The following is a 45,994-nucleotide window of genomic DNA, read 5'->3' on the forward strand; positions in this document are numbered from 1 at the left end:
CTTAGTCGCTCATTCGCGACTTCCTTATGTTAACATCTTCATTTTTCAATGTCAACTAAGTTTTTCAATTTCTTTTTTGTCGTTTTCTGCATTTCCGCATCAGCGACGGTTATTAATATATCATGCAGTATATACATGGTCAATACTTTTTATAAAAAAATTTCACATCCCGTTAAAAACTTAAAAACCGCTGTAAAAATCATTATAGCGTCCATTCATTCTTCATGGTCCCCCTCCTATTCATTTCATATCTTATCCCTTTATCAATTTACACGAGAGTGAAAATTCTAAATTTTATGTTATATTATTAGTATAGGAGCGTGGTGAGAATGAGCATTAAGTATTCAAACAAAATCAATAAAATCCGGACCTTTGCATTAAGTTTAGTATTTATCGGCCTCTTCATTGCATACTTAGGTGTCTTTTTCCGCGAAAACATTATTATTATGACAACGTTTATGATGGTTGGCTTTTTAGCTGTTATCGCTAGCACTGTCGTTTACTTTTGGATTGGTATGTTATCTACTAAGACTATCCAAATTATTTGCCCAAGCTGTGATAAGCCAACAAAAATGCTCGGCCGTGTCGATGCATGTATGCACTGCAATCAACCTTTAACACTAGATCGAGATCTAGAAGGAAAAGAATTTGATGAAAAGTATAATAAGAAGAGTTATAAATCATAAGTATCAAGGGAAATACGAATTTGCAACACTACAAACGTTTCAACTCATTAAAAAGTTGATTTCTTAAAAATCAACTTTTTAATTGTTTTATTAAATTTATTACACCTATTTTTTCGAAATAACAGTAAACATCCCTGTCATATTAGGCGAATAATCTTTAAAATCATATTTTTCGTAGAATGATGTTTTACCTTGCGACGCAAACAAACCAATGAATGCTTTATCTGGAGCATTCTGATTTAAGTATTCTACTAAAGTAATCATTATTTTCTTTCCAATACCATTCTTTTGATACTCTGGATGAACCACTATATCTTGAATATAGAAATAGATAGCCCCATCACCAACAATTCTCCCCATGCCGATGATTTGATTATTATCCTTGACTGTTATACAGTAAATCGAATTTTGAAGTGATATTTCCGCCACCTCAAAGTTCATATAGTTAGTCCATCCCACAGAATCACATAAATATTTATATTCTTCCAATGTTGGAATGTTATTTTTAATCTCATATTTCTTCAAAATGTCCCCTCCCAGAATTCATTTCCACCAATACAAAGTAAATTCGACAAACTTTTATCTAACCCTTCTTACTAACTTAGCACTGTAAATCCCGATTAGCCTCACTCTAATCCTTATATAATAAAGAAAGAGGCTGACGTATAGCCGTCAGCCTCTTTCTTTATTATATATTACGCCTTATGACACTCTGGACAAACGCCATAAATTTCTAAGCGATGACTATTGATAACGAAGCCTGTCGTTTTCGCAGCTTCCTCTTCCAGCTTTTCCAAGCCTCCATAAGGAAAATCAACAATCTTACCACATTTTTCGCAAATCACATGATAATGTTGACTTGTAACATAATCAAATCTACTTGAAGCGTCTCCATAAGTTAATTCCTTTACAAGTCCAACCTCTTTAAACACACGTAAGTTATTATAGACAGTTGCAACACTCATATTTGGAAACTTACCTTCTAATGCTTTATAAATATCATCCGCTGTTGGGTGCGTCATTGATTCCACAAGGTACTCTAAAATAGCATGACGCTGTGGAGTAATGCGTACACCCGTATTTTTCAGCATTTCTAGCGCTTCTTTTAATTCTTCTTTGACCACCGTCATGCACCCCGATTCTATACGGATTATTATTTTATAATTCTTATAAAGAGTGTACTCCTTTTCTTATAAATCGTCAATATTTCTACTATAAGTATGTAGTTTATTTTTATATTCAGGACTTGTTTTTATGTATCTTTCCCTTTTTTCTTCATATATTCCATAGAAAAAAGTGCGACATAATCGCACTTGGAATACTATCATCTGAGGAGGTATGCCCTACACTTCCACTTTATGTAAGGGAGTAAAATATGTATAGACACTTGCCTTGTTTCTGCATATTTTATCTCCAATGTAGATTTATTTTATATAAGAAAGAACATCCTCAATATGTCCTTTCACTTTCACTTTACGCCACTCTTTTACAAGTTCACCGTCTTTATTAATAAGGAATGTAGAACGCTCGATTCCCATATACTCTTTCCCAAAGTTCTTTTTTAACTTCCAAACATCGTATAACTCTGCTACTTTATGATCTTCATCTACTAAAAGTGTAAATGGCAATTCATGTTTCTCAATGAATTTCAAATGTCTATTCGCTGAATCAGGACTTACTCCAAGAATAACCGTATCCTTCTCTTGAAATACTCCATACGCATCACGAAAATCGCATGCTTCAGTTGTACATCCTGGCGTCATATCTTTCGGATAAAAATAGAGAACTACATTTTTACCGCGGAAATCAGCTAGGCGAACTTCTTCTCCGTTACTTCCCTCTAATGTGAATTCTGGTGCCATTTCTCCTACTGTAATCATAGTTATCACTCCTACTCTTTTCCTTTACTATAACAAATGCTTCCTTATTTTTCATTGTCTATTACAGACCTCATCACAAAAGCAAAAGGGAGTGTATATCCAATTAGCGCTTCTGCGATTGCAATCCATCGCCCAATTCCAATCGGAGATATGTCACCATATCCAACAGACAATAAAGTAACTGCGCTAAAATATAAACAAACTTCGACGAGTTGAAAAGAATGAGCGTTCAAACTTTCTCCGTCCTCTTTCAAAACTGCGAAACCCATTTCCTCTAATACAACGTAACTTAATCCAAATGCGATTAGTACTGTTGTATAGATTAAAAATAATGTGGCCAAATTATAGAGCGAAAAAAAACGCGTTGAATCCGAATAGGAACTCCATAATAATTGGACACTTTTCAAAATAGCGATTGCTGCAATTAATAGAATAAATCCCCATAACATGTCCTCCACCTCATTTTATATGTATGAGGTGGAGAACTGATTTATCCCTTAGAAACGAACAAGCTTCTATAATTAATTACCCGCGCCACGATACCTTTTTACCCCTTGGTTCCAGAGGGTGATTGCAATCGTAAAACAGATAATACCAACAATTGGCGTCGCAAATGCATAACTATTCCATTCTGTTTTTCTTAAAAAGTATGCTGCTGGATATACTCCAACAAACGCAAACGGTAAAACGAACGTTAAAATGAAACGAATTACACGATTATAAATATTAACAGGATAGCGCCCGTAATTACCTATGTTATACATAAGAGGCATAATTGAACTTTTCGCATCCGACCAAAAACCAAGGCTCGCCAACGTAACAAATATCCCTCCATATACAAGTGCTCCTCCTCCTACCATCAATATAAATAAGAAGAAATCATACCAGTAAAAAGATAATTGTAACTCCACAGCTGCATATCCCATTACAACAATCCCTGTAATAGCTCCAATTAAAGATTCAAGTTCCATTCTTTCTAATATAATTTGAAATAGGCTATGGATCGGTCGCGTTAATACACGATCCATCTCCCCTTTAATAATGTATCGATCATTAAAATCCCATATATTAAAGAAAGCTGAAAAGATGGCAAATGGTACTAAAAAGAAACCATAAATAAAGATTACCTCTTCTCGACTCCATCCCTTCAATGCTTGTGTATGCCCAAATACAACGAGAATAAATATTAAATTAACTGCTTGAAGCGATAAATCAGAAAGTAAACCAACGATAAAATCGCCTCGATACTCCAATTTCGTTTTTATATATTGACTTGCATATTGTAAAAATAAGTTTATATATAGCATCTCATCATCCCCCTTGTACAATTAGACGTTTTCTCGCCGTTCTCCACATGAGTACAATTGGAATAATAAGTACAATCGCCCAAATCACTTGAAATACTAAAGCCTCATACAACTTACTCCCCTGTATACCTTCAGAAAAAATCATACTTGGAATATAACTAATAGCCTGAAACGGTAAAAACATCATTGCTTTTTGGGCCCATAACGGATAAAAACTAATTGGTAATAATAGACCTGAAAATAAATCAATAACAACGCGTTTTGCATACATAATTCCACTATTATTAAATAGGAAAAACGTAAGCATTCCCGTCATTAAATTAATTTGTGTATTAATAATAAAGCTAAATATTAAAGATAAGAAGAAATATAACCAAGTTTGAAAATTCGTTGTAATTTGCAACGAAAATAATAACGTAACGATAACCATGCCTGGAATGGAAAAGAAGGCAAAACGGAATATTCCCTCGCCAAGACCTTGCATAACTTTCATTCCCAAATAGTTATACGGACGAATTAATTCTACAGCCACACGTCCTTCTTGAATCTCCATCGCAATTTCCCTATCTATATTATTAAAATAGAAGGCACGTGCCATCCACGCGATTGCGATATACGTGGTCATTTGCGAAATAGATAAACTTTCAATATTCTCTTTTCCGCTATAAATTGCTTGCCATAAAAAATAGTAAGCACCGATATTAATCGTATAAATTAAAATCCCGCTATAGTAATTTGTACGATACGCAAGCATCATTAAAAAGCGAATTCGAATCATTTCAATATACTTACCCATGCGTAATACCTTCTTCATAAATGTTACGAATAATTTCCTCTGTAGACACTTCGTTAATTTTTAAATCTTTAATTTGAAATGCTTGTACTACTTTAGAAATAAGCATTGAAATAATAACTTCTTCATTCGGAATTTTTGCAACCCATGCATTTTCCTCTTTCGCTTTCGACCAAACGACATGATTATCTGGCATAACCATTGATAAAGCCTGATAGGAAACTGGTGCAACAAACTGAAAGTGAATTTCCTTCTCTGCTCCCCACTGCGTACGAAGATTACTTAAAGAACCGTCATACATAATATTCCCTTCATCCAGCATGATAACGCGCTCACATAAAGCTTCAATATCAGTAATATCGTGTGTTGTTAATAAAATTGTTGTTTTATAACGTTCATTCATTTCTTTTAAAAATTCACGTATTTTCAATTTCACAAGTACATCTAACCCAATTGTTGGCTCATCTAAAAATAATAACGGTGGATTATGAATTAAGGCTGCCGCTAATTCACAACGCATCCTTTGACCAAGAGATAATTTTCGAACTGGTTTATCTAATAAAGGCCCTATATCTAACGTTTCAATTACGTGCTCCATATGCTCCTTATACTGAGCGTCTGATACACCGTACACTTTCTTTAATAAACGAAACGATTCTTGTACTGCAATATCCCACCAAAGTTGCGAACGCTGTCCAAAAACAACACCAATTGTTCTTACAAATTCTTCTCTTTGTTTATGTGGGTTCATTCCATTTACTGTGATTTGCCCTGATGTCGGAGTTAAAATCCCCGTAAGCATTTTAATTGTTGTTGATTTACCAGCACCGTTCTCACCGATATAACCAACCATTTCACCTTGCTTTACAGTAAAAGATACATCATTTACTGCTGGTACTATTTTATAATTACGATTTAATAAATCGCGAAATGCACCCTTTAAGCCCGGACGACTTGAATAGGCTGTAAACTCTTTACGTAACCCTTGTACCTCAATTACCGATTTCATAATCGGACCCCCCTCCTAAATGTCACAACGAATAGTTTACCCAACTGCCTTCGCTATCACAAACAATACGTCTTTTCAAAAAACATGTTAGAATAATACATAGATTTTTGTAAGGAGATGAATTGTAGTGAAATTCACAAAGTCAGAAGCATTACATAAAGAAGCTTTAGAGCATATCGTTGGCGGTGTTAATAGTCCTTCTCGTTCTTTTAAAGCAGTTGGCGGCGGCGCTCCTGTTGCTATGGAACGTGGGAAAGGCGCTTATTTCTGGGATGTAGACGGAAATAAATATATCGATTATTTAGCAGCATACGGTCCTATTATTACTGGACATGCTCATCCGCATATAACAAAAGCAATTACAACAGCTGCTGAAAATGGGGTACTTTATGGAACACCAACAGCGCTAGAGGTAAAATTCGCAAAAATGTTAAAAGAATCAATGCCTGCATTAGATAAAGTCCGTTTCGTAAACTCTGGTACAGAAGCAGTGATGACAACAATTCGTGTTGCTCGTGCTTATACAGGTCGCACAAAAATTATGAAATTCGCTGGTTGTTACCACGGTCATTCTGATTTAGTACTTGTGGCAGCTGGATCTGGTCCTTCTACTTTAGGAACTCCTGACTCAGCTGGCGTACCACAAAGTATTGCACAAGAAGTTATTACCGTTCCATTTAATAATGTAGAAACTTTAAAAGAGGCTTTAGATAAATGGGGTCATGAAGTAGCAGCTATCCTTGTAGAACCGATCGTTGGAAACTTCGGTATTGTAGAGCCTAAACCAGGATTCCTTGAAAAAGTGAATGAACTTGTTCACGAAGCTGGCGCACTAGTAATTTATGATGAAGTTATTACTGCTTTCCGCTTTATGTACGGTGGTGCTCAAGACTTACTTGGTGTGACACCTGACTTAACAGCGCTTGGTAAAGTTATTGGCGGCGGCTTACCAATCGGTGCTTACGGTGGTAAGAAAGAAATTATGGAACAAGTTGCTCCGCTTGGACCTGCATACCAAGCTGGTACAATGGCAGGAAACCCTGCTTCTATGGCATCAGGTATCGCTTGTCTAGAAGTGCTTCAACAAGAAGGGCTTTATGAGAGATTAGATGAACTTGGTGCAATGCTTGAAAAAGGAATTTTAGAGCAAGCAGCGAAACATAATATCGATATTACATTAAACCGTCTAAAAGGTGCTTTAACTGTATACTTCACAACAAATACAATTGAAGATTACGATGCCGCACAAGATACAGACGGTGAAATGTTCGGTAAATTCTTCAAGCTTATGCTTCAAGAAGGAGTTAACTTAGCACCTTCTAAATACGAGGCATGGTTCTTAACTACAGAACATACAAAAGAAGATATTGAATATACAATCGAAGCTGTCGGCAGAGCATTTGCTGCCCTAGCAGACAATAAATAGTCCAGTCATTAAAAGGAAAAAAGAAAGCTCACCTTTCTTTTTTCCTTTTTTCTATTTCATAAATTCCGTATTAATAGTATAATTATTCATAATTATCTGTTTTATATTCTTTTACAGCATTACTATCTCTGTGTACAAGGTGATTCGCACCTTAAATAGTAAGATTATTCTAACTTTTACAAGAGGGGGGATTGACGGATGCTCAATAAAAAAAATACATGGACACCGTCTTTATTTCGAGATTATAGAAATGCAGAACATGATGCGTGTGGAATCGTTTCCGTTATGGAGAAACGAAAAATTGCTACAAAAGAAAACATTGACCTTTGCATACAATCACTCGTCAAAATGAATCATAGAGCTGGTTTCATTAATGGTGAGGGCGATGGCATCGGCATTCACATTGATATACCAAAAACGCTTTGGAATGAAAAACTAAAAAGTAGCGGATATAATCCAACGATTGTGGATCATCCCCACTTTATCGTTGGACATTTTTTTCTAAATAAAAAAGAAGACATTACTGCCTTAAAAGATTATATTCGTACGCAATTAAACAACAAAAACTTTACTATCATTTTCGAAAGTGATGATGTAACAAACTCAGATGCACTCGGTCCACTTGGTAAACAAGAAGAACCTTTGTTTTGGCAAGTTGCCCTTATCGCAGAAAACGAAATTACAAATATTGAGCAAACATTATTTTCTGTCACAATAAAAATAGAGGAAAACGAAGCAATTCATGTTGCTTCATTAAGTCGTAATCATGTTGTATATAAAGTTCTAGGTGCTGGTGATACGCTTGTTGCCTACTATAATGATTTACAACATCCGCTTATCGCTTCAACTATGACATTAGGACATAACCGCTACTCTACTAATACATTATCTAATTTTTTTCGTGTACAACCATTTAGCATTCTCGGACATAATGGTGAAATTAACACAATTGCGAAATTACGCGATCAAGCTGAAATGATTGATGTACCACTTACTGCAGGAGGCAGTGACTCTCAAGATTTAAACCGCACCTTAGAAACCCTACTTGTTCAATACAACTACAGCTTATTTGAAGCAATGGAAATTCTATTCCCACCAATTATTAATGAAATTAAACTTTATGAAACACCTTTACAAGATTTATATACGTATATACGTGAAGCGTGGGGACATTTTGCCCAAGGACCAGCTGGCATCATTTCCCGTTTTAAAGATGAAGCTGTTTTCAGCGTTGATTCCCTTGGATTACGCCCAGTATGGAAAGTAGAGACAGAGAGCTCTTATATTTTCTCTTCTGAACCTGGAGTTGTATCACCAACTAAATATGTAGCAGAACCAAAACCACTCGCTCCTGGAGAAAAAGTCGGATTAAAATGGAATGAACAAGATGAACTTGTTCTTTATGAATATGACAAATATCAAATCCAAGTATATAACCGTTTTAAAAAGCGAATTGATACTACCAATTACCATTTAAATTTATCTATCCCTGAAACGAAAAAAATCCAAGGGCTATGTGATTCTGTTCAAGTTGAAACGAAACAATACGTCGCTTTCGGATGGGACCGAGAACATATTCAACTCCTTGAACAGATGGCAACAAAAGGCGTTGAGCCAATACGCTCACTTGGGCATGACTCACCACTTGCCGCACTTGATACTGATAGACGAAATATCGCTGACTTCATTAAAGAAAGTGTAGCTGTTGTTACAAACCCTGCAATTGACCGTGACCGTGAAATTGAACACTTCTCTACACGTACTGTACTTGGAGAGCGTCCAAGTTTATTAAGCGGCGCAAAACGGCCATTTGTAGTTGAAATGCTTTCACCAATTATTTTAGAAGGCAGCGTGGCACAACCTATTGCAGAGGAATTACACACAATTACGTACGAACAACTCATAGAGCTATTTAAAACTCATAACTCTATCGCCACAATCTCTGCTACATTCAGCTCGTCAGAAACTCTACAATGTGCATTAAGCCGCATTAGTTCTGAAGCGATAGCTGCTGTTAACAATGGTGCTTCCCTACTAGTATTAGATGACGCAAAAGCCCATCTAAATGAGCGATTGTGGATTGATCCACATTTAGTTACTGCTAAAGTACATCAAGCATTAAGTGAAAATAAATTACGCCGCAATTGTTCTCTCGTTATACGTTCTGGTGCCCTTCGCTCCTTACATGACATTGTCACGCTATATGGATTAGGAGCAGATGGTATTAATCCATATTTATTATTCGCGACTGTAAATGACGGAACAAAAACACCAATTACGAATCTGTATAATGCACTTAATAAAGGATTAGAAAAAGTCATTTCAACAATTGGAATTCATGAGTTACGTGGTTACGGACGTCTCTATTCATCTATTGGGTTACATGAAGAAATCGCAAATATATTACAGATTACAAATTTCTTCGGTTCAAATGATTTAGCTTTTTCACTTGAATCACTTGTTGAAGATGCAAAAATGCGAGCGGATGATTATAACAATCCTAAAATTAGAATGCGAAAATCATTTCATATATTCCCGCGAATTTGGAAAGCAATCGGCGATGTTGCAAAAGGAAATTCTTATGATGATTACCGTGACAAGTTAAGTGAACTAGAAGAGAATAATCCCATCGCAATCAGACACCTTGTTCAAACGAAACAAACAAAACATGTCGTTCCAACTGAAGAAGTATCTATCGGCATTAAAAACCATGATTTCCCATTTATTATTAGTTCTATGTCATTTGGTTCTCAAAACGAAATTGCCTTTCGCGCATATGCAGAAGCGGCCGATCAGCTAAATATGATTAGCTTGAACGGTGAAGGCGGCGAAATTAAAGATATGCTTGGAAAATATCCACATACACGTGGACAACAAGTGGCATCTGGGCGATTTGGAGTAAATGCCGAACTACTAAACTCATCGAACTTAATTGAAATCAAAATCGGTCAAGGCGCAAAGCCTGGGGAAGGTGGGCATTTACCTGGTTCAAAAGTAACAGCCAAAATCGCTGAAGCACGTAATGCGACAATTGGCTCAGATTTAATTTCACCTTCTAATAACCATGATATTTATTCAATTGAAGATTTAGCTCAAATGATTACAGAAATTAAAACAGCTAATCAACTTGCCAAAGTAGCCGTGAAAGTCCCTGTCGTTCCCAATATCGGAACAATTGCTGTCGGTATCGCCAAAGCTGGTGCTGATTTTATTAACATTAGCGGATTCGATGGCGGAACAGGTGCTGCACGTATTCACGCCTTGCAACATGTAGGTCTTCCTGTAGAAATTGGTGTTAAAGCCGCTCACAACGCTTTATTAGAAGCGAGCATGAGACATAAAGTAGAGATTTGGGCAGATGGTGGTATTCGAAGTGTAAATGACGCCTTGAAAATCATGCTCCTCGGAGCAAACCGTATTGGATTTGGCACACTATCAATGATTGCAATCGGTTGTACTACTTGCCGTGGGTGTCATCTAGATACTTGCCATGTCGGAATTGCGACACAAATTGAGTCTGAAGCACAAGCAAAAGAACATGGGTTACGCCGCTTCGTCCCACGCGAATTAGAAAGCGCAGTTACTGGCCTGCTAAATTTATTCACCTCTTTCGGTGTAGAACTAAAACGATTAACAGGACAGCTTGGGTATACAAATTTACAAGCAATTGTTGGGCATTCTGATTTATTAGAGCAAGTTCGAGGCGAAAATTTATTAAACTTACGTAATTTATTACAAATAATAGAACATCCATCTGTTACAACAACAGATGGCGTACCAGAAAAACAATTTAAGACAGTTCATTCCGCTGAATCAAAAGAATTAGTAGGCGTTGGTGTAGAGCAACGCGTTATGGGTGGTCTAGAATCATGTTATCGCGTTCGCAGTAAACTATATGAAGCTACTCAACTTGAACCACTTACATTAAAATATACGAATGGTTCTATTCCCGGAAATGGGTTAGGCGCTTACAATAGTGAAAATTTATTTATACACGTAAATGGCGGCGCACAAGATGGCATTGGTAAAACTTCCTTTGGTGGTGGGATTTATATAACGAAATCAAAAGGAAAAGACGGAGTATATTATAACGGTTCTGTCGGAAAAGGATTTGGATACGGTGCACAAAAAGGGGCACTATACGTGCAAGGGAACGCTGATGCTCGCGCTGGCATTCGCCTTTCTGGGGCAGACATGATAATTGGAGGTAGAATAACAAAACCACTCCGTGAAAAAGAGCAAGGAAATATAGGGGCATACTCCAATATTAAAGGTTTTGCTTTTGAATATATGACAAATGGGCGAGCGCTTGTTTTAGGTGACCCTGGTCCATGGATTTGCGCTGGCATGACTGGCGGTGTTGTTTATTTGCGTCATGATTCAAACTTAGGCCTAACAGAACAGGCCTTAAAAAGAAGAATTGCAAAAGGGGCAAATGTTACATTACAACCAATTAGTAAAAATGGTTTGAAAGATGTAACTGAATTATTGCTAGACTATATTCGTGTACTAAACGAACATGAGCAATATGAGGAAGTTGCTTTATTAACAGCATTATTAGATGATATACAGAACCAGTTTTTTGAGATTATCCCGAAAAAAGAACAGGCAGACCCATCTATCTCAACAGAGTAAAATGAGTAATTTTCATTATTAAGAAAAAATTGACGAAGTACGCTTCTCATAGTAATCTATAGTAACAATTTGAGACCTGCTGAAATTCAGCAGGTTTTTTTACTAAAAACTGATGTTTAAAAGGAATTAGGAAAAATTATAAAGTGAAACTTTAATTAGCCTACACCAATCGAGCGTTTACCGGCATCTAGCTTCTAATTTTTGAGGCAGGAATCTTACTACTCACAATTAGCGGGATAAAATGAACACTAATTTCTTTTAACGTCACTAAAATATCACTTGCTAACATATTGTAATGAATGTATAGTATCATGTTGTACATTCATTATGACAAGAGAAAGGATCTTATTAAGGGTATGAAACTTGGTGCTCGCATTTTAAAAACGGGTATTGCCATCACGTTAGCTTTATTTGCTTGTATTTTACTTCAATTACCGAGTCCGGTATTTGCGGGAATTTCAGCTATCTTTGCTGTTCAACCGTCTGTATACCGTTCTTATTTAACAGCACTTGAACAAATTCAAGCAAATGTAATTGGTGCGATATTTGCTATCGCATTTGCTACTGCTTTTGGACATAATCCTTTTATTATTGGATTAACATGTATATTAGTAATTGCTCTTACATTACAATTACGATTAGAAAACACAATATCAATTGCTTTAGTAACAGTTATCGCCATTATGGAGTATCAAGGCGAAGATTTCTTTAGTTTTGCCTTACTTCGATTTGCGACGATTATGATTGGTATTATTGCGGCTTCACTTGTAAATTTAGTATTTATGCCGCCAAAATATGAAACAAAACTTTATCATCGTATCGTTGATAATACAGAAGAAATTGTAAAATGGATTCGAATGAATAGCAGGCAGGCTTCTGATTTTACAACGCTAAAAACTGATATTGATCGTATGAAAGAAAAAATGATTAAACTAAATCATTACTATTTGCTGTATAAAGAAGAAAGAAGCTATACGAAAAAAGTAAAGTTCGCAAAAATTCGTAAGCTCGTTTTATTCAGACAAATGTTAGCGACAACAAGCCGTGCTTTAAGTACGTTAAAATCATTACACCGTACTGAAAATGAACTGCGCTATATGCCAGAAGAATTTCAGGAATCTATCCAAAACGAACTTGACTCATTAACGCATTATCATGAACAAGTTTTATTAAAATTTATTGGTAAAGCAAAAAAACAACAATCAGTTGAAATGCTTGATGAAGTTGAAACAGGTAAACAAGAATTAATTGATATCTTTATGGAATATCAAAATAAAGACGATGAAGAAGCATATAAAACATGGTTACATCTCTTCCCTCTTATTTCTTCCATCATTAACTATAGTGAAGAAGTAGAGCATTTAGATTTGCTTGTAGATAGCTTCTACACATATCATAAACCAGAAAAAGAACTCCAAATCGATGATAAAAAAGAAGACGAATAAAAAAACAGCTCCTTTTATGCTAAAGGAGCTGTTTCTGTTATATGTTGAAGTTGATATAAATTGTAATAAAATCCTCTTTTTCGCATTAACTCTTCATGAGAACCAGTCTCTTTAATCTCACCGTCTTCAATGTAAATAATCGTATCAACATGTGTAATCGTCGCTAATCGATGTGCAATTATAATCGTTGTCCGGTCAGCAGCTAACGTCTGAAGCGCCTCTTGAATATACCTTTCATTTTCTAAATCTAATGCTGAAGTTGCTTCATCTAATATAAGTACCGACGGATTCTTTAGAAACACTCGTGCAATTGCCACGCGTTGTCTTTGCCCGCCTGATAGCTTCACACCACGTTCTCCAACGACAGTATTATAACCATCTGGTAAGTCTATAATAAAATCATGAATTTGCGCAGCTTTGGCAGCTGCAATCACTTCTTTCTCTGTAGCTTTCGGATTTCCATATAAAATATTAGCTCCAATTGTATCGCTAAACAATAAATTATCCTGCAGTACAATTCCAATATGACTACGCAAATTTCTCATATTGTACTTTCTTACATCTATGCCATCTACATAAACCGCGCCTTCAGAAACATCATAGAAACGCGGGATCAAACTAGCAAGAGATGACTTTCCTCCCCCACTCGCTCCTACAAGCGCTACTTTCTCTCCAGGCTGCATAGTTAATGACAAGTTGTGTAATATCTCTTTTTCATCTGCATTATAACGAAAAGAAACATTGTCAAATACAATTTCTCCATTTAATTTTTTCGTTTGTACCGCATTTGGTACATTAACAATATCGTATTTTTCATCTAACAGTTCAAACACACGGTCCATCGATGCAAAAGATTGTGTTAATGTTGTAGATGAATTAACAAGGCGGCGAAGCGGACTATATAAACTATCCATATATCCAACAAAAGCTACCATCGTTCCTAGCGTTAACTGCCCTTGAATTACTTCATATGCTGCAAAACCAATCACAAGTAACGGACCTAAATCGGTTAACGTATTTACTGCCGAAAATGTTCTTGCCGTCCAACTTGTATGGGTTAATGCTTTCGTTAAAAATTCATTATTTCTTTTTTCAAACTGCTTCCCCTCATACTCTTCTAACGCAAAGCTACGTGTCACTTGCATTCCTTGAATACGTTCATGCAAATACCCTTGCATCGTCGCTAACGCTTGTGAACGCTCTTTCGTCAATTTCCGAAGACGTCCGAAAAAATATTTCACTGCAATTACATAAATAGGTAAAATCAATAACGCAACAAATGTTAATTTTATATTCATAGAAAACATAACAATGATAGCAATAGCAATTGTTGCAGTATCTAACCAGACGTTCATCAAACCAGTAATTACAAAATCCTTCGTTTGTTCTACATCATGGATGACACGCGAAATAATCTCCCCTGTTTTTGTATTGGAGTAATACCGTAAACTTAACTTTTGTAAGTGACCGAAAATATGCTTCCGCAAATCATACAGTATTGTATTTGCGATACGTTGGGCGAAATATTGACGATAATATTCAATCGGTGGTCTTAATACCGCAAAAATAAAAAAAGCAATTCCAATCGCTGTTATTAATTGAGATGTTTTATCTTGAAGTGAGCCCGCGCCTTGAATTACATCATCGATAATATACTTTAATAACCACGGCATAATAAGTGGGATACCGAACTTAACTAGTCCAATAATAATTGTAATAGCAATAAGCCATCGATATGGTTTAACAAATTGTAAATATCTTTTTATGCCTTGCACATAATCCCCCCTCTAATAGGACAAACCTGCCGGGAAGCCCCCTGCAGGTTTGTTTTAATTTCTGTACATTAAATATCGTTCATACCACATATCTACGAAGTCTGGTGCAAATGGACCTTTTCTTTGATGAATCCACTGTGTTAAATGTGCTACATTTCGTTTTAAAATTGTATCAATAACAGGTGGATACTGCATAATTTGACTATGTTTTTCATACTCATCTTCATCTAGAAGCGTATATGTCATATCTGGATATACTTTAATATCTAAATCATAATCAATATACTTTAATGCTTCAGGATCATACGCAAAAGGTGAGCTTAAATTACAATAATAATATACGCCATCTTCCCTAAGCATCCCAATCACATTAAACCAATAGTTGGCATGAAAATAACAAATTGCTGGTTCACGAGTAATCCATGTTCGGCCATCCGATTCTGTAACTACTGTACGATCATTCGCTCCGATTACAAGACTCTGTGTCCCTTTTAAAATTGTTGTTTCTTCCCACATTCTATGAATGGAGCCATTATGTTTATAACTATGTATTTGTACTTTTTCTCCTTCTTTGGGAAATCCCATATATGCTCCCTTCTTTCAACTGCAAATGCCCTTTGAACGGCATTCACTTTTTTTCTATTATAACTTTTTTGTCGAAATTTTAAAACTAAAGGGATAAGACTCTATTTTTCAAACTGAATATGCAGGAGGTTTATCGTTGAATACTATGCCCCAACTCTTCTTAAGAGATAGGGATTGTACTGCATTATTTATAAGCGAGGACATGTAATAGAAAAAGCCCTTCTCTATTTCCATACAAAGAAGGACTTTTCACCTGAAGATAACAATATATCTTACCCTAAATTTGAAATCATTTTTTCAGTTGCAAAAGATTGAATTACACTATTCGTTTGTTCTTCAAATTTCTCATGTAACATCTTCAACGCTACTTCTGTTCTATATATTTCCTGACGGATAAAATGCAGTTCTTTTTTATCGCACGTATCTTTTTCATTCATTTCGATTTGTTGATACTTCTCTAGATGTGCTTGTAACTTTAACAACTCATCCATCGTTTCTAATTGCTCCCCTACCAACTTATCAAAATCGTTCATTACTTACCCCCTTTTGGACTTATTCATCAGTTATTATTCCTAATTACATAATTCTAATTGTTAACTTCCTTCTCCTTTGACTACATTTGTTGACTTATTAGAAGTTATGTCGTTCGCTTTCTTTTCATTACAACGATCCACGCAAAAAGAAAACACTTCTCCCGAATTAGAGAAGTGTTTTTCTTTCATTACTGATTTGAGCTAGAAGATTGTGATTGTTTTGCAGCTGACTTAGCATTTTGTTTTTTCACAGAATGCACGTCTGTTTCAGTTGCAAATTCTGTACCATAACTAGCGTTTGCACTTTGTGCACCAGAAGCTTGTGCTTTCTTTGCTTCTGATTGTGCGTTTGCTTGTTTTACAGCTTGTACATCTGTTTCAGTTGAAAACTCTGTACCATAACTAGCATTTGTACTTTGAATGCTAGCACCAGAAGTTGCTTTGTTATAACCTTGTTGTTTTTTACTCATCTTTCTCACCTCCACAATCAATAATGTAACCAATTCACTTAGAAGCTATCCGTAATTTTCTTTTTTAAAATTTCCGCATATAACTTTTGTTACTCATTCAAACTATAGAAAATGGAGGTGTAAATATGTATATAGGACGCGATATGACTGAACTAACGATGATTTCAAAAAATGAATGGAAAGAAGATGAATTAGCTTATTTTCATCACTCACTACAACAGGTTCTGCCTTATTTAAATGTAGAAGGGCAAAGTATTTACAAAGAAATTGTAGTAGAAATCGAATCAAGAGGCGGCTTACAAGAAGGTGAAGCTAGTTGGACTCATGGGACAAAAATTTCTTACGATTAAAAAAGTGTTCCCTAGATTGGGAACACTTTTTTATTTATTGCATTGTAATTTTCTCCACACAATTTTCATAAATAGTACGGTGTGATTTTGAGAAAGGTAATTGCTCAAATACCTCTTTTGATACAAATTTTAATGTATCTGTATCAACAATATTACCTGTTACTTTTCCGTAAAATACAAATATATCCCAAGTACGATGTGTAAACGTATGTTGTACATTCATTGCGTATTCATCAATAGAAACCTCGAGCTCAAATTTTTCTTTCATATAATCTATAAGCTGTTCCTTCTGATTTCGAATACTTTCTCCAAGTTCCACATTCGGAAACTCCCACATGTTAGCTAACAAACCTGTACTTGGACGTTTATTAATAACGTAACGACCGTCTTCAGTTTGAAGTACACCTGCAACAATAGGTACCATTTTAGGAGCTTTCGCTTTACTTTTTACTGGTAATTCTTTTTGAACACCTTCAGCATATCCTCTGCAATGTTCACGTACAGGACAAAGTAAGCATGCTGGATTTTTCGGAATACAAATTAGTGCACCTAATTCCATCAATCCCTGATTAAAATAAGATGGGTTTTCTACTGAAATAATTTCACGCACAATCTCTTCAAAAACTTTTCGAGTCTTTGGTTTTGCAATATCATCCCATACTGATAAAATACGAGATAATACACGCATAACATTTCCATCAACTGCCGGCTCTGGTATACCATATGCGATACTTAAAATAGCACCTTTTGTATATGGTCCCACTCCTTTTAACTTTTCAATTTTCTTTACATCACTTGGTACAACTCCGCCGTATACTTCTTTTACCTCTTTTACTGCCGCATGTAAATTACGTGCTCTAGAATAATATCCTAAACCTTCCCATGCTTTTAATACTTCTTCATCATCTGCATTCGCTAACGCTTCAAGTGTAGGAAACTTCCCCATAAAATTTGCGTAATATGGTTTTACAGCTTCTACTCTTGTTTGCTGTAACATAATTTCAGAAACCCAAACGCGGTATGGATCTTTATTCTTTCTCCATGGTAAGTCGCGCTGTTCTTCTTCAAACCAACCAATTAAATCATTTTGAAACTGCTCTATATTAAAATTGTTTAGTATTTCAAGTGTCAAACTTGATCCCCCTCATTTTTTTGCATATAAGTACTATTATAAAGATTTTAGGAAAAAATTTAAGTAAGATGATACAGGAAATAGAAGGCAAAGGACTTGAGGTATCGAATAAAAAGAGTTACATTAATAAAAAACGGAGGTGGATTTCTATGGACACAGCCACTCACCTTGTTATGGGTATCACTTTAGGTAGCTTAGCAACATTAGATCCAGCCATAGCACAAAGTGATATTGGCCCCCAAGCTGTTATGCTTGCTACAATTGCTGGTTCCAACATTCCTGACATTGACACAGTTTTAAAATTGCGTAATAACGCTAAATATATAAGAAATCATCGTGGGATTACTCATTCTATTCCTGCGGTAATTCTTTGGTCATTCCTTATAAGTGGCATCTCTTTCGCCTTCTTTTCAGACGCTCCATATCTTCATCTACTGCTTTGGTCATTTATTGCTGTCTTCCTTCACGTCTTTGTAGATATTTTCAATGCCTATGGTACACAAGCATTACGGCCTTTCACAAAAAAATGGGTCGCACTCGGCGTGATTAATACATTCGATACCGTAATTTTCTTTATCCATATACTTGCAATTGCTTGCATGCTCGTCGGTTCTCATAAGGGATATACAGCTTTAGCGGCATATATATTAATGATTGTTTACTATATCGGACGGATTATGATGCACAGAAATATAAGAAGCGTTGTACACAAACGTTTCAAAAATGTCGAAAAGATTATCATTTCTCCTTCTTACCGATTTTACCATTACCATTTAGCAATCGTTACGGCTGATTATTACTACGTTGCGAGATGGCACCGTGGTAACATCATGATATATGATAAGTTCGATCGGGTACCGTTCCCAGACAATAATATTATGCGAGCAGCTAAACAAGATGAAAACATCTCGGCCTTTCTATCTTTCTCTCCTGTATATCGCTGGGATATTTTTGATCATGACCATTATTATGAAGTACGATTCATTGATTTACGATATCGAAGTAAAGATTATTATCCATTTGTTGCAATCGTTCAGCTCGACCACAATTTAAATATTATTAGTTCCTATACAGGATGGATCTTTAGTGAAGAAAAGCTTCGAAAAAAACTGGAATTACTTCCACATTAAAAAAAGCGACTTAAGTCGCTTTTTTTAATGTTTCAAATGATCTTCTTGATTAATTAAATGACTATACTTCGGATTATTTGTACGCATTTCATGAAGGCGTACACCATGATTATTAATCCATGATCGTACCACTTGTTCTGTCATTTCATCGCCTTGATAACGACCTGATTTTGCATAAGTTGTTTGAAAATCTTCCCATAGTAACTCAACCCACGCACGAGCTTGTGCGTAAGAAAGCTTGTCATTCTTGTCTAATAATTCTTTCGTTAATGTTTCATAAATATCATTCATATTATAATCTCCTTTTACCTATTTATCCCTTCATTTCTAAAGGATAGTTTCTTCAATTTTGCACATTCTATAATTGATACTTCTTAAAGAGGTATCAACCGATAATGAGGAGGGCGTTCGTAATGGGTAAACAAGCCGAATTTTGGTCTGAGTCAAAAAACAACAGCAAAATCGACGGTCAACCGAAAGCGAAATCACGCTTCGCTTCGAAACGACCTAACGGCACAATTAACACGCACCCACAAGAACGTATGCGTGCTGCAAATCAGCAGGAAGAGTAATACAAATTAAATTAACTTCCTACACGAGGTGATAAAGATGAGCTACCGTGATCGCTTAGATAGTCGTTCTGAATTATTTAACCATACGTGGACTCGTCCAAAACATGCGAAAGCGCAAGTTAACGGACAGACGCAACAAACCCAGTCTCTCATTATATTGGCAAATGAATGTAAAAAACGCCAATTTTAGAATCTCCTATCTCCTTTAACGCCTACCAAAGATGAAAACCAGAGAGATATATGCTCTCTGGTTTTTATTTTTCTTGCAATAAGGAAATTGGTATGCCAATCTCTTCATTATCATTTTGCTTATATCCCCAAGCAAATACCCCATTGAAATACGTAATTTTAAATAATACACCAGGTTCTTCTACTAATTCATATGTTTCACCAATACGGAATTTGTTTATATCCGTCATATAAGCACGAGCCATTGCCATTTTTCTCATTAATACATCAAATTCATTGACAATCCCAAGCTGCTCAGCTTTTACTGCTTGCTCCTTTAAAGCGCCAATTTCTTCCCTTAGCTCATGCGGTGTCATTTCACTGTAGCGTTTTGGCATATTCATCTTATTCTCCTCATTCCTCTTCGCGTTTCATTTGCAAAAATATCTCGATTTCATCAATAGAGAATCCTTTTCGATATAACGCTTGTTTCATCTTGTTTTCAAATGTCCATCCATCATGCTTCTTATATTTCTCATAATATTTATTCCCATGATAGTGTAACGCTTCTTGTTGCTTTTCGTCATCTTTTTCGTCTTTCAATTCTTCCAAACAAATTTGAATTACTTCTCTAGAATATCCTTTTCGAACAAGCATCTCATCTAACTTTAGTTTCATTTGTAAAAAAGAATGTTTTTGATAAGATTTTTTCTTCTTCTCTATGAGAAACAAGGCATTCCCAATTTGCTTTTCCTTCGGATATTCTTGTAAACTATGTGTAATAATTAAATCCTGAACACCTTTATTTAATAACTCTCTTTTAATAACAGTTGGACCTTTTCGATTCACATTACTTTGCGTTCGCGTATATAAAACAGCATACTCTTTATCATTAATATATCGGTCATGTAATAATTTCGAAACGACTTCAGAGATGATGGCCTGTCCCACTTCTTTTTTTCGTAAAAAATCTTCTATTTCTTGTTTTGTTCTCATTTGATAGGATAAATAGGAGATTGCTTGCAAATATGCTTTTTGCACTTCTTCATTGTACAAAATATTTCCTAACTCGATTTCATCAATTTCTAAGCCTTTTTGTAATCCATGTTTTATTAAGATTACTTGATCCACACTAAATCCGTACTCTTCGCCTTGACCTTTATCAATATAAATATTAAATCGTTCTTTCGATCGTTTTTGTACTTCTATTTTTGTAATGACAGCCATACTCTCACCTCTCTATTATTTTAACATAGTCGAGGAACATTTTTTCTTTTCAAGAATATATATAATGAGGAGGAAATACTTGTGAAAATCGCAATTTCTGGTGGTACAGGCTTTATCGGTAAATCCCTTTCTACTTTTTTTATTCAAAAAGGATATACTGTTTACATTCTCACACGAAAAAAAACTACTGAAACTTCCGATCCTAACCTTCAGTATGTTCAATGGACACCAGATTTACAAACCTTCCCCCTCTCTTCTATTGATGTAGTTATTAATCTAGCCGGAGAGTCTATTAATAGTAGATGGACAAAGCAACAAAAGAAAGCCATTTTAAACAGTAGAATTCAAACAACAAAAGGACTCATTAAACAATTGCAGGGACTCCATACAAAGCCACACACATTTATTAACGCAAGTGCTATTGGATACTATGGAACGTCTGAAATAGAGTCTTTTACAGAACAGCATGAGACTCCTGGAAATGACTTTTTAGCAAATACAGTATATTCATGGGAACAAGAAGCATCTAAAGCGCGTTCTCTCGGAATACGAACAATCTACGCAAGATTTGGAGTTGTATTAGGTGCAAATGAAGGAGCTCTTCCAAAAATGCTACTTCCCTATCAATTCTATATCGGCGGCACCATTGGTTCTGGGAAGCAATGGTTATCATGGATTCATATAGACGATGTCGTTCGTATGATGGATTTCATTATACACAAAAAAGAAATTGATGGTCCTCTTAATATGACAGCACCAACACCTATAAGAATGAAGGAATTTGGAGAAACCATTGCAACTATAATGAAAAAGCCTCATTGGTTGCCTGTACCTTCTTTTATCATTCAAACTTTATTAGGTGAAATGAGCATACTTGTACTAGAAGGGCAACGTGTATTACCCATTAAAGCAATTGAACATGGATACCAATACACATTTCCAGAAATAGACCATGCATTACAAAATATACTTTCGCATACAATGTAGTACTTCTAAAACACAATTTTACATGGGCTCTTTCAAAACTTTCATTTTCTAGGATCCGAAGCATTACCATACAAATAACCTTTCAGTTACTTTCCCTTAACTTCCATTAGCATTATAAAGTAACAGAAATGAGGTACCTATGAAAATATTGCTCAAACAAGCCATTGTATACCCTATTACATCTCAAAAGTTTCAAGGAGATGTACTCGTTACAGGAGAGCGAATTACCGAGGTCAAACCTTTTATTCCACCTACTCAAGATATGACCGTTATAGATGCACGAGCACTCCATCTCTTACCTGGCTTTATTGATGTCCATACTCACCTTGGTCTCTATGATGAAGGTACTGGTTGGGCTGGAAATGATGCCAATGAAACATCTGAAGTTTCAACACCACATATTCGTTCTTTAGATGGAATCCATCCTTTCGATATTGCCTTTCAAGACGCTGTACAAAACGGAATTACAACCGTTCACGTTATGCCTGGCAGTCAAAATATTATCGGGGGTACTACTTGTGTAATAAAAACAGCTGGAACTTGTATTGATCATATGATTATTCAAGAACCTGCTGGTTTAAAGATTGCCTTTGGAGAAAATCCTAAAAAAGTCCATAGTAATGGAACAAAAGAATCCATTACACGTATGGGGATTATGGGGTTACTTCGGGAATCATTCTATGAAGCACAACACTACGGGCACGAAGCTGATTTTCGAATGCTTCCTATTTTAAAAGCACTACGTCGTGAAATACCCGTACGTATCCACGCTCACCGAGCAGATGATATTAGTTCTGCTCTACGCTTTGCAACAGAATTCAATCTCGATTTACGCATTGAACATTGCACAGAAGGACACTTTATTGTTGAAGAACTTTCAAAACACAATTTGAAGGTTTCAGTTGGTCCCACTCTGACACGCCGTTCTAAAATCGAACTAAAAAACAAAACATGGGATACTTACCATATATTATCAAAAAATGGTGTGGAAGTTTCTATCACAACAGATCATCCTTATACACCCATTCAATATTTAAATGTTTGCGCTGCTGTTGCAGTAAGAGAAGGGTTAGACGAGAAAACAGCACTAGAAGGAATCACCATATTCCCAGCACGAAATTTGCGTTTAGAGGATAGAATTGGAAGCATCGAGGTTGGAAAAGACGCCGATCTCGTGCTATGGACTCATCATCCTTTCCATTATTTAGCCAAGCCTGTACTAACTATGATTGATGGAAAAATAATTTACAAAAAAAATAAAAAAAACTAGTTTATTTTTTTGACTAGATAAAGTATTATACGATTATAAACTGAATGAAACCATAATCAATTTGTGTCGTGATTATCATTTTCAAATTGATGAATGGGGAAGGCAAATGGTGCGCCACCAGCGTTAGAAACTGGTTCTAGTGGGTTCGATTCCCACCCCGAAATTTTTTAAAGATTGATATAAAAATTTCGAGGGTGGGGTGTTTTTTCGTCATGCTACCCTCGTGTGAGGAGGAGTTAGTATGTTGAAAAAACGCGACTTACACGACAGCCACGTTCTATACGAGTTAATGGTGGATCCAGCTGTCTTCCCTTTTGTGCGTCAAAAGGCTTATTCTTATGAAGAATATTTATTCTTAACGAAACAAACGATTGAAGCTGAAGAGCGTGGTGAATTAATTTCACGCACAATTTTAGATGAATGGGGTAACCCTATCGGAACAATTACTTTATTTGATGTGCAAGAAAAAGCTGGATTTCTCGGGACATGGCTTGGCAAACCATATCATGGAAAAGGCTATAACAAATTGGCAAAAGATTCATTTTTTAGTGAACTTTTCTATGAATTAGATATTGAAACAATTTTCATGCGTATTCGTAAAATAAATATTCGTTCTATTAAAGCTGCAGAAAAACTGCAATATGTGAATCTAGCAAACGAAACAAGAAAAGCCGTATATGATGAAATTAACGCAAACGAAGAAGTGTATAACTTATATGAAATTCCAAAAGATCAATACACACTTGCTACAATGCGAGATACAACCTTCCAAGATGCTCATCAATTAAAAGAAGCGTAATCTAAATTTTCTGAAATGATAATCAATCGTTAACATTTTCCATATGCGTATATCCCCTCATGTCTTTGGAAACGATAAATAGTAACTTTAAGACACGAGGTGATTTGTAATGGATAAAAAGAAACGTGATAAAGCAAAAAACACATTATCTAGTACACAAGAAGTTCTCTATCAACGCGAATTTCAAAAAGCAGATCGTGCAGCAGGATATCGCTCGAAAAGCATTTAAAGTGAAAATGAATAATTAGAAGTTTCCCCCCTAATTATTCATTTTCATTACATAATTTTCTCGACTGATAGAAGTAAGCAAAAAAGCCCCTTATACATAAGGGACTTTTTTGCTGTGGACAACTTTATCCACAAAACTGATGAAATTGTTAGTAATTTTCAAAAACATTTAATATTTTTCTATATTAAAGCATATATCAGCTGTTTTAATTGTGGATATTTTTCTAAAAATTGTGGACAATGTGGATATAGTTGTTAATATTCCGACTTTACCGTTTAATGAAAGCGCAATCGTTTTGTGGATAACTCACTAAATTTTCTTTAAAAATAATAAAGAACCCTCTTTACATATACAAAGAGGGTTTCATATTAAGTAAAAGATTGTGCAAGAGCAGGTGATTTAATAGGTATATGACGCGGTTCTGCATGATTTTCCGCCAAAATTGCATCTACAATATGGCCAGCTGGCTCTGGAAGATAGATGCTTTTCATTGCTTCTTTCATTTGAAGAAGCTTCACATCATCTTGTAATAATGCCTCTGTTTTTGCAAAAACCTCACTATCATCGCGAATGACAACTGCTGCTCCCTTTCTTTCAAAGTACATCGCATTTTCATTTTCTTGTCCTGGAACAGGCTTATATAAAATGACAGGTACTTGCAACGCTGCTGCTTCACTTAATGTTATTCCGCCTGGCTTCGTAATCATACAAGAAGTAACACGGAATAATTCATCAATATTTTCAACATACCCAAACACTTTTAATGCATCGGAATTTTGCTTCTGTAAACTTAATAAATCCTGTTTTAAAGCTTCATTTTTCCCACAAACGACAACTACTTGTAAATTAGGCACTGACATAAATGATTGGCATAGTTCTTTTACATTTCCTAATACCCCATGAGCACCTGCTACAATTAGTAAAATCTTTTTATTCTTACATAACTGATATTTATTATATATGATTTCTGGATTTACCTTTAACTCAAAACTACTCCGAATTGGAATTCCTGTTTCAACAATTTGTTCCGCAGGTACACCGATATCAACCATCAATTCTTTCACATGATCCGTTGCAACAAAATAACGATCTACTTCTCGATGAATCCATATTTTGTGCACGCAAAAATCCGTTAATACGTTATAGACAGGAATTGAAATACCTGTTTGTTTCTTTAATTCTGGTACAGCGATAATTGGAAATGTATTAATTACAATATCTGGTTTCTCCACCTGTAAAAGTGTTTTCAAACGTTTCCTTCCAAAGTTCGCATACCAAGATGCTATTTTCTTATCATAAATTTTTTCTACCCCGTAATAAAACAAACGATATAATTCTTTTCCTATTGTATAACTTTTTAAATATAGATATTTTGTAATGTCAGTTATAAATGGATGTGATTCTCCAAACAAGTCGCATACAATGACATCTTCAATTCCTTTTTGGCGAAATGTTTGTTCTAATGTTTTTGCTACTTGCACATGACCATTACCGTAATGTGCAGTTAATATTAAAACCTTGGGGTTTTTTATCAAACAAATCCACTCCTAGCTTTTTGTTTCTCCATATTGCATATACGACAATAGGAAAAACATTTTCCTTAAAAATTACATAAACAGATTTTAATAATTCCCTTTCAGCTATGTACCTGTCGTGGATATGCAAAGCATATAAGATTGACCCCTTAATCCTATCTGTGCTCATATCTTTACATTATACTTTCCTATAAGAGCTTTCGCAATAACTTACAAATGTTCTCTATTCCATGATACTCACTCTTTTACTTCTTAATTCTTTTTACTATTTTGATTTCCCTTTACAATTATGTAAATTTCTCCATTTATTCCGTACAAAATTATGGATATTCTATTTTCAGTATACTCTTTTATCAATATATACTCTAGATTTTATTGTAAAGAAAGCAAAAAGCCTAATCCAATATTTGGATTAGACCGCTTGTAAAATATATTTAGCATGTTCTACATTTTTCTCAGTAGGTGGTTCTACATTTGCGAGTGGATACTTGTGTCCAAGCGCCTCCCATTTATATACACCAAGCTTATGATATGGTAACACTTCAACTTTTTGAACATTAGACAGACTTTGAATAAAGCTAGATAGTTTTTGTAGATCCTCTTCATTATCCGTAACACCAGGAACTAATACGTGTCGTACCCAAATCGGTTTATTCTTATCCGATAAATAACGAGCAAATTGTAAAATATGTTCATTTGGTTTCCCTGTTAATTTACGATGCTTTTTGGAATCGATATGTTTCAGATCCAATAAAACTAAATCTGTATAATCCATTAAAATATCTAGCTTATTTTGGAATTCTGGTTCCTCAGAATAACAACCACCAGAAGAGTCGATTGTTGTATGGATACCAGCCTCTTTACACTTTTTAAACAACTCAATTAAAAAGTCTAGCTGTAATAATGGCTCTCCACCGCTAACTGTTATACCGCCTCCGGAAGCTTCAATAAATGGAAGGTAACATGTCACATCCTGCATCACTTCTTCAACTGTTATTTCTTTACCTTTACCGATTTCCCACGTATCAGCATTATGACAATATTGACAACGTAATAAACACCCTTGTGTAAATATGACATAACGAATCCCTGGGCCATCAACAGTACCACAAGACTCTACAGAATGTATTCTTCCTTTTACCATGTTACTTCCTCCTTTATTGAAACAGCCTCCCTTCGCTATATATTAAGAGCGAAGGGACACTTTTTTTCATTTACATGCTTTCATGCATTGTACGGTTAATTACATCAATTTGTTGTTCACGAGTTAATTTAATAAAGTTTACAGCGTAACCAGATACGCGAATTGTTAATTGTGGATATTTCTCAGGATGTTCCATTGCATCCATTAATGTTTCACGGTTAAATACGTTAATATTTAAGTGGTGGCCTTCTTTTACTGCATAGCCATCAAGCATTGATACTAAGTTACGTACTTGTACATCATCTTCTTTACCAAGTGCTTTCGGAATAATAGAGAATGTATTAGAAATACCATCTTGTGCATCTTCATATGGTAATTTAGCCACAGATAATAATGAAGCTAATGCACCTTTTGTATCACGTCCATGCATTGGGTTCGCACCTGGTGCAAATGGTTCTCCAGTACGGCGGCCATCTGGAGTATTACCAGTTTTCTTACCGTATACAACGTTAGATGTGATTGTTAAGATTGACATTGTATGAACAGAATTTCTGTATGTTTTATGTTTACGAAGTTTATTCATAAATGTTTTTACAAGATTTACAGCAATCTCATCTACACGATCATCATTGTTACCGTATTTAGGGAAATCTCCTTCAATCTCGAAGTCAACTGCAATACCATTTTCATCACGAATTGGTTTTACTTTTGCGTATTTAATTGCACTTAATGAATCTGCTACTACAGATAGACCAGCAATACCTGTTGCCATTGTACGAAGAACGTTTGTATCATGAAGTGCCATTTCAATACGTTCATAGCTATATTTATCATGCATGTAATGGATAACATTTAATGTGTTTAAATATAGACCCGCCAACCATTCCATTGTCATATCAAACTTATGCATAACTTCTTCATAATTTAATACTTCAGAAGTAATTGGTGCGTACTCAGGACCAACTTGTGCTTTAGATTTTTCATCTTTACCACCGTTAATCGCATATAATAATGCTTTCGCTAAGTTTGCACGAGCTCCGAAGAACTGCATTTGTTTACCGATTCTCATTGCAGATACGCAACATGCAATACCGTAATCATCGCCGTATTCAGGGCGCATAATATCATCATTTTCATATTGAATTGCTGATGTTTTAATAGACATTTTCGCACAGTAGTTTTTAAAGTTCTCTGGTAATTGTTTAGACCAAAGAACAGTTAAGTTTGGTTCTGGAGCTGGTCCTAAATTATCTAATGTATGCAAGAAACGGAATGAGTTCTTTGTTACTAATGGACGACCATCTAATGCCATACCACCGATAGATTCAGTTACCCAAGTTGGGTCACCAGAGAATAATTCATTATAATCAGGTGTTCTTGCGAATTTCACAAGACGTAATTTCATAATGAAGTGATCTACAATTTCTTGTACTTCTTCTTCTGTTAAAGTACCATTTGCTAAATCTCTTTCAATGTAAATATCTAAAAATGTAGAAGTACGTCCAAGACTCATTGCAGCCCCGTTTTGCTCTTTAATCGCTGCAAGGTATGCGAAGTATAACCATTGGAATGCTTCTTGCGTGTTTGTTGCTGGCTTAGAAATATCGAAGCCATGAGAAGCGGCCATTTCTTTTAACTCTTGAAGTGCACGCATTTGCTCAGATAACTCTTCGCGTAAACGCATTGTATCTTCGCTCATTACACCGCCAGTTAAATTTAAATCAGCTTTTTTCGCTTCAATTAAATGATCAATACCATATAACGCTACTCGGCGATAGTCACCGATAATACGTCCACGTCCGTATGCATCTGGAAGACCCGTAATAACACCTGATTTACGTGCATTTCTCATTTCTGGTGTGTATGCATCAAATACACCTTGGTTATGAGTTTTTCTCCAATCTCTAAAAATACGACTAAGTTCTTTATCCATTTCGTATCCATAAGATTCACAAGCTTGTTCTGCCATACGAATACCACCATATGGTTGTAAAGAACGTTTAAATGGTTTATCAGTTTGGAAACCGACTACTTTTTCAATATCTTTATTTAAGTATCCAGGGGCATGTGATGTAATAGAAGAAACAATTTTTGTATCCATATCAAGAACGCCACCGTTTTCACGTTCTTTCGTTGTTAAATCCATTACTTGATCCCAAAGTTGTTTCGTTGCTTCAGTTGCTTCTGCTAAGAAAGATTCGTCTCCTTCGAAAACGTTTACATTATTTAAAATGAAATCGCGAACATCAATCTCTGCTTTCCATTTTTCACCTTTAAAGTTTTCCCATGCGTTTTTAACATTTTCTAATACTTGAGTCATCCTAATCTCCTCCATTTTTGATTAGTACAGGACTAAGATTTTTTATATAACAGCTTACACACTTAGAATACTACTTTTTTACGAAAGTGAACGAAATAGTTGTGACATGTTTGTGAAATATTGAGCAAACTACTATATATATAGTGTTAACTTCATTTAAAAGTCTTTAAAATTAACCCTTTCCTTAATTGTATTTTTTTGGTATCCTTATATACGAGTCCTATTTTGTAATATAAGAACAATACCCATTGTAGAGCTGTAATACTCTTATCTCCTAATCTGTTATAGTTTTTATAACAGAACAAAAAAGTGTACACATGTTGTACACTTTTTTTGTTACTTCTATAAAACATCTCTTTTTCTATTGCCATCATAGAATCCGCCACGATTGTCTGTTAATGAAATTATTTGCTCTAGCCCCTCTATATGATCACCTATAATTCGAAGTACAGCTGGAGGGTGACCTATTTTTGCGAAATGTTCACTGGGACGAATACGGTTCATCTTATCAACCTCAACACGATATACACATGCAATTTCAAATCCAGACAGAAGAGCCTTCACTTGTGCTACACAAGGTGACAATAAAGATTTATACCCAATTGCTTTCAAACACTTTTGGCTAAATGCATTAGGTACCGCAATAAGTGAGCCTACCCCTAAATCCTTTCTATCACAAGCTAAATTTAGTGCATACTTAAATGCAGTTACAAGATGAAGCGGTACTCTTAAATCTAAATAATGATTTAAATCATTTAATGCGACGTCCTTTCCATCTGCTATAGCTTTTGCAAAAGGATATAGCTCACTCGCTGGAATAATAAAATCGCCGTCTATAAATAACACAATTTCTCCTTTTGCAAAATACGTTCCAAGTGAGCGCCCCACATCATTTCCGAGTGCTTCTTTATATACAATTGTCGTTGCCCCTTTGTCTTTTGCAATTTTTTTCGTTTTATCTGACGAACCATTTACGACAACGATAATTTCGAAGGGTTCAATTTTGCGAAGCTCTTCTATAACGTTTCCGATTGTTTTCTCTTCATCTTGTACGGGAATAACAACAGATAGTTGCTTTCCTTTATACAAATTAGATGTGACGCCCCATCCTTGATAAAACTCTTCAAAACTTAAAGTATGATAGACACTATCCCTTTTCCTATTTCCATCATAATATCCTCCGCGCTCATCACTGCTTAATATCCGTGCCGCTACTGCTTCTATATGATCACCTATCATTCTTTTTTCAGATTGGGAAAGATTTGTTCCATATGCAGCATGTTGGAATGGACGAAATTTATTTGGCGTAATAACGTCAATGGCGCAATGACGACTAATTCTCCATTTACTTTGAAGTAGGCGTAAATGAGCCACAATAGGATTAACAAAACATTCATATCCGATGCTTTGAACGACTTCTTTCGTCAGCGCATGAGGTACATCTAATAAAGAATTAATTTTTAATTCTTCACGCTCTAACATTGCATTTAATATTTGGCGCCATACTGTAATAGAAGTAGGTTTTTGCCTTTTTAAAAATAATGCATCCAAATTATTTAAAACTACATCTGCCTGATCGTATAAAATCGGATTAAGGAATAATTTTAATTTTGAAGTTTGAATAGCAAAATCACCATCTATAAATAGTAATACATCACCTATCGCATGTTTTGCGCCGACTGCACGTCCAACATCGTTCCCTAGTAGCTCTGTATGTTTGATTACTTTACACCCTAAACGATCTGCAACATCTTCTGTTCCATCATTACAACCGTTTGCTACTACAATAATTTCTACTGGATTTAATGGTCTTACCGATTGAATAACGTCTGAAATCGTATCGACCTCATTACATGCAGGAATAATAACAGATAATGACTTAGCCATTGTTTTGTTCACGAAACCACTTAATTGTTTCCTTCAATCCGTTTTCCCACGTTACTTTCGCCTGAAATTGAACAAGCTTTTTTAATTTTGTTACATCTGGTCTTCTATTTGGAATTTCTTCAAAACCATGAGGATATACTTCTTCAAAAGGCACTTGTACAATCTTCGAAGAAGAATTCGTTAATTTTTTAATTACTTCTGCTACTTCTTTTATACTCTGTTCATTCTCAGAACCTATATTAATAATCTCACCATTTACCTTCTCATCCATTGCCCGAATTGTTGCTTCTACCGCATCACTCACATACGTAAAACAACGTGTCTGCTTTCCATCTCCATATACGAGAATGTCTTCTCCTTGCAAAGCCGCACTAATAAATCGCGGGATTACCCCTGCATACGGACCATCTTTCGCTCTTGGACCATAAATATTAAAATATCGAACAATCGTTACCGGTAAACCTTCTAATGCGTATCCTAAACATAATGTCTCTTCCAACGTTTTACAAACTGCATAACTCCAACGAATTTTAGAAGTTGCCCCGTATAATCGATCTCCCTCTTCAGAGAAAGGCGGCTTGGCCTTACCATATACTTCTGAAGTAGAAGCAAAAACTACTTTCTTCTTTCCTTTTAACGCTGCTTGTAAAATATTTCTCGTCCCATCAAAATTCGTTTCTATGAGCTCTATACTTTTTTCCATTGTTGTTTTCACACCTAAAATTGCTGCTAAATGAAACACGACATCATGCTGATCTACTAATTCATAAATAGAATTTTTATCTAAAACACTTATTGGAATAACACGGATTTTTTTCATTAACTCTTCATGGTACTTATTTTTACCTTTATAAAAGTTATCCACAACAGTGACCTCATAACCTCTTCTCATCAACTCTTCAGCTAAATGCGACCCGATAAATCCGGCCCCACCTGTAATTAAACATTTCTTACTCATTTACTCACCTTCTTTACAATCCCGCGTGTATCTATTACTCGGTCCATTCCTTTAAAAAGCTTCCAATCAATATTAGAATGATCCGTTAAAATTAAAATACAATCCGCTTTTTTAACTTTTTCTTTATCTAAAGAAACAGATTGATACACCTTATCTCCAATTTCCGCGAAAGAAATATAAGGATCATGATATTCTATCTCGTATCCTTGATTTCTTAATAATTGAATAATCGGTAACGCTGGTGATTCTCTCAAATCATTTACATCTTTTTTATACGCAATCCCTACAATTAACACCGTTGCAGGTGATTGCACCACACTTTTTACTTTCCGGACCATTTTCTCTGGCATTTCTTCATTAATTATATGTGCTGCCTCAATTAATTGACTAATTGCCCCATTCTTTTTTATTCTCCATTGAAAATATAAAGGGTCTACTGGAATACAGTGTCCCCCTATCCCTGGCCCTGGCCAATATGGAGTAAACCCAAATGGTTTTGTAGATGCCGCTTCAATGGCCTCATAAAAATCAATGCCTAAACTTTCACATAGTGTGTTTAGTTCATTTACTAAAGAAATGTTAACTAAGCGCTGAATATTTTCAAATAGCTTACACATCTCTGCTACTTTCGGAGAGCTAACAGGTACAACTTCGTCAAAAATGGTACTATATAAATCCTGTACCTTTTGTCTACACTTTTCTGTTTGTCCACTAATAACTTTTGGAATAGCTTGAACTGAATATTGACTATTTGCTGGATCAATTCTCTCAGGCGAATATCCGATATAGAAATCTTCCCCTACCTTGTTACTATTTTGAGAAATAATAGGTAGGATGACTTCTTCAAGTGTGCCTGGGTATGTGGAGCTTTCAAAAATGAAGGTTTGTCCTTTTTGAAGGTTTTGTTGTATATAATGCGAAGCTGAAATGAGGGCACTTAAGTCTGGTTCTCTTTGTTCATTAATTGGAGTCGGGACAGTGACAATAACATAATCACTATTTTGAAAATCAGCAATGCCTTGATCTGGTGTATTTACTGTTAAAATTTTTTTCGTCAATAAACTTTGTAACTCTTTAGAAGAAACATCTGGAATATAACTTTCTCCTTTTATAATTGAGTCTATTTTTCTAATATCTTTATCTAATCCAAGTACTGTATGCCCTCTTTCTGCAAAATGTACCGCTAAAGGAAGGCCAACATACCCTAACCCAATAATAGCTACTTTACTACTATTCATTTGTATTCTCTTCTTCCCTTCTCAATTGTTGAATTACATCTCTATCTCTATCTCCATCTGTAAAACCACCACGTTCGTCCGTACGTTGTAATAAATACGTAACCGCCTCAAGTTGATCACCGAAAATACGATCAAACGCTGAAATACGCCCATTTACAAATTCGTGTTGCTCTGGACGTACTTGATTTGTTTTTATAACATCTACTAACTCTACTGTTGTAATAGAGAATCCTTCTAAAATAGCTTTCACTTGTGCTAATGGCGGAATGATAAGGGAGTCATATCCTATTTTCTCTATTACCTTCTTATGAATGGCATGTGGTACAGCAGTTAGTGAGTTATTCCATAAATCTGGTCTTTTCGCTACCAAATTCAAAAAGTATTTTCCCATACTAATTGGATCTGCTGGATGAAACATATCTAATAAGCATTGTAAATCATTTAACACCACGTCATTTCCATCTTCAACAGCATGTAAAAATGGAGTGAGTTTTTTTGCTGGAATAACAAAATCACCATCAACGAATAAACAAATATCTGCCGTAGCATGCATGGCCCCTATTGCTCGTGCTACATTATGTCCAAGCGCCTTCGTAAATTCAACTACAATAACATTCTCTAGCTTTGCCTGTTTAACAGTCTCAACACCTGCTCCATTCGCGACAACTATAATTTCATCTACACCTGCTTCTTTCACTTCTTGTATAACAGACCTTATAGTTATTTTTTCTTCTGATACCGGGATAATGGCACTATATTTCGCTTTTTTCTTTTGTAATAAAACTGGTTTATACTTTCCTACAAACGCTCTATCTCTATTGTCCTCTGAAAAACCACCGCGATTACCGTATGTTTCGATTACGTATTGTAAAGCACGCAAATGATCACCCATAATACGACTAGTCGCTTTCGGATAAGGCGAGCCAGGTGATGTGCCCGTATGGACAGGACGAACTTTATTTGTGTAAATGACATCAACTGAAGCCATATCAGAAATATCTACTCCTCTAGACATCGCCATCGCTTGAAATAATGCTGGATCTGCTAAATTCCACCACCCCAGTTTTTCAATCACTTTACGACTTATCGCATGTGGTATTGCAATTAAAGATCCTACAACAAACTCCTTCTTGTTCAAATAACGATTTAACATATATTTTCCAACCGTCGTATAATGCGGTCTCATCTTCAAATAAACGGACCATGTTAAATTATTTAAAACAATCTCATGTCCTTGCTGTATTCCTTTAATAAAATTGTATAATTCTTCACTTTTCATGACGATATCACCATCTAAAAATAAAACAATTTCACCTTTTGCTTCTCTAGCACCAATTGCCCGTCCCACATCATTACCAAGGGAATATCTATAATAAATTACACGGCAATTATGCTGTAGCGCTATTTCTTTCGTACCATCTGTCGATCCATTATCTACTATGATAATTTCATATGGTTCGAGCTTTCTTACTTCTACTAAAACTTTTGATAAAGTACTTGCTTCATTATGCACTGGAATAACAACTGACACTCTCATACTTGTATCACTCTTACCCTTCCAAGCGAACATAAGCAATAATAGGAATACGCACAACTACATCTTCTGGTGGTCCATAAGAAGGAGAAGTACGAACAATTACTGCCCCATCCGTCACAGATAAAAGAACGCCTGCAATGATTTCTACAGCTGTCACAACTTGCACTAGTTCCCCAACATGGTTACGTAATTCATCAGTAAATAACATATATAACGCTCCTTTCTTACGCTTCTTTAATTGATATAATACTTGTAAATGGTAATAAAACTTCTGTTCCTATTCCTTCTTGCAATGTTAAGAAGTCATCACCAACTGCTACAATAACGCCTGTTAACTGTCCCACTGTCACAGTAATTTCTACGTTTTTACCTAAATACTGCTCTGCAATTTCTTTAAAAGGTGATGTAGTACATTCTTTTAAAATGTTACAAATAATAGATTGAAATCTACTTGATTCAATAACTTCTTCAGTAGCTTGCTTAGAGTTTCTTTGGATAAATCTCGCGAAGTTTTGTGAAAATAAAAGTCTTTCCACAGCAGGTAATAACTTATTATCTAAAAAATATTCTAATTGCCTATTAAACACTCTCGATAATTTATGCCAATATTTTCTGAACAGACACATACACTTCTCCTCCTATTATTTTTAGATTATAAAATTTCACATCCATACATCTTAATGTATACAAAATAGATATTTTTGTGATAGGTAAGACATACATTTTCTAAAAGAAATATTTAGTTCAAGGCATAAAAAAAACTATCCAAAAGGATAGTTTCTTACACTTCAATATTCCGCAATATCGAATAAATGTCATTATTCACTTTACCAAATGATTTAATGTTATTTTGAATGTTAGATAATAAAACAACATATACACTACCATTTTTACTAAATCCGTTTAAGCAATTCCATCCTGGCATTACACCGTGATTCGAATAGCTTCCTGGGTCTACGTACCATCCAAACCCGTAATCCTTTTTTCCACCCGTAAACATTTGATCGTAACTCTCTTTTGAAATTAATTTACCAGAGAATAGTGCTTCGTTAAATAAATATAAATCATGCGCACTTGTGTATATATCACCACAACCATATAGTTGTGACATGCTCGGAATATTAGGTGTTGTCATATTATTATTTACTATTTTATAACCCGTTGATGGGAATCTTGTTTGTTCTAACGCTGTGCCAAAACCAGAATGTTTCATACCCGCAATAGCAAAAATATGTTGTTTAATATATTCTTCGAGCGACTGTCCACTTACCTTCTCGGCAATGTATGCAAGTATAGAGTAGTTCGAATCAGAATACTTCCACTTCTCTCCTGGACCACCAATACGCTTTTGATTTCCTATCCGCTTTATCAGTTCTTCATGAGAAATATCTTCTTTTCCCTGCTCATATTCGGGAATCCCTGATGTATGTGTTAATAGATGTTTTAGCTGAATACTATTACCTTGAGGAAAATTTGGAATATACTTTGCAACAGTATCTTCTACTTGTAATTTATTTTGATCTTTCAACTGCATAATAGCAGTTGCTACAAACGCCTTTGAAATAGAACCAATATAAAAAGTCGTCTCTGAATTATTCGGTACTTGCTGCTCTTTATTTGCCATACCGTATCCTTTATTCAAAAGAACTTTTCCATTCTTCACAATAACAGCCGTCCCACTAAAGCCTGCGTTTTTTAAATACTGGTCCAATTGAGCGTTTTCATTAATTTCTTGAGGTGGTCCTTCAGCAGGCTGTTCCGCAACTTGCGCTTGTTTCACTTGTTCTTCCTGCTCTTTTTGTTTTTGTTCTTCTTGCTTCTTTTTTTCTTCTACTTTCTTTTTTAGCTCTTCTTGTTTCTTCATTTCTGCTGCCGCTTTTAAAGTTTCTTCTTTCTTATTATGCGCAACAATTTTTGTATACATGAAATATACAAGTGATAATAGTAAGACGAGAATGATTGTTCTTTTTATGTATACAATCGGCCGACGTACTTTCCCATTCGCATTATTTTTTTCCTGATCCATAATTGCTTTTTTCCCCTTACTCACCAATAATTTAATTCCTCTATTAAAGATTTATTTTAGTAGATTATGGATAATCCATTCTATATCATCCCTACTTTATCACGCACTGCACATATTACCAACCTATATGTACAAAAAAGAAAAAGAAAATTTACAAAAGTAAGATTCCCGTTAAATTATTAACAAAAAAAGAGGATATCCTCTAAAAAATTGATGTTATCAATCTTTTTGGACATCCTCTTATCTCATTATTTATACGTGTTTTTTCATATCATCGGCAACAGATTCAACATTTGTACCTACGATAACTTGTACACTTGTATTACTTAATTTCATAACACCTTTTGCACCAGCACGTTTTAATGCTGCTTCATTTACTTGACCAGCATCTTTTACTTGTAAGCGTAGACGTGTTGCACAGTTATCAATAACTGTTAAGTTTTCTTTTCCGCCTAAAGCTGCTACGTAAGTTTCACCAATTGAACCTGCAACTGGTGCATCACCATCTTCAACTAACTCATCTTCATCTTCACGACCAGGAGTTTTTAAATCGAACTTCTTAATTAAGAAGTAGAATACTATGAAATAAATTGCTGCGTAAATTAAACCAATACCTGCTAGTAAGACTGGTTTTGTTGCAATACCGAAGTTTAAAGCGTAATCGATTGCACCGGCACTAAATGAGAAACCATCATGAATGCCAAGCGATGTTGTAATGAATAAAGAAAGACCTGTTAATACAGCATGAATACCATATAATACTGGTGATAAGAACATGAATGAGAATTCAATAGGCTCTGTAATACCAGTTAAGAATGAAGTTAATGCTAGACCAGCTAACATACCAGTAACTGCTTTACGCTTTTCTGGTTTAGCAGCTGCAATCATTGCGAAACATGCTGCTGGTAAACCGAACATCATAACTGGGAAGAAACCAGTCATAAACATACCTGCTGTTTTGTCACCTGCAAGGAAACGAGCAATATCACCATTAACAACATTACCTGCTGCATTTGTAAAGTCCCCAAATACAAACCAGAAGTATGTGTTCATTACGTGGTGTAAACCAATTGGGATTAATAAACGGTTTAATAAACCAAATAATCCTGAACCAATTGCACCTAAATTAACAATTCCATGAGCTAATGCATCAATACCATTTTGAATTGTTGGCCAAATTTGTGCAAATAGAATTCCTAATATCAGCATCACGACTGATGTAACAATTGGAACGAAACGTTTTCCAGCAAAGAAACCTAACCATTCTGGAAGTTTAATCTTATGGAATTTATTATAAAGAAGTCCTGCTATAACACCAACAATAATACCACCTAAGACTTTCATATCTACTTTAGTCGATAATTCAGCAGCCTTAGATACTTGTGTCATTGTATCCGCAAGCTTAGATGGATCTACATTTGCGCTATTACCTATTAAATCTTGGACTTTACTTAATTTACCTTGTAATTCAGCAGTTGAATACCCTTTGCTAAGTGCATCAATACTATTTTTCATAACAAGATAACCAATTGCACCTGCAAGACCTGCTGCACCACTACCATCCACTGAAAGACCGATTGCAATACCAATTGCAAAAATAAGTGCTAAGTTATCAAAAACTGCTGCGCCGGCCTGTGCCATAACAGGAATATCAAATACATCTGGTTGCCCTAAACGAAGCAATAATCCTGCTGCTGGTAGTACTGCGATCGGAAGCATTAAAGCTTTACCAATACGTTGTAAAAACTGCAACATTTTAATTCCCCCTAATCAAATTTATGAAATCGTTATCATTATAAGTACGCTTTAGAAAACGCTTTCTATTACATAACCATAATAACATATAGTTGTATAGATGTGTAGTTTTTATTTCTGAACTTTTTATGGATAAATCTCCTATTTCCAAACTGTTATATAAAAGGAAAATTCTCCTTTTTAAAATACAGAATACTCGAAACGAAAGACCTATTATAGCACATTGAACTTTCGTTTTATCATTCCACTTTTTCATGTTATTATTTATTTCCGAGCATATCGGGAAAAGTAAACTTAGTTAATTCAAAATAGGAGCGTTGGTACTATGCAGTGCATTGAAACAAACAACTTACAACAGTTGTTAGAACAAGTAAAACCATATACGAAAAAAGGAAAACTTGCTACTTATATCCCCGAACTAGGAAATGCAAATCCAGACGATTTAGGGATTGCCATTTTCCATAAAGAAACAGAATATATCCATGCAGGCAACTCACAAACACTATTTACTCTTCAAAGTATTTCCAAAGTAATTACACTTGCCCTTGCCCTTTTAGACCGTGGTGAAGAATATGTATTTTCTAAAGTTGGAATGGAACCAACGGGTGACCCATTTAATTCTATTATTAAGTTAGAAACGACAAGTCCATCCAAACCCCTTAATCCAATGATAAATGCAGGGGCTTTAGCTATTACAAGCATGCTAGCAGGAAAAGATAACGAGGAAAAAATGGAACGTATTCTTCATTTTGTACGTGAAATAACAGATAATCCTACTATTAATTATTCCTCTAAAGTTGCCGATTCAGAACTAGAGACAGCTTACCTAAACCGTTCACTTTGTTATTATATGAAACAAAACGGAATTATCGATTGTGATATTGAAGAACTTATGGATTTATATACTCGTCAATGCGCAGTTGAAGTAAACTGCATCGATTTAGCACGTATCGGCTTAATTTTTGCAATGGATGGATATGATCCATATAAGAAAAAACAAATTATCCCTAAGCATATTACAAAAATTTGCAAAACATTTATGGTCACATGTGGTATGTATAACGAATCTGGTGAATTTGCAATTCGTGTTGGTATTCCTGCAAAAAGTGGTGTAGCCGGTGGTATTTTTGGCTGCGTAAAAGGAGACATGGGAATCGGTATTTTCGGACCAGCTTTAGATGCAAACGGAAATAGTATTGCCGGTTTTAAAATTCTTGAACTTCTTTCTGCTCAAGAAGGTTGGAGCATTTTTTAATCGCGAGTTATCCTGCTATACTAGCAGGATTTTTTATTTCGCCAAAACCTCACTTTTGTCAGTTATCAATCCTCTTACAAAAACAGTGCTGAAAGTTTCTCTATATCATGCATATTTGTTCCCCCCTCCTGAATAATATAGTACAACCTAGCGCTATATGTGGAGGTGTGAAAGATGAAACTAATATTTCAAATGGGAAAACAACCTGTTCTTGAAAAAACAATCCTTCTTTTTATATTGAGTATTGTAGAAAGCTTGAAGTTAAAAGTTGTTTCACTCGACGAAGCTCACCGATACATATTCAATTTAGAAGTACTTGAATTATTAATGGATCGGAACATCGATGATCAAGTACTTGAACTTATTCATTTCGGGATGGGACTTGAAGACATTTATCATGTGCTTCCTGAAGAACTTGAGCATACGATTGAGGAATTAAAGTGGCTTTGCATTCAAGTATTAAGTGAGTACAGTATGCATGAAGAATCCGAACAATTAATTGAAGATATACGGTAAAAAAGCACCTATGTAGGTGCTTTTAATGTTTTTTTAAACTATTTTTATACGCCTCAATATTTACTGGTAGCTCTTCCTCTTCCAAAGTATGTTCATTTACATCTTTATGAATGAACGCACCTTTAGGTGGTTGATGATCATGCCCTTTTTTCTTATGATCAAATGCTTTCCCGCGTCCCATACAAATCCCCCTTTCTTAAAAGAAATCCGTATTAGTATGGAGAAAAGTACGTCGATATATGCAATCTCTTGCTGTATTTCCAAGGAAATACTCGAACCTTGTTTTCTACTCTCCTTACAACAACTGATCGATCCCAATAAGAATTAATAATAGTCCGGCGATAACTGTCGCCCATTTCCCTAAGTATTCTGCCAAAAATCGTTTTCCTACATACGCAAAACCACTAATACAAATAAAACTAAACACCCCAGAAATAGTCGCTGTAAGCCAAAGATTTAAATTTGTTACCCCTGCATCAAATCCACCTGCAATATTATTAATAGACAACGCAACTCCTAAAACAATTGCTTCTGAGAAACTAATTGTTTTAGAACCATCAAAATCTGCTTTTTCCGGATTACGTAAAATGCCCATAAGTACATTACCATCTTTAGAACCTGCAGTATTTTTTTGACCCAAGAAAGGCTGGCACAAAATAAACACACCGATTACCCCTAAAACGATTGCTCCAATCAGATTTGCTGTAAACTCTGAAATAAATAACGCAATCCAGTTTCCAAAAAATCCAGCTAGTAAAGTAAATAAAAATCCAAAGAATGCGATGATAAAATTGTTAAACCACGAAATACGAATTTTACGAATGCCATATGCAATTCCAACACCTGCATTATCTAAATTAGAAGCGATCCCGATTAAAAAAATTGAAAATAAGCCTACTGTACTCATAAATAGTCACCCCTTTTTCTCACTTTTCAATGCATATTATGAAAATGTTGAGCAACTGTGCCTGTCTGTTTCATATACTTGTAATAAATGCTCAATATTTTTTCAATACTAAAAAAGGAGTGCCTACACTATGGCTAATGAAAACCCGAATGATCGGCTTGGCAAATTAATAAAAAAACTTTTAAAAGAACGTGCCTTATCTATGCGCCAACTAGGAATACTTACAAATATTGATCCTGCAACAGTCTCAAGAATTATTAATGGCAAACAACCGCCAAAACAAAAACATCTACAAAAATTTGCAGAATGTCTTCAAGTTTCACCCCAATTGTTATTTGATGAAATGTACCCTGATTCTCCTCACATAAATAAAGAAAAAACAGATATGTACACATCTATTGATACCATTCAGCAAACGCTACAATCCTCTAACTTATTCGATTTCGATTACACTACAACTCGCGTAAAACAAGAACTCGAAAATTACGAACGCTACGCCCAGACAACAGAAGGCGAAAAACGTATTCATGACAGTTTCGCAAGTAAATTAGAGCAAATTGATAGTGCTGGTCCTTTTATTGAACAATTAACAGATATGTATCAACAATTTTGCAATGAAACCATTTCAAAAGAAGAACGTGCAGTTCTTGGGAGCGCATTACTGTATTTCATTTTATCGACAGATATTATTCCCGACTATCTCTTTCCAATTGGCTATTTAGATGATGCGATCGCCGTTGAATTAGCAAAAGAGAAATTACTTGAAATAAAACGAAAGACATAGCAAAATAAAGAACTATTTCAGTTGTTTATTTTCACCTCTGAAATAGTTCACTAAAAAATCGTACAAGTATACATACTCGTACGATTTTACTATACAAATCTATTTTTTCGTGTGGCACCATTCATATATAAATGCCGTTATTACTTTTGTAAATTCAATTAACTGTTCAATTTCAACTTTCTCATTTACAGAATGTGCTTCTTCTAATGTACCTGGTCCATATATAATCGCTGGAATATGAAACTCACTAAACCAACCGCCATCAGTTACCGTTGCAGACATATCTAAAATTGCATTTTTTGATAAAATAGACTCGTGTACTGAGCTAAGTTTTTTTACAGCTGCATGTTCCCTATCTACTTCTAATGAAGGGAAAATTTCACCACGATCTACAATCATTGATTCTCCGCCCCACTTAAATTGTGGCGGATTTTCGCTTAACCATGGATCGGCAGCTGCTACCTTTCCAATATATTCTTCAATTTCTTTTATTATTTGTTCATGTGTTTCGTTCGGATAGAAGTGCACGGTTATCCATAACTGGCACTCATCCGCAATAAACGCCGCATGCCTTCCCCCCTCAATAACAGCTGGATTAATTGTTGTTGTTCCAGATGGATAGCCTTCATATGTTTTCATGACTGCCCAGTGACGCTCTAATTCTTGTAAGCTCTGCACAATTTTCATCATTTTTTCAATCGCACTCGCTCCAAATAAACGTCCTCCAGCATGGATCATTTGTCTGCGCGTTGCATCATGAAACGTTTGCGGACTTTTCACTGTAATCCATCCAGTAATTACACCACCTTGCCCTTGCATATGTAAATCACTCGTATCCACTACGACTGCAAAGTCAGCATCGTAACCTCGCCTGCAGCATTGAAGTGTTCCTGCCTCTCCAACTTCTTCCCCTATTACTGATTGAAAGATTAAATCTCCAGGTAATTCAATACCAGCTTCTTGTAAAAGTTGAATGGCAAATAGCGCTCCAGCCAGCCCACCTTTCATATCTGCTGCGCCACGTCCAACTAACCAGCCATCTTTTATAAATGGATCAAATGGATCTGTTTCCCACGCCTCATCTGCTGACACTTCAGCTACATCCATATGACCATTAATAATAAGACTTTTATATGAGTCACTTTTTATTCCTTTTTTTACCCCAACAACGTTCGGATCATTCGGATATACATCCCATTTATTAATACTAAAATTTCGTTTTCTTAAAAACTCTGCAACAAATTCTTGCGCTTCATTTGTATTTCTCGCTGGCGGTGCTGGTGTTTCAAAACGAATTAATGTTTTTGTAAGTTCTAACAATTCCTCTTTCCTTGAATCTATTTGTTTTAACAACTGCGAAATTTCTCGATTCATCGCTAATTCCCCTTTGCATACATAGTATGTTTCCAGCTTTATTTTCACAAAAAAAGAGACTGTTTACAATTTTACAGTCTCCTAATTGATCACTATTATAAACTCTCTACTTCCGTTGTATTTGTCTTTTCAATATGCTCTACATTACTTCCCTTATTTCTTGTAGCACGATAAAACAGTAAACAAACAATCATAAATGGAATACCACAATACAATGCCATTCTTTGTTCTGGAATAAAGGCCATGCCAACGATTACTGTTACATTTAATACTAACGCAAGCAGTGGTACGAATGGATACAGCGGTGTTTTAAATTTCAGGTCTTTCACATCCCCGCCCTGCTTTATGTATGACCTTCTAGCTAATAAGTTAGATAGAGCAATAGATGCCCAAACTAGTATCGCTCCAAATCCAGCGATAGAAAGCAGCCATAAATAAACTGTATCTTCCGCATAAATACCTGATAATAATGAGAGACAACCTACAATTGTGCTTACAATCAATGCATAAATAGGAACACCGTTTTTAGATAACTTACCAAAAATCGGACTAATCATTCCTTGATTAGACATAGACCATAGCATACGAGAAGTTGCATATAATCCTGAATTCGCAACGGATAGTACTGCTGTAATAATAACGAAATTTATAATATCGGCTGCATAAGGAATACCAATTTTATCAAATACAACTACAAATGGACTTTCTATTACTCCTGCTTGCTGCCAAGGGAATAGTCCAGCAAGAATAAAAATAGATAGTACAAAGAAAACAAGTATACGCCAAACTGTATTGTTAATTGCCTTCGGGATCGTTTTCTCTGGATTTTCACTCTCACCTGCTGCAATACCAACTAGTTCTGTTCCTTGGAAAGAAAAATTAACTGCAATCATCGTAATTAAAATGGCTGATAATCCATTCGGAAACAGTCCCCCGTAATCAGTAAAGCTAGAGAACATCGGTGCTGGTTCATTTCCTTTCATATCTAGAAAACCAAACATTGCCGCCCCGCCTAAAATAATAAATGCAATAATTGTAATTACTTTAATACTTGCAAACCAAAATTCCACTTCCGCAAAACTTCTTGAAGATAACGCATTAATAGCAAAGAGCAGTACCGCGAACACTACACACCAAATCCATGACGGTACATCAGGAAACCAACGTTTCATCAAAATACTAACTGCAATTAATTCAATACCTATCGTAGCAGACCAGTTTAACCATGACATCCATCCCACTACATAACCTGCTGCAGGGGAAATATGCTTTGTCGCATACGTTTGATAAGACCCTGCGTCAGGCATCGCAACAGCTAATTCTCCAAGACAGAGCATCGTTAAATACATTACAAATCCACCGACAAGATACGCTACAATTGCTCCTCCAGGTCCAGCCTCATGAATCGTATAACCTGACCCTAAAAAAAGTCCTGTACCAATAACTCCACCGAGTGCAATCATAAATATGTGCCTACTTTTCAATTCTCTTTTTAATCCTTGGTTTTGATCCATCATATAAATCCCCCCTTTTCACTTTGCCAACCCATTTAATGTAAGCGTTTTTAAAAGTATTCATTGTAAAAATAATGATTGAAAAGAGCAAAAATACACGTCACTTACATTAATCACTGCCTGTTACTAAAAGGTCATCCCTTACTGTTATTAATAATTTTTGATCAGCAATAGCTTGTCCTTCTACTACTTCTAATGATTCAATATAACCACTGATCCCTATCTTAATTTCTACTTTCTGTTTATCTATTGTTTCAATTAACGCTAATTTCTCCCACTCGTATACGTAAGAACTTTCCGTAACAAATAACTTCTCTACTTTTCCATAACAAGGACTATACACACCTTCTATAACTGTCTTCACTTTATAAATTCCTCCCTCTTATTAATTGACACCAAAACGTTGTATATCCTGTAAAAATTCATATTCTCCCCTCTAGAGATTTCGAATATTATTTATGCAAAATACGTACCAAGTCTCTAATTCATATATTAAATGAGAGTTTCATACAAAAAAATGTGCACAACCGCAAAATTTTTCGATCATTTAAAAAGTTTTAAACGAAAAATAGCAAAATTTTTTTGCGATTTTATAAGAATTTTAATAAAATTATAAAAAGTCAGTCTTCATAGGGTAAAATGAGGAGAAGATGTTACATGCATACAGAAGAAATTAATTTCAAACAACTTATTGAAATGAATATGCTATATGAAACTTTAATCAATGAACTCGATATCGGGATTCATATTATTAATGAGGAAAGTAAAACGATTGTCTATAACCGCAAAATGATGGAAATTGAATCAATGGAACGCTCAGATGTATTATATAAAAG

Annotated in this window: 47 protein-coding genes and 2 pseudogenes; 16 read left to right on the top strand and 33 right to left on the bottom strand. The window is 35.3% G+C overall.

What is annotated here, in order from left to right; genetic code table 11:
• Positions 1-329 precede the first annotated feature (329 nt).
• The gene (locus ACQGS6_RS03975) at positions 330-686 is read left to right on the top strand and encodes a YgzB family protein (RefSeq protein ID WP_000025058.1); all 357 of its coding nucleotides are present in this window, start codon (positions 330-332) and stop codon (positions 684-686) included.
• Between the two features lie 105 nt (positions 687-791).
• Here ACQGS6_RS03975 and ACQGS6_RS03980 read toward each other — a convergent pair whose 3' ends face one another.
• From ACQGS6_RS03980 to ACQGS6_RS04010, 7 genes are all read right to left on the bottom strand, one after another.
• Positions 792-1,211, bottom strand: coding sequence for a GNAT family N-acetyltransferase (locus tag ACQGS6_RS03980; protein WP_426964889.1), 420 nt, complete (start codon positions 1,209-1,211; stop codon positions 792-794).
• A gap of 170 nt (positions 1,212-1,381) precedes the next feature.
• Positions 1,382-1,810, bottom strand: a complete 429-nt coding sequence (perR, locus tag ACQGS6_RS03985) for a peroxide-responsive transcriptional repressor PerR (RefSeq protein ID WP_000237829.1) — start codon at positions 1,808-1,810, stop codon at positions 1,382-1,384.
• 300 nt (positions 1,811-2,110) lie between these two features.
• On the bottom strand, positions 2,111-2,566 hold the full coding sequence (bcp, locus tag ACQGS6_RS03990) for a thioredoxin-dependent thiol peroxidase (protein WP_000633710.1): 456 nt from the start codon (positions 2,564-2,566) through the stop codon (positions 2,111-2,113).
• A gap of 44 nt (positions 2,567-2,610) precedes the next feature.
• Entirely contained in the window at positions 2,611-3,015 is a 405-nt protein-coding gene (locus ACQGS6_RS03995) for a potassium channel family protein (RefSeq protein WP_000964343.1), read from the bottom strand.
• A gap of 72 nt (positions 3,016-3,087) precedes the next feature.
• Positions 3,088-3,873, bottom strand: coding sequence for an ABC transporter permease (locus ACQGS6_RS04000; RefSeq protein ID WP_000965772.1), 786 nt, complete (start codon positions 3,871-3,873; stop codon positions 3,088-3,090).
• A gap of 4 nt (positions 3,874-3,877) precedes the next feature.
• Entirely contained in the window at positions 3,878-4,669 is a 792-nt protein-coding gene (locus ACQGS6_RS04005; protein WP_000521519.1) for an ABC transporter permease, read from the bottom strand.
• Positions 4,662-5,675, bottom strand: coding sequence for an ABC transporter ATP-binding protein (locus ACQGS6_RS04010; RefSeq protein WP_000843658.1), 1,014 nt, complete (start codon positions 5,673-5,675; stop codon positions 4,662-4,664). Before ACQGS6_RS04010 ends, ACQGS6_RS04005 begins: the two co-directional genes overlap by 8 nt.
• Before the next feature lie 127 nt (positions 5,676-5,802).
• On the opposite strand from ACQGS6_RS04010, the gene hemL reads away from it, so the two are divergent.
• The 3 genes from hemL (at position 5,803) to ACQGS6_RS04025 (ending at position 13,181) form a co-directional block, all read left to right on the top strand.
• The gene (gene hemL / locus ACQGS6_RS04015) at positions 5,803-7,101 is read left to right on the top strand and encodes a glutamate-1-semialdehyde-2,1-aminomutase (RefSeq protein ID WP_426964890.1); all 1,299 of its coding nucleotides are present in this window, start codon (positions 5,803-5,805) and stop codon (positions 7,099-7,101) included.
• Between the two features lie 198 nt (positions 7,102-7,299).
• Entirely contained in the window at positions 7,300-11,736 is a 4,437-nt protein-coding gene (locus ACQGS6_RS04020; protein WP_426964891.1) for a glutamate synthase-related protein, read from the top strand.
• Positions 11,737-12,092: 356 nt separating this feature from the next.
• Positions 12,093-13,181 (top strand): aromatic acid exporter family protein, encoded by a 1,089-nt coding sequence (locus ACQGS6_RS04025; RefSeq protein WP_000765787.1) that lies wholly within the window; start codon positions 12,093-12,095, stop codon positions 13,179-13,181.
• Positions 13,182-13,195: 14 nt separating this feature from the next.
• On the opposite strand, the gene ACQGS6_RS04030 is transcribed toward ACQGS6_RS04025, so the two are convergent.
• The 4 genes from ACQGS6_RS04030 to ACQGS6_RS04045 form a co-directional block, all read right to left on the bottom strand.
• On the bottom strand, positions 13,196-14,956 hold the full coding sequence (locus ACQGS6_RS04030; RefSeq protein WP_001161595.1) for an ABC transporter ATP-binding protein: 1,761 nt from the start codon (positions 14,954-14,956) through the stop codon (positions 13,196-13,198).
• A gap of 54 nt (positions 14,957-15,010) precedes the next feature.
• Positions 15,011-15,541, bottom strand: coding sequence for a nucleoside tri-diphosphate phosphatase (gene ntdP, locus ACQGS6_RS04035; protein WP_000506624.1), 531 nt, complete (start codon positions 15,539-15,541; stop codon positions 15,011-15,013).
• 272 nt (positions 15,542-15,813) lie between these two features.
• Positions 15,814-16,074, bottom strand: coding sequence for a YgaB family protein (locus ACQGS6_RS04040; RefSeq protein ID WP_000997575.1), 261 nt, complete (start codon positions 16,072-16,074; stop codon positions 15,814-15,816).
• Between the two features lie 188 nt (positions 16,075-16,262).
• Positions 16,263-16,544: a gamma-type small acid-soluble spore protein gene (locus ACQGS6_RS04045; RefSeq protein ID WP_000039046.1), complete on the bottom strand. Its 282-nt coding sequence runs from the start codon at positions 16,542-16,544 to the stop codon at positions 16,263-16,265.
• A gap of 125 nt (positions 16,545-16,669) precedes the next feature.
• Here ACQGS6_RS04045 and ACQGS6_RS04050 point away from each other — a divergent pair, with 125 nt between their 5' ends.
• On the top strand, positions 16,670-16,894 hold the full coding sequence (locus ACQGS6_RS04050) for a hypothetical protein (RefSeq protein ID WP_000275436.1): 225 nt from the start codon (positions 16,670-16,672) through the stop codon (positions 16,892-16,894).
• A 34-nt stretch (positions 16,895-16,928) separates the two neighbouring features.
• Here the strand turns inward: ACQGS6_RS04050 and mutY are convergent, their stop codons facing one another.
• Positions 16,929-18,026 (bottom strand): A/G-specific adenine glycosylase, encoded by a 1,098-nt coding sequence (gene mutY / locus ACQGS6_RS04055; protein WP_000171395.1) that lies wholly within the window; start codon positions 18,024-18,026, stop codon positions 16,929-16,931.
• A 149-nt stretch (positions 18,027-18,175) separates the two neighbouring features.
• On the opposite strand from mutY, the gene ACQGS6_RS04060 reads away from it, so the two are divergent.
• Positions 18,176-19,156 carry a metal-dependent hydrolase gene (locus ACQGS6_RS04060; protein ID WP_000379106.1) on the top strand — a complete coding sequence of 327 codons (981 nt, stop codon included), beginning with the start codon at positions 18,176-18,178 and terminating at the stop codon, positions 19,154-19,156.
• Between the two features lie 24 nt (positions 19,157-19,180).
• Here ACQGS6_RS04060 and ACQGS6_RS04065 read toward each other — a convergent pair whose 3' ends face one another.
• Complete coding sequence (locus tag ACQGS6_RS04065; protein WP_000998166.1) at positions 19,181-19,447, bottom strand: YfhJ family protein; 267 nt, start codon at positions 19,445-19,447, stop codon at positions 19,181-19,183.
• 122 nt (positions 19,448-19,569) lie between these two features.
• On the opposite strand from ACQGS6_RS04065, the gene ACQGS6_RS04070 reads away from it, so the two are divergent.
• Both ACQGS6_RS04070 and ACQGS6_RS04075 read left to right on the top strand, forming a co-directional pair.
• Positions 19,570-19,728, top strand: coding sequence for a small, acid-soluble spore protein K (locus ACQGS6_RS04070; protein ID WP_000517891.1), 159 nt, complete (start codon positions 19,570-19,572; stop codon positions 19,726-19,728).
• A 37-nt stretch (positions 19,729-19,765) separates the two neighbouring features.
• Positions 19,766-19,918: a YpzG family protein gene (locus ACQGS6_RS04075; protein ID WP_000122093.1), complete on the top strand. Its 153-nt coding sequence runs from the start codon at positions 19,766-19,768 to the stop codon at positions 19,916-19,918.
• Between the two features lie 64 nt (positions 19,919-19,982).
• Here the strand turns inward: ACQGS6_RS04075 and ACQGS6_RS04080 are convergent, their stop codons facing one another.
• Positions 19,983-20,300: a YfhH family protein gene (locus ACQGS6_RS04080; RefSeq protein WP_001057024.1), complete on the bottom strand. Its 318-nt coding sequence runs from the start codon at positions 20,298-20,300 to the stop codon at positions 19,983-19,985.
• A 10-nt stretch (positions 20,301-20,310) separates the two neighbouring features.
• Entirely contained in the window at positions 20,311-21,123 is an 813-nt protein-coding gene (recX, locus tag ACQGS6_RS04085; RefSeq protein WP_000268504.1) for a recombination regulator RecX, read from the bottom strand.
• 81 nt (positions 21,124-21,204) lie between these two features.
• On the opposite strand from recX, the gene ACQGS6_RS04090 reads away from it, so the two are divergent.
• The 4 genes from ACQGS6_RS04090 (at position 21,205) to ACQGS6_RS04105 (ending at position 24,408) form a co-directional block, all read left to right on the top strand.
• A complete protein-coding gene (locus tag ACQGS6_RS04090; RefSeq protein WP_000684380.1) occupies positions 21,205-22,110 on the top strand; it encodes a TIGR01777 family oxidoreductase in 906 nt (301 codons plus the stop codon).
• A 139-nt stretch (positions 22,111-22,249) separates the two neighbouring features.
• The gene (locus ACQGS6_RS04095; RefSeq protein WP_000698314.1) at positions 22,250-23,380 is read left to right on the top strand and encodes an amidohydrolase; all 1,131 of its coding nucleotides are present in this window, start codon (positions 22,250-22,252) and stop codon (positions 23,378-23,380) included.
• A 241-nt stretch (positions 23,381-23,621) separates the two neighbouring features.
• Entirely contained in the window at positions 23,622-24,179 is a 558-nt protein-coding gene (locus ACQGS6_RS04100) for a GNAT family N-acetyltransferase (RefSeq protein ID WP_000914737.1), read from the top strand.
• Between the two features lie 109 nt (positions 24,180-24,288).
• Complete coding sequence (locus ACQGS6_RS04105) at positions 24,289-24,408, top strand: YfhE family protein (protein ID WP_000358482.1); 120 nt, start codon at positions 24,289-24,291, stop codon at positions 24,406-24,408.
• 368 nt (positions 24,409-24,776) lie between these two features.
• Here ACQGS6_RS04105 and ACQGS6_RS04110 read toward each other — a convergent pair whose 3' ends face one another.
• The 13 genes and pseudogenes from ACQGS6_RS04110 to ACQGS6_RS04170 all read right to left on the bottom strand — a co-directional run bounded on the left by ACQGS6_RS04110 (position 24,777) and on the right by ACQGS6_RS04170 (position 39,064).
• Positions 24,777-25,943 (bottom strand): diglucosyl diacylglycerol synthase, encoded by a 1,167-nt coding sequence (locus ACQGS6_RS04110; protein ID WP_000594688.1) that lies wholly within the window; start codon positions 25,941-25,943, stop codon positions 24,777-24,779.
• A gap of 412 nt (positions 25,944-26,355) precedes the next feature.
• Positions 26,356-27,087: a pyruvate formate-lyase-activating protein gene (gene pflA, locus ACQGS6_RS04115; protein ID WP_000238467.1), complete on the bottom strand. Its 732-nt coding sequence runs from the start codon at positions 27,085-27,087 to the stop codon at positions 26,356-26,358.
• Positions 27,088-27,157: 70 nt separating this feature from the next.
• On the bottom strand, positions 27,158-29,407 hold the full coding sequence (gene pflB / locus ACQGS6_RS04120; protein ID WP_000195464.1) for a formate C-acetyltransferase: 2,250 nt from the start codon (positions 29,405-29,407) through the stop codon (positions 27,158-27,160).
• Between the two features lie 152 nt (positions 29,408-29,559).
• Positions 29,560-29,781 carry a hypothetical protein gene (locus ACQGS6_RS04125; protein ID WP_002094217.1) on the bottom strand — a complete coding sequence of 74 codons (222 nt, stop codon included), beginning with the start codon at positions 29,779-29,781 and terminating at the stop codon, positions 29,560-29,562.
• Complete coding sequence (locus tag ACQGS6_RS04130) at positions 29,750-31,294, bottom strand: glycosyltransferase family 2 protein (RefSeq protein ID WP_002100715.1); 1,545 nt, start codon at positions 31,292-31,294, stop codon at positions 29,750-29,752. Before ACQGS6_RS04130 ends, ACQGS6_RS04125 begins: the two co-directional genes overlap by 32 nt.
• Complete coding sequence (locus tag ACQGS6_RS04135; protein WP_000037016.1) at positions 31,287-32,252, bottom strand: NAD-dependent epimerase/dehydratase family protein; 966 nt, start codon at positions 32,250-32,252, stop codon at positions 31,287-31,289. Before ACQGS6_RS04135 ends, ACQGS6_RS04130 begins: the two co-directional genes overlap by 8 nt.
• Entirely contained in the window at positions 32,249-33,490 is a 1,242-nt protein-coding gene (locus ACQGS6_RS04140) for a nucleotide sugar dehydrogenase (protein WP_001088920.1), read from the bottom strand. The genes ACQGS6_RS04135 and ACQGS6_RS04140 overlap by 4 nt, the downstream gene beginning before the upstream one ends.
• Complete coding sequence (locus ACQGS6_RS04145; RefSeq protein WP_426964893.1) at positions 33,483-35,027, bottom strand: glycosyltransferase family 2 protein; 1,545 nt, start codon at positions 35,025-35,027, stop codon at positions 33,483-33,485. The genes ACQGS6_RS04140 and ACQGS6_RS04145 overlap by 8 nt, the downstream gene beginning before the upstream one ends.
• 13 nt (positions 35,028-35,040) lie before the next feature.
• The gene (locus ACQGS6_RS04150) at positions 35,041-35,235 is read right to left on the bottom strand and encodes a hypothetical protein (protein WP_000899469.1); all 195 of its coding nucleotides are present in this window, start codon (positions 35,233-35,235) and stop codon (positions 35,041-35,043) included.
• Between the two features lie 16 nt (positions 35,236-35,251).
• Complete coding sequence (locus ACQGS6_RS04155; RefSeq protein ID WP_000335545.1) at positions 35,252-35,653, bottom strand: hypothetical protein; 402 nt, start codon at positions 35,651-35,653, stop codon at positions 35,252-35,254.
• Between the two features lie 155 nt (positions 35,654-35,808).
• Positions 35,809-37,053, bottom strand: a complete 1,245-nt coding sequence (locus ACQGS6_RS04160; RefSeq protein WP_069605183.1) for a serine hydrolase domain-containing protein — start codon at positions 37,051-37,053, stop codon at positions 35,809-35,811.
• A 252-nt stretch (positions 37,054-37,305) separates the two neighbouring features.
• Positions 37,306-38,808 carry an N-acetylglucosamine-specific PTS transporter subunit IIBC gene (nagE, locus tag ACQGS6_RS04165; protein WP_426964892.1) on the bottom strand — a complete coding sequence of 501 codons (1,503 nt, stop codon included), beginning with the start codon at positions 38,806-38,808 and terminating at the stop codon, positions 37,306-37,308.
• A gap of 141 nt (positions 38,809-38,949) precedes the next feature.
• Positions 38,950-39,064: pseudogene (locus tag ACQGS6_RS04170) on the bottom strand (transcriptional regulator).
• 69 nt (positions 39,065-39,133) lie between these two features.
• On the opposite strand from ACQGS6_RS04170, the gene glsA reads away from it, so the two are divergent.
• A complete protein-coding gene (glsA, locus tag ACQGS6_RS04175) occupies positions 39,134-40,063 on the top strand; it encodes a glutaminase A (RefSeq protein ID WP_001149850.1) in 930 nt (309 codons plus the stop codon).
• Between the two features lie 174 nt (positions 40,064-40,237).
• A complete protein-coding gene (locus ACQGS6_RS04180; RefSeq protein WP_000766604.1) occupies positions 40,238-40,579 on the top strand; it encodes a DUF3969 family protein in 342 nt (113 codons plus the stop codon).
• A gap of 22 nt (positions 40,580-40,601) precedes the next feature.
• On the opposite strand, the gene ACQGS6_RS04185 is transcribed toward ACQGS6_RS04180, so the two are convergent.
• Entirely contained in the window at positions 40,602-40,760 is a 159-nt protein-coding gene (locus ACQGS6_RS04185) for a hypothetical protein (protein ID WP_000532409.1), read from the bottom strand.
• Positions 40,761-40,874: 114 nt separating this feature from the next.
• Positions 40,875-41,486 (bottom strand): sporulation membrane protein YtaF, encoded by a 612-nt coding sequence (ytaF, locus tag ACQGS6_RS04190; RefSeq protein WP_000108731.1) that lies wholly within the window; start codon positions 41,484-41,486, stop codon positions 40,875-40,877.
• Positions 41,487-41,616: 130 nt separating this feature from the next.
• Between ytaF and ACQGS6_RS04195 the strand changes: the two genes are divergently transcribed.
• Positions 41,617-42,270, top strand: coding sequence for a DUF1232 domain-containing protein (locus ACQGS6_RS04195; protein ID WP_001262779.1), 654 nt, complete (start codon positions 41,617-41,619; stop codon positions 42,268-42,270).
• Between the two features lie 99 nt (positions 42,271-42,369).
• Here the strand turns inward: ACQGS6_RS04195 and ACQGS6_RS04200 are convergent, their stop codons facing one another.
• The 3 genes from ACQGS6_RS04200 to ACQGS6_RS04210 all read right to left on the bottom strand — a co-directional run bounded on the left by ACQGS6_RS04200 (position 42,370) and on the right by ACQGS6_RS04210 (position 45,522).
• Positions 42,370-43,644: an acetylornithine deacetylase gene (locus ACQGS6_RS04200; RefSeq protein ID WP_001078357.1), complete on the bottom strand. Its 1,275-nt coding sequence runs from the start codon at positions 43,642-43,644 to the stop codon at positions 42,370-42,372.
• Between the two features lie 95 nt (positions 43,645-43,739).
• Positions 43,740-45,161, bottom strand: coding sequence for an amino acid permease (locus ACQGS6_RS04205; RefSeq protein ID WP_000969250.1), 1,422 nt, complete (start codon positions 45,159-45,161; stop codon positions 43,740-43,742).
• Positions 45,162-45,267: 106 nt separating this feature from the next.
• A complete protein-coding gene (locus ACQGS6_RS04210; RefSeq protein ID WP_000859489.1) occupies positions 45,268-45,522 on the bottom strand; it encodes a biotin/lipoyl-containing protein in 255 nt (84 codons plus the stop codon).
• 293 nt (positions 45,523-45,815) lie between these two features.
• Between ACQGS6_RS04210 and ACQGS6_RS04215 the strand changes: the two are divergent.
• Positions 45,816-45,994: pseudogene (locus ACQGS6_RS04215) on the top strand (AAA family ATPase); the annotation flags it as partial.

The organism is Bacillus sp. GMs2/2, from assembly GCF_050172095.1.
Lineage (GTDB): Bacteria > Bacillota > Bacilli > Bacillales > Bacillaceae_G > Bacillus_A > Bacillus_A cereus.

Excerpts from the sequence above, each read along its gene's own strand:
- ACQGS6_RS03975 (WP_000025058.1), top strand. The coding sequence starts at position 330 with ATGAGCATTAAGTATTCAAACAAAATCAATAAAATCCGGACCTTTGCA.
- bcp (WP_000633710.1), bottom strand. The coding sequence starts at position 2,566 with ATGATTACAGTAGGAGAAATGGCACCAGAATTCACATTAGAGGGAAGT.
- ACQGS6_RS03995 (WP_000964343.1), bottom strand. The coding sequence starts at position 3,015 with ATGTTATGGGGATTTATTCTATTAATTGCAGCAATCGCTATTTTGAAA.
- ACQGS6_RS04000 (WP_000965772.1), bottom strand. The coding sequence starts at position 3,873 with ATGCTATATATAAACTTATTTTTACAATATGCAAGTCAATATATAAAA.
- ACQGS6_RS04005 (WP_000521519.1), bottom strand. The coding sequence starts at position 4,669 with ATGGGTAAGTATATTGAAATGATTCGAATTCGCTTTTTAATGATGCTT.
- ACQGS6_RS04010 (WP_000843658.1), bottom strand. The coding sequence starts at position 5,675 with ATGAAATCGGTAATTGAGGTACAAGGGTTACGTAAAGAGTTTACAGCC.
- ACQGS6_RS04020 (WP_426964891.1), top strand. The coding sequence starts at position 7,300 with ATGCTCAATAAAAAAAATACATGGACACCGTCTTTATTTCGAGATTAT.
- ACQGS6_RS04025 (WP_000765787.1), top strand. The coding sequence starts at position 12,093 with ATGAAACTTGGTGCTCGCATTTTAAAAACGGGTATTGCCATCACGTTA.
- ntdP (WP_000506624.1), bottom strand. The coding sequence starts at position 15,541 with ATGGGATTTCCCAAAGAAGGAGAAAAAGTACAAATACATAGTTATAAA.
- ACQGS6_RS04040 (WP_000997575.1), bottom strand. The coding sequence starts at position 16,074 with ATGAACGATTTTGATAAGTTGGTAGGGGAGCAATTAGAAACGATGGAT.
- ACQGS6_RS04045 (WP_000039046.1), bottom strand. The coding sequence starts at position 16,544 with ATGAGTAAAAAACAACAAGGTTATAACAAAGCAACTTCTGGTGCTAGC.
- ACQGS6_RS04050 (WP_000275436.1), top strand. The coding sequence starts at position 16,670 with ATGTATATAGGACGCGATATGACTGAACTAACGATGATTTCAAAAAAT.
- ACQGS6_RS04060 (WP_000379106.1), top strand. The coding sequence starts at position 18,176 with ATGGACACAGCCACTCACCTTGTTATGGGTATCACTTTAGGTAGCTTA.
- ACQGS6_RS04065 (WP_000998166.1), bottom strand. The coding sequence starts at position 19,447 with ATGAATGATATTTATGAAACATTAACGAAAGAATTATTAGACAAGAAT.
- ACQGS6_RS04070 (WP_000517891.1), top strand. The coding sequence starts at position 19,570 with ATGGGTAAACAAGCCGAATTTTGGTCTGAGTCAAAAAACAACAGCAAA.
- ACQGS6_RS04075 (WP_000122093.1), top strand. The coding sequence starts at position 19,766 with ATGAGCTACCGTGATCGCTTAGATAGTCGTTCTGAATTATTTAACCAT.
- ACQGS6_RS04080 (WP_001057024.1), bottom strand. The coding sequence starts at position 20,300 with ATGAATATGCCAAAACGCTACAGTGAAATGACACCGCATGAGCTAAGG.
- recX (WP_000268504.1), bottom strand. The coding sequence starts at position 21,123 with ATGGCTGTCATTACAAAAATAGAAGTACAAAAACGATCGAAAGAACGA.
- ACQGS6_RS04095 (WP_000698314.1), top strand. The coding sequence starts at position 22,250 with ATGAAAATATTGCTCAAACAAGCCATTGTATACCCTATTACATCTCAA.
- ACQGS6_RS04100 (WP_000914737.1), top strand. The coding sequence starts at position 23,622 with ATGTTGAAAAAACGCGACTTACACGACAGCCACGTTCTATACGAGTTA.
- ACQGS6_RS04105 (WP_000358482.1), top strand. The coding sequence starts at position 24,289 with ATGGATAAAAAGAAACGTGATAAAGCAAAAAACACATTATCTAGTACA.
- pflA (WP_000238467.1), bottom strand. The coding sequence starts at position 27,087 with ATGGTAAAAGGAAGAATACATTCTGTAGAGTCTTGTGGTACTGTTGAT.
- pflB (WP_000195464.1), bottom strand. The coding sequence starts at position 29,407 with ATGACTCAAGTATTAGAAAATGTTAAAAACGCATGGGAAAACTTTAAA.
- ACQGS6_RS04125 (WP_002094217.1), bottom strand. The coding sequence starts at position 29,781 with ATGATGGCAATAGAAAAAGAGATGTTTTATAGAAGTAACAAAAAAAGT.
- ACQGS6_RS04130 (WP_002100715.1), bottom strand. The coding sequence starts at position 31,294 with ATGGCTAAGTCATTATCTGTTATTATTCCTGCATGTAATGAGGTCGAT.
- ACQGS6_RS04135 (WP_000037016.1), bottom strand. The coding sequence starts at position 32,252 with ATGAGTAAGAAATGTTTAATTACAGGTGGGGCCGGATTTATCGGGTCG.
- ACQGS6_RS04140 (WP_001088920.1), bottom strand. The coding sequence starts at position 33,490 with ATGAATAGTAGTAAAGTAGCTATTATTGGGTTAGGGTATGTTGGCCTT.
- ACQGS6_RS04145 (WP_426964893.1), bottom strand. The coding sequence starts at position 35,027 with ATGAGAGTGTCAGTTGTTATTCCAGTGCATAATGAAGCAAGTACTTTA.
- ACQGS6_RS04150 (WP_000899469.1), bottom strand. The coding sequence starts at position 35,235 with ATGTTATTTACTGATGAATTACGTAACCATGTTGGGGAACTAGTGCAA.
- ACQGS6_RS04155 (WP_000335545.1), bottom strand. The coding sequence starts at position 35,653 with ATGTGTCTGTTCAGAAAATATTGGCATAAATTATCGAGAGTGTTTAAT.
- ACQGS6_RS04160 (WP_069605183.1), bottom strand. The coding sequence starts at position 37,053 with ATGGATCAGGAAAAAAATAATGCGAATGGGAAAGTACGTCGGCCGATT.
- nagE (WP_426964892.1), bottom strand. The coding sequence starts at position 38,808 with ATGTTGCAGTTTTTACAACGTATTGGTAAAGCTTTAATGCTTCCGATC.
- glsA (WP_001149850.1), top strand. The coding sequence starts at position 39,134 with ATGCAGTGCATTGAAACAAACAACTTACAACAGTTGTTAGAACAAGTA.
- ACQGS6_RS04180 (WP_000766604.1), top strand. The coding sequence starts at position 40,238 with ATGAAACTAATATTTCAAATGGGAAAACAACCTGTTCTTGAAAAAACA.
- ACQGS6_RS04185 (WP_000532409.1), bottom strand. The coding sequence starts at position 40,760 with ATGGGACGCGGGAAAGCATTTGATCATAAGAAAAAAGGGCATGATCAT.
- ytaF (WP_000108731.1), bottom strand. The coding sequence starts at position 41,486 with ATGAGTACAGTAGGCTTATTTTCAATTTTTTTAATCGGGATCGCTTCT.
- ACQGS6_RS04195 (WP_001262779.1), top strand. The coding sequence starts at position 41,617 with ATGGCTAATGAAAACCCGAATGATCGGCTTGGCAAATTAATAAAAAAA.
- ACQGS6_RS04200 (WP_001078357.1), bottom strand. The coding sequence starts at position 43,644 with ATGAATCGAGAAATTTCGCAGTTGTTAAAACAAATAGATTCAAGGAAA.
- ACQGS6_RS04205 (WP_000969250.1), bottom strand. The coding sequence starts at position 45,161 with ATGATGGATCAAAACCAAGGATTAAAAAGAGAATTGAAAAGTAGGCAC.